The sequence below is a fragment of the Acinetobacter lwoffii genome, assembly GCF_022967985.1.
Lineage (GTDB): Bacteria > Pseudomonadota > Gammaproteobacteria > Pseudomonadales > Moraxellaceae > Acinetobacter.
In genome coordinates this window covers 57,672-98,784 of sequence record NZ_JALJVC010000013.1, presented here as the reverse complement: position 1 = coordinate 98,784, position 41,113 = coordinate 57,672, and the positions used below count along the sequence as shown (strand labels likewise).

The window sequence follows — 41,113 nt, the reverse complement described above, 5'->3', positions numbered from 1 at the left end:
GATCTTCCTTTTTAAACTACTCATGCAGGATCACTGCATGAGCACTTGGGTTTAACTATGAATTAGTTTGGGCTTATAGTAATCGAAAGATTACTCGTCGTCACCTTTTTTACCGCCAGACTGGAATTTAGAAATGATGCCTTCAGCCACGTTACGTGGAGTTTCAGCATATTTAGCAAATTCCATAGAGTATGTTGCACGGCCTTGAGACATAGAACGCATTTGAGTCGCGTAACCAAACATCTCAGCAAGTGGAACTTCAGCTTTAATTGCTTTAGTACCACCAGGTAAATCGTCCATACCCTGAACCATACCACGACGACGGTTTAAGTCACCCATGATATCGCCCATGTAGTCTTCTGGAGTTTCTACTTCAACTTTCATGATCGGTTCAAGAAGGATAGGATCCGCTTTCATGAAACCATCACGGAAGGCATAAGAACCCGCCATTTTGAACGACAATTCGTCAGAGTCGACGTCATGGTAAGAACCATCAAACAATGTCGCTTTAATGCCAACTACTGGGTAGCCAGCCAAAACGCCATTCTTCATACGTTCTTGAATACCTTTGTCAACCGCACCGAAGAATTCTTTAGGTACAACACCACCTACAACTTCTTCAACGAATTCGTAATCTTTTTCAGATTCAGGATCCATCGGCTCTAAACGTACGTATACGTGACCGAATTTACCTTTACCACCAGTTTGACGTACGAATTTACCTTCTTGCTCAACAGACTTTTTGATCGTTTCACGGTAAGAAACCATTGGCTTACCAATGTTCGCTTCAACACCGAATTCACGCTTCATACGGTCAACAATAATGTCAAGGTGAAGCTCACCCATACCAGCAATAATCGTTTGACCAGATTCTTCGTCTGTACGAACGCGGAATGATGGATCTTCTTTCGCCAAGCGACCTAAAGCAACTGACATTTTTTCTTGGTCAGCTTTAGTTTTTGGTTCAACAGCCAATGCAATTACTGGCTCTGGGAATTCCATACGCTCAAGTGTGATGACATTTTTCTCATCACAAAGTGTATCACCTGTAGTTACGTCTTTAAGACCTACACACGCAGCGATATCACCCGCACGAATTTCTTCAACGTCTTGACGATCGTTCGCGTGCATTTGCACGATACGGCCGATACGTTCACGTTTAGATTTAACTGGGTTATAAACAGAATCACCTTGTTTAAGAACACCAGAGTAAACACGTACGAAAGTTAAGTTACCTACGAATTTGTCGTTCATGATTTTGAACGCAAGTGCAGAGAACGGAGCTTCGTCAGATGCTTCACGAATCGCTTTAGTTTCAGCCTTATCGTCAAGAACACCTTCAATCGCTTTAACTTCTGTAGGCGACGGTAAGAATTCAATTACTGCGTCCAACATACGTTGAACACCTTTGTTTTTGAATGCTGTACCACAAAGCATTGGTTGAATTTGACAAGCCAAAGTTTGGACACGTAGACCAGCAACGATTTGTTCTTTAGTCAAATCGCCATTGTTCAGGTATTCATCCATTAACTCTTCAGAAGCTTCAGCAGCAGCTTCAACCATGTTTGTACGCCATTCTTCAGCAGTTTCTTGAAGTTCAGCCGGGATTTCACCGTATTCAAACTTCATACCTTGTGAAGCTTCGTCCCAAATGATCGCTTTCATTTCGATCAAGTCGATTACGCCTTGGAAGTTTTCTTCAGCGCCAACAGGGATTACTACAGGTACTGGAGATGCACCTAAACGTGTTTTCATTTGTTCAACAACACGGAAGAAGTTGGCACCAGTACGGTCCATCTTGTTCACGAATGCTAAACGAGGCACTTGGTATTTGTTCGCTTGACGCCATACAGTTTCAGACTGAGGTTGTACACCACCTACAGCACAGTAAACCATACACGCACCATCAAGAACACGCATAGAACGTTCAACTTCAATTGTGAAGTCAACGTGTCCCGGTGTATCAATTACGTTGATACGGTGTTCAGGGAACTGTTTAGACATACCTGACCAGAATGTAGTCGTAGCAGCAGAAGTAATGGTAATACCACGTTCTTGCTCTTGCTCCATCCAGTCCATTGTTGCTGCACCATCGTGTACTTCACCAATTTTGTGAGATACACCTGTGTAGAACAAAATACGTTCTGTAGTTGTGGTTTTACCCGCATCAATGTGCGCAGAAATACCAATGTTACGATAACGAGAAATTGGGGTTTGACGTGCCATGATTTCTAGCATTCCTAAATTTTGTTGTTTAAAACAGGACGCTTTAAGCTGCATAGCAACTTAAAGCGCTTTGGTGACAAAACCATGACGGTCTTGTCACCCTCCTGAATAGGGCCTGTTTTATCTGCTTAGAAACGGTAGTGAGAGAAGGCTTTGTTGGCTTCAGCCATACGGTGCACATCTTCACGTTTCTTAACCGCAGCGCCTTTGCCTTCAGATGCATCAAGCAACTCGCCAGCAAGACGTAAAGCCATAGTTTTTTCAGAACGCTTAGCAGCAGCATCTACTAACCAACGCATCGCTAGAGCAGTACGACGGGATGGGCGTACTTCCATAGGAACTTGGTATGTAGCACCACCAACACGGCGTGCTTTTACTTCGACCATAGGACGAACTTTTTCAAGAGTAGTCTCGAAAAATTCAACTGGGTCTACTTTAGATTTTTCTTGAACGCGGTCTAAAGCACCGTAAACGATACTTTCAGCAATAGATTTTTTACCATCTTGCATTACGTGGTTCATGAATTTAGCGATTGTTTGGCTGCTGAACTTAGGATCCGGAAGGATTTCACGAGCAGCGACTACGCGACGTCTTGGCATTTTAAACTACCTATAAAGATGACACTTCAGGTTTATCCAGCATGAGTACAAAGTGTCATGTACTACTCGCTGGCCTTACTATACGTCGCTTGGAATTTTCACAAAATTAATGCAGAAATCAGACAAGCGAGACGATAAAGGATTGCGGTTCTACGTTCTTAAAATTTAATTCTTAACGAATTATTTCTTAGGACGTTTAGTACCGTATTTAGAACGAGACTGGTTACGATCTTTAACACCAGCACAGTCTAAAGAACCACGAACGGTATGGTAACGTACACCTGGTAAGTCTTTAACACGACCACCACGGATAAGAACAACACTGTGCTCTTGTAGGTTATGGCCTTCACCACCGATGTAGCTAGAAACTTCGAAACCTGAAGTTAAGCGAACACGGCAAACTTTACGCATTGCTGAGTTAGGTTTTTTAGGTGTAGTTGTGTAAACACGTGTACAAACACCACGGCGCTGTGGACAAGCCTTCAACGCAGGAACTTTAGATTTTTCAACTAAAGTCGTACGACCCTTGCGGATCAACTGATTTGTTGTTGCCATTTGGCAATTCTCCCGTTAATAAAAAGCCCCAAAAAACTACTACTTTTTGAGGGCATGCAATTGTAATTCAAGATGCAAAATTGGTCAACCTACTCAAGCCAAGCAAATGCCGTTTCTCACGACATTTGCTTGCTTTTATTTACCTTCAAAATTCGCTTATTTTTTTGAATTTTTACCAGCTTTTTTGGTCACGTCTTGAGCTTCAGATTTAGTTTCCGAGTTTTCTTGATCCTCTGCACCCTGCTGTGAAGTCTCTGTAGCAGCTTCCGCCTCGTCAGCAGCTTCTGGATGCAGTTCAGCTTCGATTTCCGGATCAAATGAAGTTTTGGATAAAGCCGGTTGTTGCGACTGCTTGTCTGCCGCAGGTTCAACCAACTCATCGTTGAGCGCTTCTAGCCCTTCACTCACCTTTTCATCTTTCTTCACTTCTGCTTCTTCAGAGCTTAGATCATTCTGCTCTTTTTTGACCAGCTTGACTTGGGTAATCGTGTTATTGCCTTCGATCGCAATATCTTTATCCATGATCAGATTATCTTTCGCAGGCTCAACTTCGTGAGAGGCACCATTTAAGAGTTTCGGAGTTGCCTGTTGCAACAAACTAACTGCTTTTTCATAGGCAGCATAAGGAGACAATTGCGAATCCTGATGCTGAATCAGGTATTGGCGTGCATGCGAGAATGCTTCCTGAGCTTTCTGATTTACATCCTCGACAAAACGATGGCTATATACAGCCCCAATACCAGCACTTGCCAGAGGCGTCAGTTTGGTTAATCGCTCCAGAATCGAAATTTTTGGCAGATGATTCATCCATTCCCATTTAGCCTCTCCCTCATGACGACTTAACCATTGCTTGATGGCGCTGACATCATTATCAGAACCTAGCATGGCTTGTAACTGCGAGATATCATGAGTTTTAAGTGTATTACTTAAAGCTTTTAAACCTAATAATAAGGTCTGTTTTTCCGCAATCAGGCTCAGGTCAATCTGTCTAAAGATATGCTGAACGATTTCCTGATCATCTTCTTTACTCAGGTCAAAACCATAAGAGCGACCGACTTGATAGATGGTACGCAATGCCATGAGCAAAGAGGCTGGAATATCAATGGCAGTACCAAGCATTCCTGAAGCACCACTCACTGCACCCTGCACCGTTGCAATCCATTTGTTTTGTTCACCTAAAGCCTGTGAAATTCGCTTGGATCGATCAACATCCTGAGTCAATTCCTCTAAATCTTTCGCTCCCGCTTCATTCAGAATGGCATCCACCGAACTGGTTTGATTACTGAATTGATTCAGACGGTCATAAAAGTAGTTAGACACTTTTTCGGTTAAGTCTGGAGAAACAAAATGCGCGACATTATTCACGGTATTAAAGCGGCGCCCGAGAAGTTGACGAGAGACATTTGGAAGATGCTCGCGAAGCATTTGCTGAGGATTATCATATTTTTTAGCTGAAAAAGCGCTTTTCGTCTTCGCCGAACCGTCAATCACCTGATCGGAGTTAGAAGGCTTCAGCGCTTTAGTCACCGAATCCGGCGCAACATGATTCAACAAATCCAATCCGGTTGAACTGAACTTTTTCGCCACTCCAAAGGCATTCGAAATCAGACCATTAGATTGTTTATTATTAGCATTTACCATTTTTTACCTCAGCATTCATGTGCTTGTATTTGGTATAAATACTAGGTGTAGTCAGCGTTTATCTCAACTTTATTCTGTTTCATTTAGTAAAACCCCTACATGCCGACTCACAAACTCAACCGACTGTCACACGGCATAACATTTGCCATAAGATTTCAAAAGTCTTTCTGCTATCATGTTCCCCATCATGAAATAAGGCTAAGCGCTGGATTGGGCGATTTTAAAACCCAGATATCTGCCGCTGAGCATAGAGCAAACTATAAGGATCTGTAGATGAAACGTGTTGTCATCACTGGCATGGGTATTAACTCATGTATTGGTAATACATTAGAGGATGTAAACCATTCTTTACAAAACGGGATTTCAGGAACACGTTTTAATCCGACTTATGCTGAACTCAATTTCAAAAGTCATGTTAGTGCTGCAGCCGAGCAGGATTTCGACGGGATCGACCGAAAACTGAAACGCTTTATGGGCGTATGTGCGATGTATGCATATAACTCAGCCCTTGCTGCAGTTGAACATGCAGGTTTAAAAGTTGAAGATCTAGCTGGCAACCCACGCTATGGTATTGCGGGTGGTTCAGGTGGCGGTTCAACTGCTTCCGTTATTGAAATGAACGAATTATTGCAAACCAAAGGTGCACGTAAAGTCGGTCCTTTCTTTGTACCACGTAATATGACCAACACCATTACGGCTAACGTTGGCGTTGCATTCAAATTACAAGGCGTGGCACATACCATTACTAGTGCATGTGCAACCTCTGCCGATGCGATTGGTTATGCTTACAACCTGATTCAACTCGGTAAACAAGATTTAATGCTGGCGGGTGGCGGTGAAGAAGATCACTGGTCACAAAGCTTGTTGTTTGATGCGATGGGCGCACTTTGCTCTAAATACAATGACAGCCCTGAAACAGCATCACGCCCTTATTCTGCAGACCGTGACGGTTTCGTGATTGCCGGTGGTGGTGGTTTCGTGATTCTTGAGTCTTTGGAACATGCGCAAGCGCGTGGTGCCAACATTCTTGCCGAAGTCGTAGGCTATGCAGCCAACTCGGATGGTGCCGACATGGTTGCACCATCTGGTGAAGGTGCAACGCGTTGCGTACTAATGGCTTTAGAAGAAGCAAAACAACACGGTGTCGATAAAATTGACTATGTAAATACGCATGGTACTTCTACTCCAGCGGGTGACATCACAGAACTTAAAGCAATGGAACGTGCTTTTGGTGAAGGTCAGGTTCCTCCACTCAGCTCAACCAAGTCAATGACAGGTCACAGTCTTGGTGCTGCTGGTGTTCAGGAAGCGATTTATTCAGTTCTGATGATGCAGAATGACTTTATTGCTCCAAACATCAACGTGACCGAGCTGGATGAAGGCGCGAAACCGTTTGATATCGTGCTTGAAAAACGTGACGCAAAATTGAATACTGTGATGAGTAACAGTTTCGGTTTCGGCGGCGTAAATGCTTGTCTCATTTTCAAAAAGTGGGAAGGCTAAGCTGCCCAATTTAGGGTGACTTGATGGATGCTCCTTCTGATGCTTTCTTGTGGGTAAAAGCATTACATATTATTGCAGTGGTTTGCTGGTTCGCGGCTTTGTTCTACTTGCCACGGCTGTATGTTTACCATGCCATGAGCGAAGATGCCGTCAGTCATCAACGCTTTGAAGTCATGGAACGTAAGCTGTACCGTGGCATCATGTGGCCAGCCATGTTGGCTACCTTGATTACGGCGCACTTTCTGGTCGACTGGGGTGATGCAACGCGTCACTATCATGAAGCCTTATGGTTTTACCTTAAAGTCGGCCTGGTCGGTTTATTGGTGATTTACCATCTGGTGTGTGGTTATTACCGCAAGAAGCTGATTGATAATGCACATTACAAGTCACACAAGTTTTGGCGTTATTTTAATGAGATGCCAACCCTGATCTTATTTGCAGTGGTGATTTTAGTCGTGGTTAAACCTACTTTCTAATTCACCTGCTAAATAAAAAATCCCCGATCAGTCGGGGATTTTTTATGTCTGAATATTTAAGGATTACCACGCTGACGCATACGCGGCTTATACAGCAAACGATAGGTCACTGCCAGAATAATCAACCATAAAGGACTGATCATCAGAGCCTTTAAGGTATCGGGTTCCAGACTCAGAATAATCAAGGCGAATAACAGGAATGCCAATACCACATAAGACATCCCTACTCCACCCGGCATCTTAAAGGTCGAAGCTGCATGCTTTTGCGGTTGCTGCTTACGATAACGGATATAGCACACCATGATGATGCTCCAGATACTAATAAACAGAATCACACACAGCGAACTTGCCAGAGTAAAAGCTTCCATGGTGTTTGGTACGAAATACTGAAATGCTGCCCCCAACATAATAAAAGCACAGGAGAAAAACAACCCCGTGGCTGGTACAGCCCGACTAGATAACCGCGCCAAAGCTTGAGGTGCCTGTCCATCACGTGCAAGACCAAACAACATACGGCTGGTCGAGAATACGCCACTGTTCATAGAGGACATCACTGATGACAATACCACCAGGTTCATGATAATGGCTGAAGTTGGAATACCGGCATACAGGAACAAACTCACAAATGGACTTTGATCCGCAGGAATCAAATGCCATGGTGTAACCGACATGATCATCAGCAATGACAATACATAGAACAGAATGATACGCGTAGGAATGGCATTGACCGCTTTGGGTAAATTCTTTTCTGGATCTTTGGTTTCTGCCGCCATCGTACCGAGCAGTTCCACCCCGACAAAGGCAAACATGGCAATCTGGAAACCTGCCAGAAAGCCAGTAAAGCCTTTGGGAAATAAACCACCATGTGCCCAGACATTACTAAAGCTGGCGACGGCGCCACTCGGTGCCTGAAAGCCGCTAAACACCATATAACCACCGACAAAGATCAAACCAAGAATGGCTAAAATCTTGATTAGTGCGAACCAGAATTCAATCTCACCAAACAGTTTTACCGTGACTAGGTTAATCGCGAGAATAAACAGCACACAGCCAATACTAATCATCGCCTGCCCCATCGGGGTAAAGGCCATGCCTTCGGGCAGCCAGAAACTCAAATAGTTAATAATCGCCGCGAGATCGGCAATCCCTACCAGCACCCAACCCAGCCAGTACGACCAGCCAATATAATAGCCAGCACCCGGCCCGATCAGGTCATGGGCCATATCAATAAAAGATTTGTAATGCAGATTGGATAGCAGCATTTCACCCAACGCACGCATCAGGAAGAAGAACATGCCACCAATGATCATATAAATGATCAAAATTGAAGGGCCTGCCAGGGAGATGGTTTTTCCCGATCCCATAAACAGGCCGGTACCGATACAGCCACCAATGGCGATTAACTGCAAATGTCGGTTAGAGAGTTTTCGTTGCAACTCATGCGGCGACGATTTTACGTCTTCTGTGCCCGGGGTGGTTTTCATTTTTACATCCTTTTTAATCTTTACAACAGCATCAAGCTGAATTTACAACGTTCAGTCCTCGAACGCTTATTATGATATTTTCATACTTTTTACTGCGCTGTTCAGTGAGATTTACTGCACTAAAACGACTTAAATCATTGCATGGGAGATTTCAATATCAAAAATTCAATTAAGCTTGAGCTGCAATGACTGCAATTTCAATCAGCCAGTCCGGATTAACCAAATCTGCCTGAATCGTGGCACGTGCCGGCGTGCCATGACCTTGTAACCATTCCACCCAAAGCTGATTCACAGTTTGAAAATCATTCAGATTTTTCACGAACAGTTGTGCAGAAAGCAGCTGGCTTTTATCAGTATTGGCCAATGCAAGCAATTCCTCAATTTTTACAAAGACTTCCAGTGTTTGGCCGCGTACATCCAGATCCGTGCTATTTGGCACCTGACCTGATAGATAGACGGTTTGATGATGAATCGTCACCGCACTCATGATTTGATTGCTGTTGAGTCGCTGAATGGCTGTATTGTCCTGTGTCATGCTGATCTTCCTTGTTTGGGATATTTAAATAAAATTTAAACTAAAAATTTAAGCGTCAATCTGGAAATGAACCCGAGCGGTCACCGCACACATCAGCTCATAGCCGATGGTGCCTGAACTGGCCGCCACCTCATCAATCGGCAAAACCACACCTTGGGAAGATTGGCCCCAAAGTACCACTTCACTACCTATATCTGCGTGCGGCAGCGCAGTCAGGTCTACCGCCAGCATATCCATACTGATTCGACCCAATGTCTGTGTTTTGATTGAATCGACCAGCACGGGCGTACCGGTCGCCGATAACCGTTGATAACCATCCGCATAACCACAGGCCACAATCCCGATCCGCATATCCTGTGTGGCAATAAATTTGGAACCATAGCCAATGCTCTGACCTGCCTGGATCATTTGAATGGCGATAATTTCACTGCGTAAGCTCATGCTCGGTTGCAAATTCCAGTCTTGAATCGTGTGTGTTGGATAATCTGGCGAACTACCATAAAGCATGATGCCGCTACGTACGATATCGGAATGGAGGGTTTGATGATGCCGCAGAATGGCTGCGCTATTGCTGAGTGATGTTTTACCTTCAAACCCCTGAATCGTTTTATTAAAAATGAAATGTTGATGTTCAATTCCATCCAATCCAAAACGCTCACCATCCGCATCGGAGAAATGGGTCATATGCGTGATTGAACGGACATTATTTAGTTGATGCAGCTCCTGCCAGATCTCTGCATATTGCTGTGGCTCAAAACCCAGACGGTTCATACCGCTGTTCATTTTCAAAAACACATCAAACTGTGCATCTGGCACTATTTCGGCAAACTGTTTCAACCATTGCACTTGATGCGAGGAATGAATGGCAAAGCTCATTTCATGCTTCGCACATTCAAATAAATCCGTTAGAGCAAAAACACCTTCGAGCAATAGCAACGGCTTCTTGCATCCCAGCGCACGTAGGCGCGTGCCCTCTTCAATATCCAGAAAAGCAAAACCGTCCGCACCGTGAAGTGCCGCATAGACCCGTTCAATCCCGTGCCCATAGGCATTGGCCTTGACCACGGCAAATACCTGACTATTGGGCATACATTGGCGCACCACGCTTAAATTATGCGCAAGCGCCTGTTGATGGATAATTGCAGTAATGGGACGTGGCATACATTCCTCCTTGAATATTCCGCCTCAGATGGCCTTAGGCAGCTTGGTGATAGCGCGCCAATGATAGACCTTCAGTGCTGATTTCAGGATCACGTGCCAAAACCAGATCGCTGATTAATTTTCCTGAACCGCAGGCCATGGTCCAGCCTAGCGTGCCATGTCCGGTATTCAGGAACAGGTTTTTAAAGCGGGTTTTTCCAATAATTGGTGTACTGTCCGGAGTCATTGGACGCAAGCCTGTCCAGAAACTGGCCTGATTCATGTCACCCCCTGGGAATAAATCACGGGTCACCATTTCCAGCGTGCCGCGACGGTCTTCATTCAGACCCAAATTAAAACCGCTCAGTTCCGCCATTCCACCCACGCGAATGCGCTGGTCAAAACGTGTAATCGCAATTTTATAGGTTTCATCCAGCACGGTAGATTGCGGAGCGAAGGCTGGATCTAGAATAGGAATGGTTAATGAATAACCTTTTACTGGATATACCGGCAAATTCAGTTCAAGCGGTTTAAGGAAATCACGTGAATAACTACCAAAGGCCAGCACATATTTATCTGCCGTGAGCACCTGACCATTGACCAGAACACCTTTGATCTGGTCACCTTCTACAATCAGCTTTTCAACGTTTTGATTAAACTTAAACTCTACACCCATCCCTTTGGCATGTTCTGCCAGGGCATTGGTAAACAGATAGCAGTCACCTGTTTCATCATTGGGTAAATGAAGACCACCCACCAGTTTGTCTTTTGCCTGTGCCAATGCCGGTTCTACACGCGCCAGTCCATCGCGATCCAGCAGTTCAAACTCAACTCCAGTTTCCTTCAGAACTTCGATATCGCGCTGAACTGCATCCAGCTGCGCATCTTTACGGAAAATCTGCAAAGTACCTTTCGCGCGGTTTTCATAAGAGATGCCAATATCACGGCGCAAATTACGTAAACAGTCACGGCTGTATTCAGCCACACGCACCATCCGTTCTTTATTGACTGCATAATGCTGGGCATTACAGTTTTTCAGCATTTGTGCCATCCACTGCAATTGCCACAAGCTGCCATCGACATTAATCGCCAACGGTGCATGATGCTGAAACATCCATTTGACTGCCTTAAATGGAATACCTGGTGCAGCCCAAGGGGTCGAATATCCTGGAGAAATCTGCCCGGCATTACCGAAGCTGGTTTCTTGCGCCGGACCTGCCTGACGATCCAACACAGTCACGGTTGCTCCCTGCTGCGCCAGATAGTAAGCGCTTGCCACACCAATCACACCACTACCTAAAACCAATACGCGCATTACCTTAACCCTCAAACATCTTTTCAGTTTATTTCACTAGTATATTTTTGCTTTAATAGTTAAATTCACTATATTCAGACTATATATTCAGTGAAATAAATATTTTTTCGGGCAGAATTAAAAAAAAGAGGGAAATATTGATGCGCAAATTAGACCGCATTGACCGCATGATTCTGGATATCCTGCAACGCGATGGCCGGATTGCCATTAGCGAACTTGCAGCACGCGTCAATCTATCGACCACACCCTGTTCAGAGCGGGTAAAACGGCTAGAGCGTGAAGGCATCATCATGGGCTATTACGCCCGTTTAAATCCGGAAATGCTGGAGCGCAACCTGCTGGTTTTTCTGGAAATTAAACTCTCCGCCAAATCAGGAGATGTCTTTGATCAGGTGGCACGCAATCTGACTGAGATTCCGGAAGTCCTGGAATGCCATTTAATTTCTGGTGATTTTGATTATCTGGTCAAAGCGCGTTTAAAAGAAATGAGTGCTTATCGCCGCCTGCTGGGGGATTTACTGAAAAAACTACCCGCTTCTGCATCTTCACATAGTTATGTGGTGATGGAAGAAGTCAAAGAAAGTTTATATCTGGACTTGGGTATTTAGTAATGATGGCTTTTAAAAGCTACTGGCAGAAACAGCAAAGCCCCGAACGGGGCTTTAAGATCGAACATTGATTGGACTTATTAAATCTTAAGCAGGAATGCGGAGCACCTGTCCCGGGAAAATATCATCTGCATCTTTGAGTAACGGACGATTAGCCTCAAAAATCTTATTATACTGATTGGCATCACCATAAAATTCTTTTGAGATTTTTGACAAACTGTCACCTGATTTCACCGTGTAGAACTTACTTTCCGGCTCAGGACTACTCACTGTAAGCTGATCATCCACTTTGGCCACATGATCAATATTACCCACGGCCAGAACAATCTTTTCACGATCGGCCTGACTTTGTACCTGACCTCTGACCGTCGCCAGATCTGAGGCTGAATTATAACTGATGGATAAACCAGTGATCGGAAGGCCCAGACTTTTCACATGGCCGAGTAATTTATTTGCCACTTCCTGAGCAGAAGGCTCCGCAGGTTGTGCTGCAGCCGGCGTTGTCGTTGTAGGTGCAGCCTGTGGTTCCGCAGCAGCTGTATTCTTCTTACCGATACCTTTTACAAAATCAAAAAGACCCATAGCGGACTCCATTCTTGTTGTTAATGTCACATCACTCTTATTTTTATAATGAAAACTCTAGAGAGATAGTTAGTCATTGGTGACAGAAAGGTAATGGATTGTAAAACCTCCATTCATGTGAAATGCAGACACAAAAAAACCACCTCAAGGGTGGTCTTTATGTTCAGCAAAGCTGAAATCGGCGATTAACCTAGTTTCTTAGAAACGTAGTCAATTGCAGATTGAACAGTTGTGATTTCGTTAGAATCTTCATCAGGAATCGTGATGTCGAAGTCATTTTCGAAAGACATAACAAGTTCAACTAGATCTAGAGAATCTGCACCTAAGTCATCCATGAAAGACGCTTCGTTTTTAATCTCTTCGATTTTGATACCAAGTTGTTCTGCAACTGCTTGCTTAACACGTTGTTCGATATCGCTCACAGGAATTCTCCTCATTGCTTGTGGCGTTTTTAATGCCGTTAGTTTAATTGAATCTAAAAAATTTGGAAAGTTTATACTTGAGCTTAGCTCATGTATAAGCCCCCATTTACATGCATAACTGTACCAGTAATGTAACTGGCTTTATCCGAAGCCAAGAAACTTACGGCATTTGCGATATCTTGTGGATCACCTAAACGGTTTAATGCCACCTGCTCAGTCATCTTTTTACGAATTTCTTCGCTTAGCTGTTCAGTCATTTCAGTCGCAATAAAACCTGGTGCTACCGAGTTTACGGTAATTTGACGGCTACCCATTTCTTTGGCAAGGCTACGGCTAAATGCCTCAATACCTGCTTTGGCAGCAGAATAATTGGCCTGACCCGGGTTGGCAAAGTGTGCCACCACAGAACTGATATTGATAATGCGGCCGAAACGCGCCTTGGTCATGCCTTTGAGTACACGCTTAGACAAACGGTAAACTGCTTTCAGGTGAATATTTAAAATATCATCCCAGTCATCTTCAGACATACGCAGCAGCAAATTGTCTTTGGTAATACCTGCATTATTGACCAACGCAAGGACTGGACCATAGTTCTGTTCGATGTCCGTTACCAGCGCATCAATCGCAGCACCATCACGTACATCTAGTACTTTTCCAGCGCCATTTTCAGCAAATTCTGCCGATAATTTTTCCGCACCTGCTTCAGACGTTGCAGTACCTACGACAAAATAACCGTCTTGAATCAATTGCTGTGCGATCGCAGCACCAATACCACGACTTGCACCTGTTACCAGAGCAACTTTACGTTCCTGTGTCATGCACTTTTCCCTTCTGCCGCCAATACGGTGTTTAATGCATCTTCCAGACGAGATTGACTGTCCAGTGGAAGTGCTTTTTGAATATTCGGCAAGCGTTTCGCCAAGTTGGTCAATACATTACCCGGACCACATTCTACGATGTACTCAACACCTTCATCTTGAAGGAATTGTAAGGTTTTAGTCCATTGTACCGACTCATAAAGTTGCGCGGTCAACGCCTGACGCAATTCATCTACACTGGTTGCCGCTTGCGCGCCTACATTTTGTAATACAGGAATGCGTGGTAGCTCAATGGCGGTTTGTTCCAATGCCGGAGCAAACTGTTCAGCAGCAGGTTTCATCAATGAACAATGCGATGGAACCGATACTGGCAATGCAATGGCTTTTCCGCCGTTTTCTTTGGCCAATGCCATCACTGCTTCAACGCGATCTTTATTGCCTGCAACGACAACCTGCCCTTGCGCATTGTAGTTCGCCGCTTCGACAGAACCTTCTCCTGCTGCAGTTGCTTGTGCACACAGCTCAATCACTTTGGCATCGTCCAGACCCAAAATGGCAGCCATCGCGCCCACACCCTGAGGTACTGCAGTCTGCATGAGTTTGCCACGCAAGTTCACCAGCTTCGCAGCATCACCCAGGCTTAAAGCACCCGATGCGACCAATGCACTGTATTCGCCCAGTGAATGGCCTGCCAGATATTTCGGTGCTACACCGCCAGATTCCAACCAAACGCGCCATAAGGCAATACTTGCAGTCAGCAATACTGGCTGGGTAAATTCAGTTTGATCCAGACCTTCGCCAGTTTGCGCAATCTGCCACAGATCAAAACCGACGGCTTCAGATGCTTCTGCAAATGTCTCGTGAATACTCGCAAACTGTTCTGCAAGTTCAGCCAGCATACCGGCTTTCTGTGAGCCCTGACCCGGAAACACAAATGCAGTTTTCGTTGCGGGTGCTGCTTGTTCGAGTGGTGTAGCAGACATAATAAAATCCTTTCATTCAAGAGGTGTGCTTCTTCAATCCTAACCAGAAGACTGACCAATAAGACCACCTAAATCATTGTGGAGCGCAATTTAGCATGTAATTTTGCTGGCGGTAATTGCCAAATACAACAAAAAACCGATACACCTAAAAATCAAAGACAAAAAAAAGGGAGCTAAATGCTCCCATTTTTTCTACTAAGCTTGACGCTTAATACATCACCAATTATTCAGCAGATGCTTTAGCGAATAATTGACGACCACGGTAGATACCATCTTTAGATACGTGGTGACGACGGTGAGTCTCGCCAGTAGCTTGGTCTACAGTTAATGCATTCTCGGTTAAAGCGTCATGTGAACGGCGCATGTCACGGCGAGAGCGACTTTTACGGTTTTGCTGAACGGCCATGATGGCTCCTTACAAAGATCGAAAAAATGGATCAGAACAAATTCGATTGTCTTATACACAAGAGTATAACACAAAAATTAGTTAAGTTTACCCTTCAAAGCAGCCAAAACTTCAAACGGGTTGTCCCGTTTTTCTTCAGCCACTTCTTCTACGGCAGGTTGATGCTTATGTTCACAAAACTCATGTTTAGGCGACAACGGCATCAACAATAACAGTTCATCTTCTATCAGCGCGAGTAAATCAGCGGTCGCTGGTGCATCATAATCACCTTTGGTCGTTGCTTCACTTTCACCTAGGACGATGAAATCAGCATCCTCATCCAAGCGCTCTATCAGTGACTCATCATCCACAAGTGCCAAATGGAACGATGAAACCAGTTCAATTTCTACAGTTTCCAGACAACGCTGACATTCCATAGGAACTTTTGTTTCAACGTGACCATCTAGCCATGCAATACGATGATAGGCATCCATTGATAGCTTACAGTCTATGTTAATCAATTGATCATCAATTGATCCAACAGCTTCACGAGCGATACGAACAAAGCGGGATAAAGGCAGTTGACCTGACCATTTAAAACCCTGTTCAGCCCATTTAAACGGCTCAATCTGTGCCGGAAAGGTATTTGCTGACATAATTAAGGCGGCAATTCTACAAATTCATCAGTACTCTGTCAAAGATTAAGATACAATTTTGTACTTATTTCGACAGACCATTTGGGTAACTCAAGTCATGCATCTGTTGCAGCCGCAAACAGAAGTGAATGTTTCATCACTCGTTAGCACAATTCCAAGCCTTGATTCTGACAGTTCAACACAACAAGTGCAACTCTCGCCATGGGCGAATTTATCGTCAGAAGCGCAGCAGGTGGACTGGCTCATCTTACACTTTAATCACTGGTTTTCCCATTTAAATGTCACTTTAATGCGTGGCGAATTTGAACCAGAATATTTCCCTGCAAGTACAAACAGTCCTGCCCGGATCCAGTTTGCCCATGGTTTCTTTAATAGCGCTTTGCATGAAATCAGCCACTGGACCATTGCCGGAGACAAACGCCGCCTGCTGCCTGATCTGGGTTACTGGTATGCCCCGGATGGGCGGACCCGTGAACAGCAGGCTTTATTTGAACAGGTGGAAATCAAGCCACAGGCAATTGAGTGGATGTTTGCCCAGGCTTTTGGCCGTAAATTTCGGGTTTCTTTGGATAACCTGACTGGCGACGGCGGTGATGGTGCCAGCTTTAAAGATAATGTCTACGCTCAAGTACAGGCTTATTTTAATGGTACAGCCAAACTTCCATGTGATGCAGCGCGCTTTATCCAATGTATCTGTATCTGCATTAGAGGTGGCAAAAGTTTACAATCTGATGAATTTATACGTGAAATGCTTGATTAAATTACACAAATCTACCTTTTTTATGATTGCCAGATCTTGCCTGAGCGCCACATAATAAGCCATCAGCCCAAGCTTGGAGTAGTCTCTATGCTGCATTTACGCGTACACCCAGACAATCCGCAACCCCGCTTAATCAGTCAGGCAGTGGAACGTATCCGTGCGGGTGAGGTGGTGGTCTATCCCACTGATGCGGCCTATGCGATTGGTTGCCAGATTGGGAACAAGAGTGCCATGGAGCGGATTGCGCAAATTCGTGGTCTGGGCCCAAAGCATCAATATGCGATTCTGTGCTGTGATTTGTCCGATATTGCCACTTATGCCAAGGTGGACAATGCCATGTACCGTTTGCTGAAAAATAATACACCGGCTATTACGACCTTTATTTTACCTGCGACCAGCGAAGTCCCGCGTCGGTTGATGCACCCCAAGAAAAAAACCATTGGTCTGCGCATTCCAAATAATCCGGTGTGTCAAATGTTACTGAAAGAACTCGGTGAACCGCTGTTGACCTCTACCCTGATTTTACCGGGTCAGACTGACCCACTCGATGATCCTTATGATATTGAAATGCAGCTGGGCAAACGCATTGATGTTTTTGTAGATAGTGGTTTAGGCACGTTGAGCACGACCTCTATTGTAGATTTATCTGGTGATCATCCAGAAGTGATTCGTCGTGGTATGGGAGATGTCAGCGCCTTTGAATAAACGACGCTTGAGAAATTCCTACAAACATTCGGGGAGTCAAAATGAATGGATTTATTTTATCTCCTGCTAAATCAGCATGAATTTTCTGCACAGGATTTAATCTATGCAGAACTGCCTTGGACACTGCAATCCAAGGCAGTCATGGTCGAAGCACATTTTCCTTCCCATCCCACTGTAAATATTGATCATACTGAGTACCAATTTTTCCTGACGTTGGCTGTAGCGAGACAGTTGTTGCAGATCTATTCAAACCAAAATGTATGCCTGGCAGAAACTTGCCAACGTATCATTGAATTTGCGACCAAGGAATACAGCCATTCCTCACCATGAAAATCTAAAACAGCATAGGGTGAGAGGTTGCAGTTCTATTCTTTTCAATTCGGCAGATATGCAGTGGCTGGCAAAGACAGTTTAGGAATCTGAACTACGTTCATAATGACGAACCGCAATGAAATTTGGACATTGCGATAGCTTCTGTTCATGATGCATGAGCTCTTCACCCAGTTTATTTTTCAGATACACATGAAAAACAATCTGATCTTCTTCCAGTACATTCAGCATCGCCGTACGTGCTTTGGGTTCCATGACTTTAAAGGAATTGATCGACTCACAAGACATGGCTTGCATATCCAGTTTAATTCGCTCATCCAGCTGGTCGCCCTCATAAGCCATATGCCGCATGTAAAAACGAATATTGGGATATTGGTCCAGCACACTAAAATCCATTTTCATGGCCTGCATGACAGGTCGGGCCTGTTCCGCAAAAGCTGAAAATCCGCCTGATTTCAGTCCTGTGCGTGCTTCATCTTCAAGCTGCATAATCTGATATTTGGGATAAGCCCAAAATCCCCCGAATGCGATCATCCCAATAACAACCAGAATAAGTGGCATGCTTTCTTCACCTTTTTATTGATTTTTGTGATTCTTGACTATTTTTCGAGAGTATAGCGGTATTTTTGACCAAAAATTACAGGGAAATAGTTTATTAATACTTATTAATTTTATGTTTTTTAATGGGAAATCCGTTTAAAAATCATTCGATATCTGCCAGCTAGCTTATTTACTCTTTTGAGGAGAATCACTGTATTGATCGAGTTTTGAAGTGAATCAACTGGCATCATCTACCAGATAAGCTTAATTATGAGAGCCAATTTAGCATGAAAATCACCGCTGCATTTCCCGCCCGATTCTGCCATTTTCCTTTGTGCTATTTTAAAATCGCAGATAAATTCCATTATTTTTTTAAGTTTTTATGGCTTTGACGGCTTATTTAATTTATTTAAAGTTACTTTTCCAGTACAATGACAACGCTTAATCCTGTGCTTTTCTTTCGATCAGATACCGAAAATCAAGCCTTTGCATGCCTTTGAAAATTCGCGTGGCCTATAATTGTAATGACTCAAATTATCCATAACACTATGGAATCTGCTCCGCACATTCGGGTTCTGGATGAATGGCAGGATACAATTCCAGAGGATCTGTACATTCCTCCAGCGGCATTTGAAATCTTATTAGAACATTTTGAAGGCCCACTCGACTTTTTAATTTACCTGATTCAAAAAAACGGTTTTGATCTGTTACAGGTCGATATCGCGCCGATTGCAGCGCAGTATTTGTCTTATATGGACGCGATGAAATCCCTGAACATCGAGCTGACGGCCGACTATATGGTGATGGCGGCCTTACTGGCAGATCTGAAATCACGTTTGCTTTTGCCGAAACCGAAAAGCCTGACTGCGATTGAACAGGATCCAAAACAAGAACTGATTGACCGTTTAGAAAATTATTTAAGAATTAAACAGGCAGCAGAACGTCTGGGCCAGATGCCGATTCTGGAACGTGACACTTTCACCACCAACGTCAGTTTGGGCGAAATCCAGCAGCCGAATGAAGGCTATTCAAGCGATTTATTGCGTGATGCCTTGCTTTGTATATTTAATCGTCCTGAACCCGTGATTCATCAGGTGCAACAGGAACCGGTACTGCTGGAAGAACGTATTGCCTATATTGAAAGTTGTATTGAAACTGGCGCAATACTCAGCTTTAAGGACTTGTTAAAACCGAGCCAAGGCCGTATGGGTATGGTGGTAACCTTTATGGCGGTGCTGGAACTGACCCGACAACAAAAAATTCAGATTATTGCTACAGGTATTGAAGCCCCGCTCGCAATTCAAGGAGCCAGTCAATGACACTCGATCAAAATACGCTGTTATCTGCAGAAGATAATCTGCATGAAGTATTGATGCAGCTTGAAGCCATTATTTTTGCCAGCGACTCCGCGGTTTCATTGGCTCGTCTGAAAGAAGCTTTTCAGGATCGCTATAGCAAGCAGGAATTACGTCAGTATTTACAACAACTTTCCATGCTGATGCATGGCCGTTCGATCGAACTGATTGAAACAGCACAAGGTTATCGTTTTCAAGTGCGTGCAAAATATCGTAATATTATTGCACAGACCTGGCCTGAGCGACCGGCTCGCTTGTCGCCTTCATTACTAGAGACGCTTGCGGTGATTGCTTATCACCAGCCAGTGACCCGAGCGGATATTGAACAAATTCGTGGTGTCACGAATAACAGTCAAAACTTGCGTACGCTGTTTGACTGGAACTGGATTAAAGAGTCTGGATTTCGTGAACTCCCTGGAAGACCTGCGTTGTTAATGACAACGCCACAATTTTTAAATGCGTTTGGCCTGAATAGTTTGGGCCAATTGCCTCCCCTGCAGGATGCCAAGGAAGCTTTTATGGCCCTCGATGCGAATGCACCGAAGTCATAAATAGGTGAACTGTTGATAATTATTTCTAAGGTTATGCTGTCATGAGTGAAAAGTTGCAAAAGGTGCTTGCACGCGTTGGTTTGGGTTCTCGCCGTTATATGGAAGAAGTCATTGCCGCGGGTCGTGTAAGTGTCAACGGGCAAATTGCCCAAGTGGGTGAACGAATCGAACCAGGTGATGAGCTTCGCATCGATGGTCGTAAAGTTGCCTTCCAGATTGAAGACGAAATCCGTCGTCGTGTCATTATCTATTACAAGCCTGAAGGCGAGATCTGCTCACGTAGCGATCCTGAAAACCGTCCGACCGTGTTTGAGCAGCTGCCTGCTATTCCGGGCGATCGCTGGGTAATGGTGGGTCGTCTGGATATTAACTCGACCGGTCTGCTACTGTTCACAAATGATGGTGAACTTGCCAACCGCTTGATGCACCCATCGAATGAAATCGAACGTGAATATGCAGTTCGTGTCATGGGTGAAGTTACACCACAAATTCGTAACAACATGCTCAAAGGAGTGGTGCTAGACGATGGTCCGGCAAAATTCGAATCTTTCTCTGAACTCGGTGGTGACGGGATCAACCGTTGGTTCCAGGTGGTAGTAAAAGAAGGTCGTAACCGTGAAGTACGTCGTATCTTTGAATCACAAGGCCTGAAAGTCAGCCGTCTACTGCGTACCCGTTATGGTACTGTGATTTTGCCACGCGAACTGCGTACCGGTCGCTGGATTGAACTGGATAAAAACGATATCGACAACCTGACCAAAGCTGTGGAATTGAAACCACGTCAAGGCACTGGTTTGTTTGGTATGGCGAAACGCCGTAATGAACGTATGCAGGACAAGCCGATGGCTGCACGCCGTGGCGGTTTCTTGCGTCAGCAACGTCGTGACAGTGATGAGCAACCACAAAATAATACTGGCCGTGAGCGTCGTGATGACAATGCTTATGGTCGTCGTGACAGAGCTGAAAACCAGAATGGCACTCAGTTTGTGCGTCGTGAAAACCGTCCGGATCAAGGCTTTGGTCGTCGTGAAGAGCGTGATGAAAATGCGCCGCGTCGTCCATACGGTATCAACAAAGGCTTTAAAAAGTTTTAATTAAGATAAATAAAAAAAGTCAGGCACATTGCCTGACTTTTTTTATGCCTTATGCATCAGGCACTTTGTGGAATCCCTTGCGGAATGGCACCGAGTAAACGCTTGGTATATTCATGCTGTGGAGATTGATACAATTCATCTGAATTGGCGATTTCCACCAATTCACCATGATTCAGCACCATGATCTGATCTGAAATATATTTCACTACCGACAAATCATGTGAAATAAAGATATAGCTGAGTCCGAATTCATCCTGCAAATCTTGCAGTAAATTCAGCACCTGCGCCTGTACTGAGACATCCAGTGCCGAGACCGATTCATCGCAGATCAAAATCTCAGGCTTTAAGGTCAGGCAACGTGCGATTGCAATCCGCTGACGCTGACCACCGGAAAACTCATGCGGGTAGCGATAAAAAGCCTGAGCAGGCAAGCTGACCCGTTCCAGCAAATCCAGAGCCATTTGTTTGCGTTCGGCATCATCCTGACCAATCTTGTGAATCTGCATCGGTTCCATCAGGATTTGCCCTACGGTAAAGCGCGGATTCAGAGAAGCATAGGGATTCTGGAAAATGATCTGGATTTTACGTTGATACTGGGTAAATTCCTGTTCCGACATGTCCAGAATGTCCCGACCCTGAAACAGTGCCTTACCGCCCGTAGCCTTTTGCAGACGCATCAGCAACAAGCCAATGGTGGTTTTACCCGAACCGGACTCCCCGACCAACCCCAAGGTCTTGCCTTTGGCCAGCTGAAAAGAAACTCCTTTTACTGCTTGAAACTCATCTTTGCCAAACAGTCCTTTACGACTATAAAAAGATTTTTTCAGATCCCGTACATCCAGAATAATTTCCTCTCCGCCTTTTAGTCCACGTGAACGTTGCGGAAGCTGAGTATTCAGGCGGATATCTTCCAGCCAGGTTGAGCCATCCTGTTTCATAAAATCACTAATCATCGGCAAACGTAGCGGACGTTGCGAGAGTTGCGGGCGGCAGTGCAACAAGGCTTTGGTATACATGTCCTGAGGCCGGTCCAGCACCTCCCGAACCGGACCCTGTTCACGGATTTCCCCATGGCGCATCACAATAACCTGATCGGCAATTTCACCAACCAATGCTAAATCATGGGTAATAAACAGCATCGACATCTGGCGACGCTGACGCAGCGATTCCAGCAAGTCCAGAATCTGCTTTTGAATAGTCACATCCAGGGCTGTGGTCGGTTCATCTGCAATCAACAGTTTAGGTTCACAAGCAATGGCCATGGCAATCATGACGCGTTGCTGCTGTCCACCGGAAAGCTGCCCCGGATAGGCATCAATTTTAGTTTCTGGCGCAGGGATCCCTACTTCTTTGAGCAGTTCCAGGGTACGTTGCCGCGCCTGTTTTTTATTCATGCCCAAATGTAGTTGCAGGATTTCTGCAATCTGCATGCCTACCGTAAATACCGGATTTAGCGAAGACATTGGCTCCTGAAAAATCATGGCAATGTCTTTGCCGCACATCTTGCGCATTTCACGGGTTTTAAGCTTGAGCAGGTTTTTCCCTTCAAAGATGATCTGGCTATCTTCTGAAATACGTGCGCTTTCTGCCGGAAGCAGGCCCATAGTGGCGAGGGAAGTGACCGACTTGCCACTTCCCGATTCGCCTACCAGTGCAACTGTGGTATTGGCCGGAATCTCGAAAGAAACCCCTTTTACAGTCTCAATATATTCTTTATTTTCACCTTTAAAACTGACTCGCAGATTTTCTACGCGAAGTAGCGCAGGTGCTGTGCTTGGATTGATTTCAGACATCGTTGCGCTCCTATTTCAGTTTTGGATCTAATGCATCACGGAGTGCATCGGTAAACATCGAGAAAGCAGTTACCAATACCGCCATGGCAATTGAGGCTGCCGCCAGTTGCCACCATTTACCCAAAATCAGCTCGCTTTGTGCTTCATTTAGCATACTGCCCCATGACACTACCCCGATAGGCACACCGAAACCGAGGAAGCTCAAAATGACTTCGGACTTGATAAATGCCACCACCAGAATAGACATCTGTACCAGGGCAATATGGCTGACATTGGGAAAAATATGGACAAACATACGACGCATATTACTCACGCCAATCGCCTTGGCAGCCAGCACATATTCACGTGCTGTATGTTTCATGTATTCGGCACGAACCAAACGGAAGACCCCGGTCCAGCCAGTCAGACCTAAAATCAGGATGATTGATAAAATACCTTTCTGCTGTAACACTGCGGCAATCGCCAAAACCAGCAACAGATAGGGAATCGAGGTAAAGATATTATAAAACCAGTTTAGGACATCATCGACCCAGCCACCAAAGTAACCTGCTATTGCACCCAGTGCAGTTCCAATCAGTACAGCGACAAAGGCTGCGATTAGTCCAACCAGAATCGAGGTTTCAGCCCCCTTGATGGTTTTCTGTAAAACATCCTGACCCCATTTATCGGCGCCGAAAACCAGACTTTGCTTGAGTTCACCACTTTCATCCATCAGCTGGCCATCGAGTTCCTGATTAATAGCCTTCATGTCTTCTGCCAGCGGATCGACCACTCCATAATAATCGATGCCTGCACCTGCACCCTGCTCAGCAGCAATTTCAGCATTCAATTCAGCAATGACATCTTTTAAGGGATCAAATGGATTGACCGGTAAAGGCACAGATTCCGTGCCCTGCTCTGTATCAGATCCAGCCGGAACTGGCGCTACACTGATAAAACTCGGTGGTGCATAGCTGACCGCTACTTCTTTATTCCAGTCTTTGGCAATCAGGCCGCTCATTGACAGTACCAGCAGCAGCAGATAAAACAGCACCACATACAGGGAAAACATGGCAATCCGGTCACGTTTCAAACGGCGCATGGCCAGTTGCCATAATCCTGTTGAAGCCGATTCAGGTGCTGCTTCAGCCGCTTGTTCTTTTTTAAATATCGCACTCAGCATAATTCACCTACTTCAACTGTACACGCGGATCGACCCATTTATAGATCAGATCGGCAATCAGGTTGAATATCATGGTCGCAGCAGCGACATAGACCGTAATCGCTTTAATCACCGGAAAATCGGAACGTTCTACTGCAATAATGACTTCACGGCCAATTCCCGGAATACCAAAAAAACGCTCAATCAGGAAAGCACCGATCAGCAGTGCCGGAAGTCCTGCCATCACATCGGTAATAATCGGAATGGAGGCATTGCGCAGGACATGCACGCCCATGATACGGTTTTCACCCAAGCCTTTGGCACGCGCAGTACGTACATAGTCCTGATTAACTTCATCCAGTACGAAACTACGATACAGGCGTAATGTTGGTGCAATACTCACCACCAACATAATCAGCACAGGTAGCAAGGCGTATTTGAAAAGATTATCAGCGAAATTATCGCTCCAGCCCTGTACCGGGAACCAGCTCAATTCATAAGCCAGGAAATACTGGAACACAATGATGTACACCAGAATACTGATCGACATACCGATCGTACACAGCATCATGATCATGCGATCTGTCAAAGAACCACGAACCGAAGCCACCCCCAAAGCCAGAATGATAGAAATAATGGTTTGCAGAATGGTCAGTGGAATCAGAATGGTCAGTGACGGCCCCAAACGTGTGGTAATAATCTGTGCCACCGATTCTCCGGTACTCCAGCTCACCCCATAATCAAAGGTTAAAATCTGCTTGATAAAGATCCAGAGTTGTACGTAATACGGTTGATCCACACCCAGTTGCTGACGGATGTTCTCAATCTGTTCCGCATTGGCCATTTTACCGGCCAGAATATAGGCAGGGTCTCCGCCCACCCAGTTAAACAGCAGGAATATCAGCAAAATCACCCCGAGCATGGTCGGGATCATTTGCCAAAGCCGTCGAATAATATATGCCAGCATCGCTTGCCTTCCTTAATTTTTTCCAGAGATTTCATTAAAGAAAGCTTTGCTGTCCGGATCACGACCCAAGAAGTCTTTCACCATTTGCTCGCCATGCTTTTGTCCGCCTTGGGCCAGGACCGTATTGCGATAATGCGCACCGACTTTCTTGTCCATCAGCTGATCGCCAAAGGAGGAAAGCATATCCAGGGCAATGACCTCAGACCACATATAGCTGTAGTAACCTGCCTGATAGCCGCCCATCAGATGCCCGAACTGTCCCGGGAACTGCTGACCGTTAACATAACCCAAGGCAGTTTTACCTTCCATATCCTGCCAGAGTTTTAAAGGCTCAATGTTTTTTGCATCTTTACCATGCAGGGCCATATCATATTGGGCATATAAAGCCTGACGGGCATAATGCAGGCCTCGGCCGTAATTCTTCACATTCTTTAAGCGCTCGGTCATGGCAGCATCCACCCGAGGACATGCTGGCTCACAGTAATCTGCTACTTTTGACAAGGTTTCCAGACGGCGTGCCCACTCTTCATACATCTGTGATGGTGCTTCTACAAAGTCACGCTCTACCGAGGTACCAGACTGTTCTGTATAGCGGGTTTTCGATAGAATCCCGTGCAAGGCATGACCCATTTCATGCACAAAGGTTTCCAGCTCGTTGCTGTTCAAGCCCTTATGGTTAAAATTGGTCACCAGTACCGATACCGGACGACGCTGATTCAGGGTACTGCCGCCATAAGCTCCCCAGACAGCTGCATGCCCATATTTACCTTCACGCGGGTATTTATCGACATATAATCCGCCCAAGAATTCGCCCGTTGCTTTGTCATGTACCGCATAATATTCCACTTCATCATGCCAGGCCTTGACTTTCACCGGCTTGAACTCAATGCCATAGAGTTCCGAAGAAATAGCGAATAACCATTTTTGCGATGCTTCTGTCGGGAAATAATCCCGCAATTTTTCCTGGTCAACCTTGTATTTGGCCTGACGCAGTTTTTCACTCCAATAACCCTGATTCCAGCGTGTAATTTCTGCTTTTTCTAGTGAAACTTTTAAAGTTTCAGCCTTGAACTGACGTAATTGTTCTACATCCTGCTTTTCTAAAGGTGCAACTTTGGCATAAACCTCATCCAGAAAACCGTTCACTGCTTCCGGAGTTTTGGCCATGCGGAATTCAAGCGCAGAATGGGCATAGCTTTCCTTATCAAAAAGTTGTGCCATTTCATAACGCAGATCAATGGCTTTTTTCATGAATTGCAGGTTTTGTTCGGTCCCGCGACGCGTGTAGGCGGTCTGGTAACGTTTGCGTGCTTCATCACTTTCTGCCAGCTCCATAAAAGGCTGGTATTCCGGATAATCAAAGCCAAGCAGATAATTGCCCTTTTCATTTTTCTTTAAATTTGCGATGTAACTTTCTGGCAGGCCTTTCATTTCAGCTGGAGTAAATTCAACTTTTTCAGGGTTATCCCGCACATTTTTGGAAAAATCCTGCCCCAGTTTGGTACTTTCTTCAATAATTTCTTTCAGTCGTTTCTGTTTTTCTGCACTGAGTTGTACCCCGGTATTCTCAAACTGTTCCAGAATATCTTCTAAAAATTTCTGATCAATCGGATCGCTGGCTTTCAGTTTCTTGAACTGGGCATACAGTTTAGGATTCTGATACAGGGTGGTCTGGTATTTGCTGATTTTAAGTTCACAGTCATCGGCTGCCTGACGCAATGCAGGATCCGGATCGACATTACTATATAGTCCTACTGCAGCACCGAAATCCCGGGCTTTGGCATGCAACTCATCCCATTCAGCCAGATAAGGCCCTGCCTTGGCTTTATTTTTAATTTTCTTATTTTCAAATATCTGGATATCTTTTTGCATGGAAGCCAGACTGGCATCACATAAAGACGGAATTTCTGCAGCCTTGAACAATGGCAGCAGCTGTACTTGGGTATCTGCCGCTAAACCTTGATATCCCCCCATCATCATTAAACATAAGGTACTTAATTTTAAAGATTTTGATTTCATATTCATCTCCAGATTTTTTCTTACTTTTTCGTATTAATATCGATATACATCCATTCTGAAGACAGAATCGGATGGGACTTATGTCCAATAATTTGGGGTTGGGTCAAGGCATTACGGTAGGTGCTATAGAGCATCAGGGTCGGCATGTTGACTTCGAGAATCCTGGTCATTTTGCGATAGAGCAGATCACGCTCCGGACCTGGCGGCATGCTCTGAGTTTGCTCGTAAAGACGGTCAAATTCAGGATGCTTGAAACAGGCATTGTTGGTGACATTGACATTCTTGCCATAGAACAGCTGCATAAAATTGTCGGCATCCGGATAATCGGCAATCCATGCAGAACTCTTAAACATGGTTTTACATTGCTTTTCCAGCTTGATGCCTTCAGCAAATGGCATGGCCTTACTGGTCAATCGAATATGAATACTGTCCAGGGTCTTTTTCCAGAACTCACCCTGCTGCTGGCCCCGACTGGTATTCCCAGTAATCAGTTCAATCACCAGAGGTTTACCTTCAGGCGTTTTCCGCCAGCCATCTGCACCGATCTTGTAGTTATAGCGGTCGAGCAACATGTTGGCTGCTTTGACTGAATAGGGAATACTGCTTTTATAGGACGGTGAATAGCCTGCTACTCCTGGGGGGATAGGCATGTGCAGTTTTGCTCCATCCCCCTTAAGTAATACATTGATCATGTTTTCTACAGAAAATGCCATCGCCATGGCACGACGTAAGGCAATTTTTTCTGGCGCGAAACCACCCACGACCGGGTTTTGCATATTCCAGTAATGGTAGCTAATGGAGGGCTCTAAAATACGTGACAGCTTCACTCCCTGCTGAGCCAGCTCAGGCTTTAATTTGTCACCATCGAGGGCCTGTACGACGATATCGCCTTCAATTTCGAGCAGGTCCAGTTCATTTTTCTTAAATGCCAGCATCCGGGATTGCGCTTCTTCAATAACACGCACATCAATAGTGCCGATTTGAGGCATTTTTTTGCCCTGCATGGCTTTTACAATGGCCTGATCTTCTGCACCACTGGCTTTAAAGTCCCAGACAAAACCACGATAAGCTGGATTTGGTTTTAAGATAATCCGTGAGCCTGGTGTCCAACGGCTGAGCACGTAAGGGCCAGTTCCCACTGGCCTATTCATGACCCAACCCGCCTTGTCTTTATATTTTTCAATCACTTCACGAGCTACTGCAGCGGCAGGTCCATGTGCCAGCAACATCGGAAAGTTCTGATCCGGATTATTCAGCTTTAATACCAAGGTATAGCGGTCTGGGGTCTGAATACCTTCAAACGGATTTTCATAGGCTTTGCCATTCTTTTTGGTCAGGGCCATCCATGCGTCCAGCCCTTTAATTCGGCCATCCAGCAACCAGCTGTTCGGTGAATGCAGCTTTGGGTCCAATAGACGTTTCAAGCTATAAGCATAGTCATACGAAGTCAGTTCACGTTTTTTACCGCCGAAGACCGGATCATCGGCAAAGTAAATACCCTTTTTAACTTTAATGGTATAAGTCAAACCGTCTGCACTCACTTGAGGCAAACTGACTGCAGTCAATGGCACTAATTTTGCCGGCGAGGCCAGATAATCATAGGTAAATAAGGTCTCAAAAATCGCAGCATTAATCTTGGCTGAATAACGGTCATGGATATAACCAGGATCAAAACCGGTTTCAGCTGCCAGAAATACTGTTTTTAAAACCTTATTCGGGTTGGCAGGATTGCTGGCCCATGTCGGTGCACTCCCTGCCATCATCAAACCGGCCACTAACACCCCACTGGCCAGTTTTTTTAAAGTATTTTTATTCACATTCATACTGGTTCTTAATCTTCTCAAGTTATTTTTTAACAGGTTCAATATCCATATATTGCCAAACTGCTCTGGTCACCGGATGGGCTTTAAAGCCCTGTACATGCGGATGAATTAACCAGTTACGTATACGAGTATTGTGCAGAATCCATGGATTATCGGCTTCCATCTGACGGTTCATCTGCTCATAATATGGCGTCCGCTGCTGCGGCGGCAGTTTCATTGCAGTCTGGTACAACGCGTCATAGGCTTTTGAGGTATAGCAACTCAGGTTGCCTTGCTGCGCATTTGGCCCATACAGTAACTGGGCAAAGTTTTCCCCTTCCGGATAATCCGCAATCCAGGCTCCTCCCCACATCATATGTTTGCATTGGGTGGCTTCTTTTAAATTGTCAGCAAAATTACTGACTTTGAACTCAATTCGCACCCCGATCGCATCCAGATTCTTTTTCCATAACTCTGCAGAAATCACCGAAGAGCTTGAGCTGGTTGAATTCATTTTTAGTATCAAAGGCTTGCCATCAGGTAAGGTGCGGTAACCATCAGCGCCTTTCTTATAACCAAAGCGGTCAAGCAGTTTATTGGCCAGTAATGGGTTATAAGCAATACTGCTTTTATACTTCGGGTCATGTCCACCCACTCCCTCTGGCAAAATCATTTCAGCTTTATCGGCATGACCTTTGTACAACTGCTGGATGGCTTCTTTCTGGTTATAGGACAAGGCGAGAGCACGACGTAAGGCAATTTTTTCCAGTGAATTTCCACCAATTAACGGATCACGCATATTCATGATGGTATAGGTAATTTCCGGTTCTTTATTCGGATAATGCAGAATGCCTTTTTTCTTGTATTCACTTTTCAGCTGTTTATTTTCCAGTGCCTGTTCAGCGCCGCTTGCAGTCAGTTTGTCATAGTCTAATTGTCCAGATTTTAAGGCCAGCCAGCGTGATTGTTCTTCTTCAATAATACTAATTTTGACCTTGCCAATTTGTGGCATCTGCTTGCCTTGCATGACCTTGACAATCCGTTGATCCCACTCTGAACCATCCCCCTTAAAGTTCCAGACAAAACCGCGATAATTTGGATTAGCAGTTAACTCAATACGGCTACGCGGCACATATTTGTGTAACTGGTATGCCCCTGTTCCGACTGGATGCTGACCTACCCGATCGCCATAATGTTCGATGACTTCGCGTGCAGTACCAGCAAAAGCGACATAGGCCAGAATATAAGGAAAGTTCAGGTCTGAACGGGTCAGGGTAATTTGTAAGGTATATTTATCTAGTGCTTTTAAACCGGGAATAGGTGCATCGTAGTTGAACTTGCCAGTTTTTTTAGCCTGCTGGATGACCTGATCTGCCCCAAGGATTTTTCCCTCGATAAAAGAAAAAGAAGGAGAATGATTTTTGGGATCCATGATCCTTTGCATGGAGTAGATATAATCACGCGCCACCAGTTCACGCTTCTTGCCCTGAAATATAGGATCAGGACTAAAATAAATTCCTGGCTTGATTTTAAAGGTATAAACTTTTCCATCCTGCTCAACCTTGGGTAAAGATTCGGCTGTATTTGGAGCCAAGATTGCAGGCCGCGCCAGATAGTCATAACGCAATAAAGGCTCAAAAATAGCTTCAGCAACGCTACCACTATAAAAATTATAGGTTTTGACCATATCGAAACCGTCATCAGGGGCTTCGAAAGCCAGGTTTAAAACTTTATCCGGATGTGCAGATGATTTTGCTAAGGCCATCCCCCCTGATGTTACCGCCAGTGCTAAAACTGTCATCCTTAAAATTGCTGATTTCAAATTCACACCTATTTTTGTTTATTTAAATCATTAAAATGATTAAGGTTTTTTAAAGCGTTTATCTCTTCTGATTTGCTTCATGTTTTTTTATTTTTCAACATTCAGCCTATCTTATGAATCTAGCGTTTGAAAGCTAATTTCATGCCACTCTAGACTTTAAGTAACAATTAAGTTCTTTTTACAACAAAAAATATATTTTTATTAATCATTTAAAATAATAGTAATTTAGGCAATTACTTAGATACTATCTGCAGTATTTACTGTATTAATCCTACAATGACTTTCACTTTATTGCACAAAAATAATTCGCTAGTGGGTCATTTTATAGCACGTTTAAATTCAGCCATTCATAATCCAAAAAAATAAATCTATATTTTTTAATAACTAAGAATATGTCTAAAAATTAAACAACCACCCCTCATAACTCATATTCTACCTACATTAAAGAATCTAAAAATACCAATTAGTTCACATATTTTTCAATTAATGTTTGGAGTTAATCAATAAATACTGATTTGCAATATCATTTTTTCTTATTACTTCCAATACAGCTCATCTGTTTTCCCTGACGCACAAGTTCTCTCTTTCTAAGACCCTATAAATTAAGCATTTCTTAATATATTGAATATTTTTAGAAGAATTCTGACTAAGTTGGCACTTGCTTTGCTTAAAAAAAATACAGCATTATCTTCACACAACAAGAAAGGTGAACTTTACGATGAAAATAAACAAACTAGTCGGATCTATGGGGGCTCCAACAGTTAGCAAGACAATACTCAAGTTAAGTACGCTTACCTTAAGTATGATGTGCTTGTCTTTGGCACATGCAGCCGATGAACCAGAAAACTCTGCCGCTCAACCTACCAAGGTTCAAAAAGTGACAGTGACAGGTTCATCTATTAAAGGAGTAGCTGCACAAAGTGCATCTCCTATTACTGTGCTTAAAGTCGAAGATCTGGTGAATCAGGGGGTCACCACGGTTGAAGAAGCAATTAATAAAGTAAGTGCGAACCAGGCAGGTTTTGCAGTTTCCCAAAATATCGGTAAAAGCAATACTTCGGGTTCTGCTGCCAACCTTCGTGGTATAGGTACCGATAAAACCCTGGTTTTATTAAATGGCCGTCGTTTAGCCAACAGCCCCTTCAGTACTTCTGAGGTTAACCTGAATATCATTCCACTGGCGATGGTTGAACGTATCGAGATTCTGCGTGATGGTGCTTCTGCTGTATATGGTGCAGATGCAATTGCGGGGGTAATTAACTTTATTATTAAAAAAGAATATCAAGGTTTTGGTATTTCCGGTGGCCTGCAAGCCCCTGAAGAAAAAAATGGCGACAAGTATGATGTCTCTATTTTCGGTGGTTATGGTGATCTGGATGAACAAGGTTTCAACGTTTACGGTGTAGTAGATTATCGTACTTCTGACATGATCATGGCCAAAGATCGTAAAGTCAGCCGTCGTGGTGGTTTAATTCCAGAGTTGAACATGGCGATCGGTTCAAGTGCCGGCTTCCCTGCCAACCTTTTAGATTCAGGTGTAGGTGTAGTTAACCCTTATATCAATCAAAACTGTAATAATGCACCAAATATGTTTGTATCTGGTACACGTTGCCTGTTAAACACTCAAGCACTCATTGGTATTACTCCAGAAGAAGAAACTTTTTCAGCTCTAGGTAAAGGTACCTTCAAATTAACCGATTCATTAAATGCGGTTGCTGAATATATTTATACTGAAAGTAAAGTAAAAACCTCGATAGCACCTGATGTATGGGGAGGTAGTCTTTCTATTCCAAATACCAGCAAATATTATCCAGGCAACGGCATTACACCAGACATCGCTGGTCTGGTAGATCCAAGAGCAGCACTTTATTTACGTTCACAATCAGGTAACCGTGTTTCTCAATCAGAAAATGAATCAAACCGCTTTTTTGCAGGGATTGAAGGTGAAGTCTACGGTTGGGATGTAAATGGTGGCGTTACTTATGCCAAAAGTGAAGCAACTGATAATTTCGTCAGTGGTTACCTGAATCAAAGTTTGGTTCAAGCCGCACTTAATGATGGCACCTTAAACCCATTTGGTCCTCAGGCCGCTGCAGATGCTGGGAAATGGTCTACTTTTGATGTGGCAGGCCCAACAAATATGGCAAGTCTGGATTCTACCACTATAGATTTCACCGTCAGCCGTCCAATCTATGAACTACCTGCAGGTGAAGTTGGATTTGCCTTGGGTGGTAGCTACACCACTCAGGACTGGGAAGCCAAGGTGAATGCCGATCTTGTTCGCCAGGTTCCAGGTTCTGGTATTGATCCAAATAAACCGTCAAGTTCAGGTGACCGTGATATTACTGCGGTGTTTACTGAATTACATGTACCGATCTTGCCGACTCTAGAAGCTCAACTTGCGGCACGTTATGATGACTATAGTGACTTTGGTGATACTTTCAATCCAAAAGTATCCCTACGTTGGGAACCGGTTAAAGAGTTAATGTTCCGTAGTTCTTATAGTACTGGATTCCGTGCCCCAAGTATGTGGGAAATCAACTCTTTACAAAGTGAAACCAATACTAGCACTAACTTCAATAACCCACGTTTTTGTGATGCTAACGGTCAACCGACCAGCACCCAATTTGCAGACCAATGTGGTATGCAGTTCAAGCGTAAACAAGGTGGTAACCCAGACTTACAGCCAGAAGAATCAACCTCTTTTACAGCCGGATTCGTATATGAACCAATCAAGAATCTGGTATTCACCGCTGATTACTACAATATTGACATTGAAGGTTTAGTCAGCTCAGTTACTCCTAATGACATTTTTAATGACCTTGATCGCTATGGCAATCTGATCGTTTACGCTCCAGATGGTCGTATCCAGTATTTAAATACAACTCTACAAAATATGGGTGGATTAAAAACTGAAGGGATTGACCTCAGCCTGAACTACTTAAGCCCAATGACAGCAACAGGCCGTTTTGGTTTTGGGATTGATGGTACCTATGTCATCAAAATGGATGAGCAAGAAGAACCAAACGGTGAATGGGAAGGGCTCGTCGGCATCTATGATGATCCTGCAGTCGTCCGCTGGAGACATATTGCCAATATCAACTGGTCTTATGAAGACTGGAAAATGAGACTAGAACAACAATATATCCGTGGTTATGAAGACTTTTCTCAAGAACGTGATGTAAGTGCCTATACGCTTTATAACTTTGCAGGCACCTATAGCGGATTCAAGAATTTAGAGCTAACTGCAGGTATTCGCAACATGTTTGATGCAGAACCACCTGCTTCTGATGCAACCAACAATGCTCAATATGGCTATGACCCTCGTCACGGTGATCCAATGGGCCGTACCTACTTCCTACGTGGTACTTATAAATTCTTTTAATTAATTACTTCGCAAACACTGCTGCCAAGCGGTGTTTGCGGTTTTCCCCGTTTAATTTTAGCCAAACAAAAAATAATGCTGCCTGTAACTAAAAAAATTTTCTCATCAGTGCACTATTTCCTGTTTGTCTTAAATTCTAGGAGTCATGATGGGCACAAAGTTTGAAGACTTAGAAAAAAACTCCGCCAAAAAACTGACTGGTATTGGGGTCGTTGTTTTTTTGCATATCCTGGTTGGCCTGGTACTCATGGCTGGTATGGCAAAAGACATTATTAAACCAACGGAACAGCCAGTTGAGCTAATGATTATTCAAGATATTAAGCCGCCTGAACCTGAGCCACCAAAAGAAACACCACCTGAACCACCAAAAATCGTGGAAAAAGTAGCACAAGTGCCTGAGGTGAAACCGGTTGAAAAAGTCGTTCCTGTACAGAAAACACTTCAAACACCAACCCAACCGACAACTGTTGCAGTACCTACTCCCGTTGCAGCGAGTCCTTCACCAAGTCCGGTAGCAGCACCGGCTCCAGTAGTCGCAGCCGCTCCAGCCCCAGCTCCTCCACCCGCTGGCGTAACTCGTGGTGTTTCACAAGGTGAAGCAGGTTGTAAACGCCCAGACTATCCACGTGATGCACTGATGAATGAAGAACAAGGTGAAGTCTTGATCTCTGTATATGTAAATACCACCGGCAAGGTCCAGGATGCCAAAGTGAAAAAGTCGAGCGGTAGTCGTGCGCTGGATCGTGCAGCATCCAAGGCCTTCAGCTTATGTACTTTCAAGCCGGCAATGAAAAATGGCGAACCGCAAGAATCTTGGTATGACATTCCATATGAATTTGTCCTTGACTAACAGATAGAACAGATAAAGAAAAAAATCAGGAGATCCATGATGAAAAAATCACTAAAACCTTTAAAAAATATGACTGCTGCTGGTGTAATTGCCATGAGCACTTTATTACCTCTACAAGCAGTTTTTGCAGAACAGTCCGCTACACCAAATACCAGTGCTGTTACTGAAACAGCGGTAACAACACCTGCAACAGCGGCTACACGGACCCCACCGCCATTACCAGCTGAAGCTAAGGATGAAAAGGCTGGATATAATCCTTATGGCCTAGAAGCCATGTGGAAAGAAGGTGATATTGTTTCGAAAGTTACCTTGTTCATTCTATTGATTATGTCGATTGGTACCTGGTACATCATGATCAGCAAATGCCTGCAACAAGGCAAGATTCGCAAGCAAGCCAAGGAAGCTGAACACCAGTTCTGGGAATCGTCTTCTCTGGATAACGCAGCCCAAAACCTTAATGAAGCCAGCGTTTACCGTTTTATTGCAGAAAAAGGGATTAAGTCAACCCAAAATCATGGCGGCACATTACTTGAGCGTATTGATTTCAATACCTGGGTCACTATTTCGATTTCCCGTGCAATCGACAAAATCCAGAACCATCTGAGTGGCGGTCTAGCCTTCCTTGCGACAGTCGGTTCTACTGCACCCTTTGTTGGCCTGTTTGGTACGGTTTGGGGTATTTACCACGCGCTTACTGCCATTGGTGTTTCTGGTCAGGCTTCGATTGATAAAGTAGCAGGACCAGTGGGTGAAGCACTGATCATGACTGCAATCGGTCTGGCCGTCGCTGTACCGGCGGTACTTGGCTACAACTGGTTGACTCGCCGTAATAAAGCAGTGATGGAAGAAGTGCGTACTTTTGGTTCTGATTTACACGCAGTATTACTCAGCGGTGAAATTACAACCAATAATCCTGTTAATCGTGACGTGAAGTAAGAGTGAGGCATCAGCCATGGGAATGATGGTCAATTCAAACGACAGCGATGATGAGGTAATTGGAACCATTAATACCACCCCTTTGGTTGATATTATGCTGGTTCTGCTCATTATCTTCCTGATTACTGTACCGGTTGCCATTCATACCGTACCTGTCGATCTACCCGAAGAAAGAAATGTACCGTATGAAACCAAACCGGAAAACATCCAGCTGGCTGTCAATAAAACTGGCGATATTTTCTGGAACGAAATCTATATCGCAGATAAATCAGTTTTACTGACCCGTTTACAGGCAGAAGCCCAAAAACGTCCGCAGCCTGAAGTGCATATCCGTGGTGATCAGTTAACACCTTATGAGGCAATTGATCAGGTGATTATTACCACCCAACAGGCCGGTATTGGCAAAATTGCTTTTGTCACCACTCCGCCCGCTACACCTTAAGCACAAAGAAGGATTAAGTTTATGGGTATGAATGTTGGTTCAAATCAAGATGACGATGTGATGCTAGATGTCAACATGACACCACTGATTGATGTCATGCTGGTCTTGTTGATTATGTTTATTATCACAATTCCTTTGCCGAATAACTCGATTAATATCGATCTACCGAATGGAACGCCTCCTGTAACCGATGAAAAACCGCCTGAGCTGGTGGAATTACGTCTGGATGCACAAGGCAAGATTTTCTGGAATGAACAGCCGGTAGCAAATACCCAAGCTCTGGAAAACTTATTCAAGACAGTAGCGCAAAAAGCAGATCAGGATCAGATTAAAATCAAGGCGGATCGTGCGACAGAATATAAACATATCGCGATGGTCATGGCGGCTGCTCAACGGCTGGAAGTCAAAAAAATTGGCATTATGAGTAACAACAACTAAGCATTTTCAAGATATAAAAAAACCCAGCATGTGCTGGGTTTTTTTATTCATTCGGTTTTACATCTGTGACTGAATATAATTTTGCAAACCAATCAGTTCGATTAAACGCAATTGTTTTTCTAGCCAGTAAGTATGGTCTTCTTCGGTATCCGACATTTGCTGGCGTAACATATCACGGCTGATATAGTCACCTTTCTCTTCGCACAGTTTGATGCCCTGCGCCAATTTTTCCCGCACATGATATTCAAGTTTTAGATCAGCTTTCAGGCAGCTCACCACATCCTCGCCAATCTCAACGTCATCGCGCTGCATGTTTGGCGTTCCTTCAAGGAACAGAACACGACGGATAATCGCATCCGCATGCTGGGACTCTTCTTGCATTTCGTGATCGATACGTTCAAAGATTTTGGTCAATCCCCAATCTTCATACATACGAGAGTGAATCAAGTATTGGTCACGAGCAGCCAGTTCGCCACCGATCAACATATTTAAATAATCTACGACTTCTGGATTTCCGCGCATTTGAATAACTCCCTACCTGTATTTTGCTATTATGGCGAAAAGCAATTGAATTTGCAAAGCTTAACCATGGTTAAATATTTGATTTTTATATAATTAAAATGAGAAGTACTTGCATTTACACTTCGTTCTTAATGAAATCCCATTTATAAAACAACACTTTGCATTTTCATTACGCTTGGCAATAACCTAAAACCGGCGAATAAACACATGCGTTAAAATTTGTAAATCTTAATTTTGACCAGAGAGATTCATTCTTTTTGTATAAACATCACTGCATTGGCGTACTTCATGCTTAAATTTCGCTTATCATTCACACAAATTTAAAACAACAACGGTTCCGATATGACACATCCCCAAACAACAGCGCCTGTTCTGGTTACCGGTGCATCGGGTTATATTGCCAGCTGGGTCATCCAGAAATTACTCACACAAGGCTATACCGTACATGCCACGGTGCGCGACCTGAATAAAAGCAAAAGCTTTGCCCATTTAGAAAAAATTGCCGACAGCACGCCGGGAACTCTCAAGTTATTTCAGGCCAATTTATTAAGTCCAGGCTCTTTTGATCAGGCCATGCAAGGTTGTGAAATTGTCTTTCATATGGCCTCGCCTTTTGTGGTCACCAACTATAAAGATGCTGTCAAAGATATTATTGAACCTGCGGTGTTAGGCACTGAAAATGTATTGAATAGTGTTAATCAGACTGAATCAGTAAAACGCGTGATCGTGACATCGAGTATCGCATCTACCTATGGCGATGCCATTGATATTCTACAAATTGAGGATAACAGTTTTGATGAATCATGCTGGAATACCACCAGTTCGGCCACTCATCAGCCTTATCCTTATTCCAAAGTCATGGCAGAGCGTAAAGCCTGGGAAATGGCTGAAGCACAAGATAGCTGGGATCTGGTCTGTATCAATCCTGCACTGGTTTTTGGTCAATCCTTAACGTCAAATACCCAATCCGGCAGTGTGGAAGTCCTGCAACAGTTTGCCAATGGCATGACGCTGCTTGGCGTTCCACCGATGTGGAATGGCGTGGTCGATGTTCAGGATGTCGCTGAAGCGCATATCCGTGCGGCGTTTAATCCGCAAGCGCATGGCCGTTATATCATTTGTAGTGAAAGCTTGAGCCTGCTGGAAATGGGCCAAATTCTGCGAGCACATTTTGGCAATAAGTTCCCGTTCCCGCGCAATCAATTGCCAAAGGCAGCTTTCAAAATGTTCGGGCCTGTAGCAGGTTTTAGCCGTAAATTTGTAGAACTGAATATGGGTTATCCAATTTTCTTTAATGCGCAAAAAAGTAAAGATGAGCTCGGCATTGAGTATCGTCCGGTGAAAGAAAGTCTGGTTGAACATTTCCAGCAGCTACTCGATGATGGTGTTGTGAAAAAATATATTCCTTAATCTTTTTATGCAAAAAGCCACCCGAAGGTGGCTTTTTTAACTCTTATTCTTTCATGAAATGTGCAGAGATTTAGGCTTCAAGCTGACCATAGTCTTGCATCAAGCCAATAAACTGTTGTTCATTGATCACTGGAATACCAAGTTTTTCTGCTTTATCCAGTTTTGAGCCAGCTTTTTCACCCGCAACCACACATTTGGTTTTGCTGGATACACTGCCACTGACTCGCGCACCTAAGGCTTGCAATAACTGGGTTGCATCATCTCGTCCCATACTGCTTAAAGTCCCGGTGACCACCCAGCTTTCGCCGTTTAACGGCTGACGAGTCGGTGCGATCGGTGCATCCCAGTGAATACCGGCAGCCAGTAAACGATCCAGAACTTCCAGATTATGCGGTGCCTGAAAGAAATCCAGAATCCATTCCGCAGTGATATCACCTACATCCGGAGTTTTCTTTAAAGCCTCCAGATCGGCCTGACGCAAGGCATCCAGCGTCTGGAAAGTATTGGCCAGCATCCGCGCCGTAGTTTCACCCACCCCACGAATACCGAGTGCATAGATAAAAGCAGCCAGTGTGGTTTTTTTACTGTTTTCAATGGCATCCAAAAGATTCTGAACCGATTTCTCCCCCATTTTTTCAATCTGGAGTAACTGCTCACGGTGCTCATGCAGATGGTAAATATCTGAGACATCTTTTAAAAGATTTAGATGTAGCAGTGACTCTACCCAGCGATCACCCAGGCCCTCAATATCCATAGCTTTACGCGAAACAAAGTGACGAATGGCCTCAATACGCTGCGCGGCACAATACAGCCCACCCGAACACCGTGCCAAGGCTTCGCCTTCCGGCATGACCACGGGTGAATCACAGACTGGGCATTGCTCAGGTAAATGCACTTCGACTGCATCAACCGGGCGAAATTCCGGCCAGACTTTTTCCACCTTAGGAATCACATCGCCACTACGATAAACACTGACCGTATCGCCAATACGTACATCCAGACGGTGAATTTCGCCAATATTATGCAGCGTCACATTGGAAACTGTTACTCCACCGACAGCGACTGGATTTAAACGCGCAACCGGCGTTAATGTTCCAGTACGACCGACTTGCCAATTAATATTTTCTACTGTGGTCAGTGCTGCAACTGCCGGAAATTTATAGGCGGTGGCCCAACGCGGTTCACGGCTCAGGAAACCAAGCTGTTGTTGCTGTTTCAGGTCATTGACCTTGATCACCATACCATCGATTTCGACACTGAGACTGGCACGCTCATCAATGATCTGTTCGTAGACCTTTTGCACGTCCTGAATACTGTCACAGATAAAGTGACGCTCGCCAACCGCAAAACCGAACTGATGTAACCATTCCAGACTGGCGGACATAGTGGTTTGTCCATGATGCGGCACGCACTGAGCAATCCCATAAGCATAAAAAGCCAATGGCCGCGAGGCAGCAATATTCGGGTCCAGCTGACGCAAACTTCCTGCCGCAGCATTACGCGGATTAGCAAAGGTCTTTTCACCTTTGGCGGCATTGGCAGCATTCAATTTTTCAAAACCGGATTTCGGCATCAACACTTCGCCGCGGACTTCCAACAAATCGGGAATGATGCCATTCACCGGAGATAAAAGTTTCGGCAGGTTGCGAATGGTTCTGACATTCTGGGTGATGTCTTCACCGGTTTCCCCATCGCCGCGTGTCACCCCACGCGTCAATACGCCATGCTCATACCAGAGTGAAATGGCCAGACCATCAAATTTCAGTTCCACATCATATTCAATTTTTTGATTTGGCAAACGTTCTTCAATACGGCGGGCAAAAGCCAGCAGATCTTCCTGATTAAAGACATTGCCTAATGACAGCATCGGCACAGCGTGTGTTACGGTCACAAATTTTGAAAGCGCCTGCCCACCCACTTTATCTGTCGGGCTATCGGACTGGATCAGGTCAGGATATTGTTGTTCTAAGGCTTTGAGCTGATGAAAGAGCTGATCATATTCACTGTCTTCAATGCTCGGTTGATCCATCACATAATAAGCATGGTTATGCTTGGCAAGCAGTTGAATCAGTTGACGCATTTGCGCAATGACAGTGGCATCTTGGGTCATAATTTCACCATAAAAAAGGGCGGAAAATCCGCCCTGTAGAATATTCAGCTTTTGGCTATTATAAAAATTGCAGTCTACAGATTCAACTTGGAGATTGAACAAAGCAGCCTTAAACTTCCGTACCTTGTCCAGCACGATAATCAATAGCCTGATGGCGCCAGAATTCACGTAATTGTGGAGTAAATTCCTGCTGGTTCTGATCATAGACCAGAC

The 41,113-nt window shown here is 44.4% G+C and carries 39 protein-coding genes (1 of these 39 running past the window's edge); 15 read left to right on the top strand and 24 right to left on the bottom strand.

The features are described 5' to 3' along the window. Nucleotides 1-90 precede the first annotated feature (90 nt). From fusA to MWG72_RS09440, 4 genes are all read right to left on the bottom strand, one after another. Complete coding sequence (fusA, locus tag MWG72_RS09455; RefSeq protein WP_247143899.1) at nt 91-2,226, bottom strand: elongation factor G; 2,136 nt, start codon at nt 2,224-2,226, stop codon at nt 91-93. A gap of 128 nt (nt 2,227-2,354) precedes the next feature. Beyond that, nucleotides 2,355-2,825: a 30S ribosomal protein S7 gene (gene rpsG, locus MWG72_RS09450; protein ID WP_004279240.1), complete on the bottom strand. Its 471-nt coding sequence runs from the start codon at nt 2,823-2,825 to the stop codon at nt 2,355-2,357. Nucleotides 2,826-3,005: 180 nt separating this feature from the next. Then, complete coding sequence (gene rpsL / locus MWG72_RS09445; protein ID WP_002050319.1) at nt 3,006-3,380, bottom strand: 30S ribosomal protein S12; 375 nt, start codon at nt 3,378-3,380, stop codon at nt 3,006-3,008. A 156-nt stretch (nt 3,381-3,536) separates the two neighbouring features. Beyond that, nucleotides 3,537-5,021 (bottom strand): EcsC family protein, encoded by a 1,485-nt coding sequence (locus tag MWG72_RS09440; protein ID WP_247143898.1) that lies wholly within the window; start codon nt 5,019-5,021, stop codon nt 3,537-3,539. 273 nt (nt 5,022-5,294) lie between these two features. Here MWG72_RS09440 and MWG72_RS09435 point away from each other — a divergent pair, with 273 nt between their 5' ends. Together MWG72_RS09435 and MWG72_RS09430 are read left to right on the top strand one after the other, a co-directional pair. Beyond that, nucleotides 5,295-6,524: a beta-ketoacyl synthase N-terminal-like domain-containing protein gene (locus tag MWG72_RS09435; RefSeq protein WP_004730606.1), complete on the top strand. Its 1,230-nt coding sequence runs from the start codon at nt 5,295-5,297 to the stop codon at nt 6,522-6,524. Nucleotides 6,525-6,547: 23 nt separating this feature from the next. Further along, nucleotides 6,548-7,000, top strand: a complete 453-nt coding sequence (locus MWG72_RS09430; protein WP_004279237.1) for a CopD family protein — start codon at nt 6,548-6,550, stop codon at nt 6,998-7,000. 56 nt (nt 7,001-7,056) lie between these two features. Here the strand turns inward: MWG72_RS09430 and MWG72_RS09425 are convergent, their stop codons facing one another. The 4 genes from MWG72_RS09425 to MWG72_RS09410 form a co-directional block, all read right to left on the bottom strand. Then, complete coding sequence (locus MWG72_RS09425) at nt 7,057-8,484, bottom strand: amino acid permease (RefSeq protein ID WP_247143897.1); 1,428 nt, start codon at nt 8,482-8,484, stop codon at nt 7,057-7,059. A 169-nt stretch (nt 8,485-8,653) separates the two neighbouring features. Then, on the bottom strand, nt 8,654-9,019 hold the full coding sequence (locus tag MWG72_RS09420) for a RidA family protein (protein ID WP_247143896.1): 366 nt from the start codon (nt 9,017-9,019) through the stop codon (nt 8,654-8,656). Between the two features lie 48 nt (nt 9,020-9,067). Then, entirely contained in the window at nt 9,068-10,180 is a 1,113-nt protein-coding gene (gene alr, locus MWG72_RS09415) for an alanine racemase (RefSeq protein ID WP_247143895.1), read from the bottom strand. A gap of 34 nt (nt 10,181-10,214) precedes the next feature. Further along, nucleotides 10,215-11,474: a D-amino acid dehydrogenase gene (locus MWG72_RS09410; RefSeq protein WP_164542813.1), complete on the bottom strand. Its 1,260-nt coding sequence runs from the start codon at nt 11,472-11,474 to the stop codon at nt 10,215-10,217. Nucleotides 11,475-11,614: 140 nt separating this feature from the next. Here MWG72_RS09410 and MWG72_RS09405 point away from each other — a divergent pair, with 140 nt between their 5' ends. After that, nucleotides 11,615-12,082, top strand: a complete 468-nt coding sequence (locus MWG72_RS09405; RefSeq protein WP_004646102.1) for an Lrp/AsnC ligand binding domain-containing protein — start codon at nt 11,615-11,617, stop codon at nt 12,080-12,082. 87 nt (nt 12,083-12,169) lie between these two features. Here MWG72_RS09405 and lysM read toward each other — a convergent pair whose 3' ends face one another. The 6 genes from lysM to MWG72_RS09375 all read right to left on the bottom strand — a co-directional run bounded on the left by lysM (nt 12,170) and on the right by MWG72_RS09375 (nt 15,928). Continuing rightward, nucleotides 12,170-12,664: a peptidoglycan-binding protein LysM gene (gene lysM, locus MWG72_RS09400; RefSeq protein ID WP_004279231.1), complete on the bottom strand. Its 495-nt coding sequence runs from the start codon at nt 12,662-12,664 to the stop codon at nt 12,170-12,172. A gap of 185 nt (nt 12,665-12,849) precedes the next feature. Next, nucleotides 12,850-13,086, bottom strand: coding sequence for an acyl carrier protein (gene acpP / locus MWG72_RS09395; protein ID WP_004646101.1), 237 nt, complete (start codon nt 13,084-13,086; stop codon nt 12,850-12,852). Between the two features lie 83 nt (nt 13,087-13,169). Next, nucleotides 13,170-13,904 (bottom strand): 3-oxoacyl-ACP reductase FabG, encoded by a 735-nt coding sequence (fabG, locus tag MWG72_RS09390; protein ID WP_004646100.1) that lies wholly within the window; start codon nt 13,902-13,904, stop codon nt 13,170-13,172. Beyond that, nucleotides 13,901-14,887: an ACP S-malonyltransferase gene (fabD, locus tag MWG72_RS09385; RefSeq protein WP_247143894.1), complete on the bottom strand. Its 987-nt coding sequence runs from the start codon at nt 14,885-14,887 to the stop codon at nt 13,901-13,903. Before fabD ends, fabG begins: the two co-directional genes overlap by 4 nt. Nucleotides 14,888-15,110: 223 nt before the next feature. After that, on the bottom strand, nt 15,111-15,293 hold the full coding sequence (gene rpmF, locus MWG72_RS09380) for a 50S ribosomal protein L32 (RefSeq protein ID WP_004279227.1): 183 nt from the start codon (nt 15,291-15,293) through the stop codon (nt 15,111-15,113). Nucleotides 15,294-15,370: 77 nt separating this feature from the next. Then, nucleotides 15,371-15,928 carry a YceD family protein gene (locus tag MWG72_RS09375; RefSeq protein WP_004279226.1) on the bottom strand — a complete coding sequence of 186 codons (558 nt, stop codon included), beginning with the start codon at nt 15,926-15,928 and terminating at the stop codon, nt 15,371-15,373. Between the two features lie 97 nt (nt 15,929-16,025). Between MWG72_RS09375 and MWG72_RS09370 the strand changes: the two genes are divergently transcribed. The 3 genes from MWG72_RS09370 to MWG72_RS09360 all read left to right on the top strand — a co-directional run bounded on the left by MWG72_RS09370 (nt 16,026) and on the right by MWG72_RS09360 (nt 17,723). Next, nucleotides 16,026-16,688, top strand: a complete 663-nt coding sequence (locus MWG72_RS09370) for an elongation factor P hydroxylase (RefSeq protein ID WP_005107719.1) — start codon at nt 16,026-16,028, stop codon at nt 16,686-16,688. A gap of 87 nt (nt 16,689-16,775) precedes the next feature. After that, entirely contained in the window at nt 16,776-17,393 is a 618-nt protein-coding gene (locus tag MWG72_RS09365) for an L-threonylcarbamoyladenylate synthase (protein ID WP_247143893.1), read from the top strand. Between the two features lie 45 nt (nt 17,394-17,438). Beyond that, a complete protein-coding gene (locus MWG72_RS09360) occupies nt 17,439-17,723 on the top strand; it encodes a hypothetical protein (protein WP_247143892.1) in 285 nt (94 codons plus the stop codon). An 81-nt stretch (nt 17,724-17,804) separates the two neighbouring features. Here the strand turns inward: MWG72_RS09360 and MWG72_RS09355 are convergent, their stop codons facing one another. Continuing rightward, nucleotides 17,805-18,284 (bottom strand): hypothetical protein, encoded by a 480-nt coding sequence (locus MWG72_RS09355; protein WP_005251100.1) that lies wholly within the window; start codon nt 18,282-18,284, stop codon nt 17,805-17,807. A 503-nt stretch (nt 18,285-18,787) separates the two neighbouring features. Between MWG72_RS09355 and MWG72_RS09350 the strand changes: the two genes are divergently transcribed. From MWG72_RS09350 to rluB, 3 genes are read left to right on the top strand one after another with little or no spacing between them, the layout of a single operon-like run. Next, on the top strand, nt 18,788-19,582 hold the full coding sequence (locus tag MWG72_RS09350; protein WP_004279221.1) for a segregation and condensation protein A: 795 nt from the start codon (nt 18,788-18,790) through the stop codon (nt 19,580-19,582). Beyond that, nucleotides 19,579-20,169, top strand: coding sequence for an SMC-Scp complex subunit ScpB (gene scpB / locus MWG72_RS09345; RefSeq protein ID WP_005104832.1), 591 nt, complete (start codon nt 19,579-19,581; stop codon nt 20,167-20,169). The genes MWG72_RS09350 and scpB overlap by 4 nt, the downstream gene beginning before the upstream one ends. Nucleotides 20,170-20,210: 41 nt before the next feature. Further along, nucleotides 20,211-21,263, top strand: a complete 1,053-nt coding sequence (gene rluB, locus MWG72_RS09340; protein WP_004646093.1) for a 23S rRNA pseudouridine(2605) synthase RluB — start codon at nt 20,211-20,213, stop codon at nt 21,261-21,263. A 56-nt stretch (nt 21,264-21,319) separates the two neighbouring features. Here rluB and MWG72_RS09335 read toward each other — a convergent pair whose 3' ends face one another. Genes MWG72_RS09335 through MWG72_RS09310 form a run of 6 tightly spaced genes read right to left on the bottom strand, consistent with a single transcriptional unit; the run spans nt 21,320 to nt 30,786 of the window. Beyond that, a complete protein-coding gene (locus tag MWG72_RS09335) occupies nt 21,320-23,056 on the bottom strand; it encodes an ABC transporter ATP-binding protein (protein WP_247143891.1) in 1,737 nt (578 codons plus the stop codon). A gap of 10 nt (nt 23,057-23,066) precedes the next feature. After that, a complete protein-coding gene (locus MWG72_RS09330; protein WP_247143890.1) occupies nt 23,067-24,218 on the bottom strand; it encodes an ABC transporter permease in 1,152 nt (383 codons plus the stop codon). Between the two features lie 7 nt (nt 24,219-24,225). Beyond that, complete coding sequence (locus MWG72_RS09325; RefSeq protein WP_004279216.1) at nt 24,226-25,164, bottom strand: ABC transporter permease; 939 nt, start codon at nt 25,162-25,164, stop codon at nt 24,226-24,228. Between the two features lie 12 nt (nt 25,165-25,176). After that, nucleotides 25,177-27,183: a M3 family metallopeptidase gene (locus tag MWG72_RS09320; protein ID WP_247143889.1), complete on the bottom strand. Its 2,007-nt coding sequence runs from the start codon at nt 27,181-27,183 to the stop codon at nt 25,177-25,179. Between the two features lie 20 nt (nt 27,184-27,203). Further along, nucleotides 27,204-29,006, bottom strand: a complete 1,803-nt coding sequence (locus tag MWG72_RS09315) for an ABC transporter substrate-binding protein (protein WP_247143888.1) — start codon at nt 29,004-29,006, stop codon at nt 27,204-27,206. Nucleotides 29,007-29,028: 22 nt separating this feature from the next. Beyond that, a complete protein-coding gene (locus MWG72_RS09310; protein WP_247143887.1) occupies nt 29,029-30,786 on the bottom strand; it encodes an ABC transporter substrate-binding protein in 1,758 nt (585 codons plus the stop codon). Between the two features lie 739 nt (nt 30,787-31,525). Here MWG72_RS09310 and MWG72_RS09305 point away from each other — a divergent pair. From MWG72_RS09305 to MWG72_RS09285, 5 genes are all read left to right on the top strand, one after another. Further along, nucleotides 31,526-34,192 carry a TonB-dependent receptor gene (locus MWG72_RS09305; protein ID WP_247143886.1) on the top strand — a complete coding sequence of 889 codons (2,667 nt, stop codon included), beginning with the start codon at nt 31,526-31,528 and terminating at the stop codon, nt 34,190-34,192. 148 nt (nt 34,193-34,340) lie between these two features. Continuing rightward, nucleotides 34,341-35,042: an energy transducer TonB gene (locus MWG72_RS09300; RefSeq protein WP_247143885.1), complete on the top strand. Its 702-nt coding sequence runs from the start codon at nt 34,341-34,343 to the stop codon at nt 35,040-35,042. 36 nt (nt 35,043-35,078) lie between these two features. Next, a complete protein-coding gene (locus tag MWG72_RS09295; RefSeq protein WP_247143884.1) occupies nt 35,079-35,978 on the top strand; it encodes a MotA/TolQ/ExbB proton channel family protein in 900 nt (299 codons plus the stop codon). Between the two features lie 16 nt (nt 35,979-35,994). Continuing rightward, a complete protein-coding gene (locus tag MWG72_RS09290; protein WP_247143882.1) occupies nt 35,995-36,420 on the top strand; it encodes an ExbD/TolR family protein in 426 nt (141 codons plus the stop codon). 21 nt (nt 36,421-36,441) lie between these two features. Next, nucleotides 36,442-36,858 carry an ExbD/TolR family protein gene (locus MWG72_RS09285; protein ID WP_004279208.1) on the top strand — a complete coding sequence of 139 codons (417 nt, stop codon included), beginning with the start codon at nt 36,442-36,444 and terminating at the stop codon, nt 36,856-36,858. 57 nt (nt 36,859-36,915) lie between these two features. On the opposite strand, the gene ftn is transcribed toward MWG72_RS09285, so the two are convergent. Further along, entirely contained in the window at nt 36,916-37,380 is a 465-nt protein-coding gene (gene ftn, locus MWG72_RS09280; protein ID WP_004279207.1) for a heteropolymeric bacterioferritin subunit Ftn, read from the bottom strand. A gap of 342 nt (nt 37,381-37,722) precedes the next feature. Here ftn and MWG72_RS09275 point away from each other — a divergent pair, with 342 nt between their 5' ends. Further along, on the top strand, nt 37,723-38,790 hold the full coding sequence (locus MWG72_RS09275) for an SDR family oxidoreductase (RefSeq protein ID WP_247143880.1): 1,068 nt from the start codon (nt 37,723-37,725) through the stop codon (nt 38,788-38,790). Nucleotides 38,791-38,860: 70 nt separating this feature from the next. Here MWG72_RS09275 and ligA read toward each other — a convergent pair whose 3' ends face one another. Continuing rightward, on the bottom strand, nt 38,861-40,900 hold the full coding sequence (ligA, locus tag MWG72_RS09270; protein WP_247143878.1) for an NAD-dependent DNA ligase LigA: 2,040 nt from the start codon (nt 40,898-40,900) through the stop codon (nt 38,861-38,863). A 109-nt stretch (nt 40,901-41,009) separates the two neighbouring features. Beyond that, nucleotides 41,010-41,113: the 3' end of a cell division protein ZipA C-terminal FtsZ-binding domain-containing protein gene (locus MWG72_RS09265; RefSeq protein ID WP_247143876.1), read on the bottom strand. 862 nt of this gene lie beyond the right edge of the window; only the last 104 of its 966 coding nucleotides appear in the window; the start codon falls outside the window, past its right edge; its stop codon occupies nt 41,010-41,012.

Coding starts and splice junctions, on each gene's coding strand:
- MWG72_RS09370 (WP_005107719.1), top strand. CDS start 16,026: ATGCATCTGTTGCAGCCGCAAACAGAAGTGAATGTTTCATCACTCGTT.
- MWG72_RS09430 (WP_004279237.1), top strand. CDS start 6,548: ATGGATGCTCCTTCTGATGCTTTCTTGTGGGTAAAAGCATTACATATT.
- ftn (WP_004279207.1), bottom strand. CDS start 37,380: ATGCGCGGAAATCCAGAAGTCGTAGATTATTTAAATATGTTGATCGGT.
- rpsL (WP_002050319.1), bottom strand. CDS start 3,380: ATGGCAACAACAAATCAGTTGATCCGCAAGGGTCGTACGACTTTAGTT.
- MWG72_RS09410 (WP_164542813.1), bottom strand. CDS start 11,474: ATGCGCGTATTGGTTTTAGGTAGTGGTGTGATTGGTGTGGCAAGCGCT.
- MWG72_RS09290 (WP_247143882.1), top strand. CDS start 35,995: ATGGGAATGATGGTCAATTCAAACGACAGCGATGATGAGGTAATTGGA.
- MWG72_RS09425 (WP_247143897.1), bottom strand. CDS start 8,484: ATGAAAACCACCCCGGGCACAGAAGACGTAAAATCGTCGCCGCATGAG.
- MWG72_RS09350 (WP_004279221.1), top strand. CDS start 18,788: ATGACTCAAATTATCCATAACACTATGGAATCTGCTCCGCACATTCGG.
- rluB (WP_004646093.1), top strand. CDS start 20,211: ATGAGTGAAAAGTTGCAAAAGGTGCTTGCACGCGTTGGTTTGGGTTCT.
- MWG72_RS09435 (WP_004730606.1), top strand. CDS start 5,295: ATGAAACGTGTTGTCATCACTGGCATGGGTATTAACTCATGTATTGGT.
- rpsG (WP_004279240.1), bottom strand. CDS start 2,825: ATGCCAAGACGTCGCGTAGTCGCTGCTCGTGAAATCCTTCCGGATCCT.
- MWG72_RS09315 (WP_247143888.1), bottom strand. CDS start 29,006: ATGAATGTGAATAAAAATACTTTAAAAAAACTGGCCAGTGGGGTGTTA.
- MWG72_RS09365 (WP_247143893.1), top strand. CDS start 16,776: ATGCTGCATTTACGCGTACACCCAGACAATCCGCAACCCCGCTTAATC.
- lysM (WP_004279231.1), bottom strand. CDS start 12,664: ATGGGTCTTTTTGATTTTGTAAAAGGTATCGGTAAGAAGAATACAGCT.
- MWG72_RS09320 (WP_247143889.1), bottom strand. CDS start 27,183: ATGAAATCAAAATCTTTAAAATTAAGTACCTTATGTTTAATGATGATG.
- MWG72_RS09300 (WP_247143885.1), top strand. CDS start 34,341: ATGGGCACAAAGTTTGAAGACTTAGAAAAAAACTCCGCCAAAAAACTG.
- scpB (WP_005104832.1), top strand. CDS start 19,579: ATGACACTCGATCAAAATACGCTGTTATCTGCAGAAGATAATCTGCAT.
- MWG72_RS09420 (WP_247143896.1), bottom strand. CDS start 9,019: ATGACACAGGACAATACAGCCATTCAGCGACTCAACAGCAATCAAATC.
- fabG (WP_004646100.1), bottom strand. CDS start 13,904: ATGACACAGGAACGTAAAGTTGCTCTGGTAACAGGTGCAAGTCGTGGT.
- fusA (WP_247143899.1), bottom strand. CDS start 2,226: ATGGCACGTCAAACCCCAATTTCTCGTTATCGTAACATTGGTATTTCT.
- MWG72_RS09405 (WP_004646102.1), top strand. CDS start 11,615: ATGCGCAAATTAGACCGCATTGACCGCATGATTCTGGATATCCTGCAA.
- MWG72_RS09275 (WP_247143880.1), top strand. CDS start 37,723: ATGACACATCCCCAAACAACAGCGCCTGTTCTGGTTACCGGTGCATCG.
- MWG72_RS09305 (WP_247143886.1), top strand. CDS start 31,526: ATGAAAATAAACAAACTAGTCGGATCTATGGGGGCTCCAACAGTTAGC.
- rpmF (WP_004279227.1), bottom strand. CDS start 15,293: ATGGCCGTTCAGCAAAACCGTAAAAGTCGCTCTCGCCGTGACATGCGC.
- MWG72_RS09375 (WP_004279226.1), bottom strand. CDS start 15,928: ATGTCAGCAAATACCTTTCCGGCACAGATTGAGCCGTTTAAATGGGCT.
- MWG72_RS09360 (WP_247143892.1), top strand. CDS start 17,439: ATGGATTTATTTTATCTCCTGCTAAATCAGCATGAATTTTCTGCACAG.
- MWG72_RS09325 (WP_004279216.1), bottom strand. CDS start 25,164: ATGCTGGCATATATTATTCGACGGCTTTGGCAAATGATCCCGACCATG.
- MWG72_RS09295 (WP_247143884.1), top strand. CDS start 35,079: ATGATGAAAAAATCACTAAAACCTTTAAAAAATATGACTGCTGCTGGT.
- MWG72_RS09330 (WP_247143890.1), bottom strand. CDS start 24,218: ATGCTGAGTGCGATATTTAAAAAAGAACAAGCGGCTGAAGCAGCACCT.
- MWG72_RS09335 (WP_247143891.1), bottom strand. CDS start 23,056: ATGTCTGAAATCAATCCAAGCACAGCACCTGCGCTACTTCGCGTAGAA.
- MWG72_RS09285 (WP_004279208.1), top strand. CDS start 36,442: ATGGGTATGAATGTTGGTTCAAATCAAGATGACGATGTGATGCTAGAT.
- ligA (WP_247143878.1), bottom strand. CDS start 40,900: ATGACCCAAGATGCCACTGTCATTGCGCAAATGCGTCAACTGATTCAA.
- MWG72_RS09310 (WP_247143887.1), bottom strand. CDS start 30,786: ATGACAGTTTTAGCACTGGCGGTAACATCAGGGGGGATGGCCTTAGCA.
- MWG72_RS09440 (WP_247143898.1), bottom strand. CDS start 5,021: ATGGTAAATGCTAATAATAAACAATCTAATGGTCTGATTTCGAATGCC.
- MWG72_RS09355 (WP_005251100.1), bottom strand. CDS start 18,284: ATGCCACTTATTCTGGTTGTTATTGGGATGATCGCATTCGGGGGATTT.
- fabD (WP_247143894.1), bottom strand. CDS start 14,887: ATGTCTGCTACACCACTCGAACAAGCAGCACCCGCAACGAAAACTGCA.
- alr (WP_247143895.1), bottom strand. CDS start 10,180: ATGCCACGTCCCATTACTGCAATTATCCATCAACAGGCGCTTGCGCAT.